Annotated in this window: 49 protein-coding genes, 2 tRNA genes and 1 pseudogene (1 of these 52 running past the window's edge); 19 read left to right on the forward strand and 33 right to left on the reverse strand. The window is 71.7% G+C overall.

Features of this window, described 5'->3' with window-relative positions:
• From AR3_RS31025 to pknB, 5 genes and pseudogenes are all read left to right on the forward strand, one after another.
• A pseudogene (locus AR3_RS31025) lies at positions 1 to 825 on the forward strand (serine/threonine-protein phosphatase); the annotation flags it as partial.
• Positions 826 to 2,472 (forward strand): FtsW/RodA/SpoVE family cell cycle protein, encoded by a 1,647-nt coding sequence (locus tag AR3_RS08540; RefSeq protein WP_067911161.1) that lies wholly within the window; start codon positions 826 to 828, stop codon positions 2,470 to 2,472.
• A gap of 60 nt (positions 2,473 to 2,532) precedes the next feature.
• Positions 2,533 to 4,011, forward strand: coding sequence for a peptidoglycan D,D-transpeptidase FtsI family protein (locus AR3_RS08545; RefSeq protein WP_067911165.1), 1,479 nt, complete (start codon positions 2,533 to 2,535; stop codon positions 4,009 to 4,011).
• Positions 4,008 to 5,744, forward strand: coding sequence for a serine/threonine protein kinase (locus AR3_RS30370; RefSeq protein ID WP_067911167.1), 1,737 nt, complete (start codon positions 4,008 to 4,010; stop codon positions 5,742 to 5,744). Before AR3_RS08545 ends, AR3_RS30370 begins: the two co-directional genes overlap by 4 nt.
• Before the next feature lie 22 nt (positions 5,745 to 5,766).
• Positions 5,767 to 7,563, forward strand: coding sequence for a Stk1 family PASTA domain-containing Ser/Thr kinase (pknB, locus tag AR3_RS08555; protein WP_067911170.1), 1,797 nt, complete (start codon positions 5,767 to 5,769; stop codon positions 7,561 to 7,563).
• A gap of 427 nt (positions 7,564 to 7,990) precedes the next feature.
• On the opposite strand, the gene AR3_RS08560 is transcribed toward pknB, so the two are convergent.
• From AR3_RS08560 to AR3_RS08575, 4 genes are read right to left on the reverse strand one after another with little or no spacing between them, the layout of a single operon-like run.
• Complete coding sequence (locus AR3_RS08560) at positions 7,991 to 8,563, reverse strand: anthranilate synthase component II (protein WP_083951129.1); 573 nt, start codon at positions 8,561 to 8,563, stop codon at positions 7,991 to 7,993.
• 20 nt (positions 8,564 to 8,583) lie between these two features.
• A complete protein-coding gene (locus AR3_RS08565; RefSeq protein ID WP_067911173.1) occupies positions 8,584 to 8,778 on the reverse strand; it encodes a hypothetical protein in 195 nt (64 codons plus the stop codon).
• A 17-nt stretch (positions 8,779 to 8,795) separates the two neighbouring features.
• Positions 8,796 to 9,443 carry a class E sortase gene (locus AR3_RS08570; RefSeq protein ID WP_083951131.1) on the reverse strand — a complete coding sequence of 216 codons (648 nt, stop codon included), beginning with the start codon at positions 9,441 to 9,443 and terminating at the stop codon, positions 8,796 to 8,798.
• 48 nt (positions 9,444 to 9,491) lie between these two features.
• Positions 9,492 to 10,193, reverse strand: a complete 702-nt coding sequence (locus tag AR3_RS08575; RefSeq protein WP_227023358.1) for a DUF881 domain-containing protein — start codon at positions 10,191 to 10,193, stop codon at positions 9,492 to 9,494.
• Between the two features lie 128 nt (positions 10,194 to 10,321).
• On the opposite strand from AR3_RS08575, the gene AR3_RS08580 reads away from it, so the two are divergent.
• The gene (locus tag AR3_RS08580) at positions 10,322 to 10,579 is read left to right on the forward strand and encodes a cell division protein CrgA (RefSeq protein ID WP_067911179.1); all 258 of its coding nucleotides are present in this window, start codon (positions 10,322 to 10,324) and stop codon (positions 10,577 to 10,579) included.
• A 155-nt stretch (positions 10,580 to 10,734) separates the two neighbouring features.
• Here the strand turns inward: AR3_RS08580 and AR3_RS08585 are convergent, their stop codons facing one another.
• Positions 10,735 to 11,640, reverse strand: a complete 906-nt coding sequence (locus tag AR3_RS08585; protein WP_067911190.1) for a rhomboid family intramembrane serine protease — start codon at positions 11,638 to 11,640, stop codon at positions 10,735 to 10,737.
• A gap of 76 nt (positions 11,641 to 11,716) precedes the next feature.
• Complete coding sequence (locus tag AR3_RS08590) at positions 11,717 to 12,250, reverse strand: peptidylprolyl isomerase (protein WP_067911192.1); 534 nt, start codon at positions 12,248 to 12,250, stop codon at positions 11,717 to 11,719.
• A 185-nt stretch (positions 12,251 to 12,435) separates the two neighbouring features.
• Here AR3_RS08590 and AR3_RS08595 point away from each other — a divergent pair, with 185 nt between their 5' ends.
• Together AR3_RS08595 and AR3_RS08600 are read left to right on the forward strand one after the other, a co-directional pair.
• Positions 12,436 to 12,912: a hypothetical protein gene (locus AR3_RS08595; protein WP_067911194.1), complete on the forward strand. Its 477-nt coding sequence runs from the start codon at positions 12,436 to 12,438 to the stop codon at positions 12,910 to 12,912.
• A 272-nt stretch (positions 12,913 to 13,184) separates the two neighbouring features.
• Complete coding sequence (locus AR3_RS08600) at positions 13,185 to 13,931, forward strand: acyltransferase (protein ID WP_067911197.1); 747 nt, start codon at positions 13,185 to 13,187, stop codon at positions 13,929 to 13,931.
• 178 nt (positions 13,932 to 14,109) lie between these two features.
• Here AR3_RS08600 and AR3_RS08605 read toward each other — a convergent pair whose 3' ends face one another.
• From AR3_RS08605 to AR3_RS31670, 5 genes are all read right to left on the reverse strand, one after another.
• The gene (locus tag AR3_RS08605; protein WP_227023357.1) at positions 14,110 to 15,534 is read right to left on the reverse strand and encodes a DEAD/DEAH box helicase; all 1,425 of its coding nucleotides are present in this window, start codon (positions 15,532 to 15,534) and stop codon (positions 14,110 to 14,112) included.
• Between the two features lie 132 nt (positions 15,535 to 15,666).
• On the reverse strand, positions 15,667 to 16,329 hold the full coding sequence (locus AR3_RS08610) for a DUF1707 SHOCT-like domain-containing protein (protein WP_083951132.1): 663 nt from the start codon (positions 16,327 to 16,329) through the stop codon (positions 15,667 to 15,669).
• 341 nt (positions 16,330 to 16,670) lie between these two features.
• Positions 16,671 to 16,743: transfer RNA gene (locus tag AR3_RS08615), tRNA-Ala, on the reverse strand.
• A 37-nt stretch (positions 16,744 to 16,780) separates the two neighbouring features.
• Complete coding sequence (locus AR3_RS08620) at positions 16,781 to 17,518, reverse strand: HAD family hydrolase (protein WP_067911203.1); 738 nt, start codon at positions 17,516 to 17,518, stop codon at positions 16,781 to 16,783.
• Between the two features lie 56 nt (positions 17,519 to 17,574).
• On the reverse strand, positions 17,575 to 17,694 hold the full coding sequence (locus tag AR3_RS31670; RefSeq protein ID WP_217998498.1) for a DLW-39 family protein: 120 nt from the start codon (positions 17,692 to 17,694) through the stop codon (positions 17,575 to 17,577).
• A gap of 206 nt (positions 17,695 to 17,900) precedes the next feature.
• Between AR3_RS31670 and AR3_RS08625 the strand changes: the two genes are divergently transcribed.
• A complete protein-coding gene (locus tag AR3_RS08625; protein ID WP_067911206.1) occupies positions 17,901 to 18,122 on the forward strand; it encodes a hypothetical protein in 222 nt (73 codons plus the stop codon).
• 80 nt (positions 18,123 to 18,202) lie between these two features.
• The gene (locus tag AR3_RS08630) at positions 18,203 to 19,072 is read left to right on the forward strand and encodes an aldo/keto reductase (protein WP_067911209.1); all 870 of its coding nucleotides are present in this window, start codon (positions 18,203 to 18,205) and stop codon (positions 19,070 to 19,072) included.
• On the opposite strand, the gene AR3_RS08635 is transcribed toward AR3_RS08630, so the two are convergent.
• Together AR3_RS08635 and AR3_RS08640 are read right to left on the reverse strand one after the other, a co-directional pair.
• Positions 19,056 to 19,940 (reverse strand): DMT family transporter, encoded by an 885-nt coding sequence (locus tag AR3_RS08635; protein ID WP_067911211.1) that lies wholly within the window; start codon positions 19,938 to 19,940, stop codon positions 19,056 to 19,058. The two genes, AR3_RS08630 and AR3_RS08635, sit on opposite strands and share 17 nt — an antisense overlap.
• Before the next feature lie 462 nt (positions 19,941 to 20,402).
• Positions 20,403 to 20,636 (reverse strand): hypothetical protein, encoded by a 234-nt coding sequence (locus AR3_RS08640; RefSeq protein WP_067911213.1) that lies wholly within the window; start codon positions 20,634 to 20,636, stop codon positions 20,403 to 20,405.
• Between the two features lie 1,720 nt (positions 20,637 to 22,356).
• Here AR3_RS08640 and AR3_RS08645 point away from each other — a divergent pair.
• The 6 genes from AR3_RS08645 (at position 22,357) to AR3_RS08675 (ending at position 30,850) form a co-directional block, all read left to right on the forward strand.
• The gene (locus AR3_RS08645) at positions 22,357 to 24,777 is read left to right on the forward strand and encodes a substrate-binding domain-containing protein (protein WP_067911216.1); all 2,421 of its coding nucleotides are present in this window, start codon (positions 22,357 to 22,359) and stop codon (positions 24,775 to 24,777) included.
• A 53-nt stretch (positions 24,778 to 24,830) separates the two neighbouring features.
• A complete protein-coding gene (locus AR3_RS08650) occupies positions 24,831 to 26,138 on the forward strand; it encodes an ABC transporter substrate-binding protein (RefSeq protein ID WP_067911218.1) in 1,308 nt (435 codons plus the stop codon).
• A gap of 50 nt (positions 26,139 to 26,188) precedes the next feature.
• On the forward strand, positions 26,189 to 26,629 hold the full coding sequence (locus AR3_RS08655; RefSeq protein ID WP_067911220.1) for an SRPBCC family protein: 441 nt from the start codon (positions 26,189 to 26,191) through the stop codon (positions 26,627 to 26,629).
• Positions 26,626 to 27,171 (forward strand): NUDIX hydrolase, encoded by a 546-nt coding sequence (locus AR3_RS08660; RefSeq protein ID WP_083951134.1) that lies wholly within the window; start codon positions 26,626 to 26,628, stop codon positions 27,169 to 27,171. The genes AR3_RS08655 and AR3_RS08660 overlap by 4 nt, the downstream gene beginning before the upstream one ends.
• A gap of 256 nt (positions 27,172 to 27,427) precedes the next feature.
• Entirely contained in the window at positions 27,428 to 28,714 is a 1,287-nt protein-coding gene (locus tag AR3_RS08665; protein WP_227023356.1) for a YncE family protein, read from the forward strand.
• 1,224 nt (positions 28,715 to 29,938) lie between these two features.
• Positions 29,939 to 30,850 carry an LppU/SCO3897 family protein gene (locus AR3_RS08675; protein WP_146150368.1) on the forward strand — a complete coding sequence of 304 codons (912 nt, stop codon included), beginning with the start codon at positions 29,939 to 29,941 and terminating at the stop codon, positions 30,848 to 30,850.
• Between the two features lie 409 nt (positions 30,851 to 31,259).
• Here the strand turns inward: AR3_RS08675 and paaE are convergent, their stop codons facing one another.
• The 6 genes from paaE to paaZ are packed head-to-tail and all read right to left on the reverse strand — an operon-like array spanning position 31,260 to position 37,129.
• Positions 31,260 to 32,366, reverse strand: a complete 1,107-nt coding sequence (gene paaE / locus AR3_RS08680; RefSeq protein WP_067911226.1) for a 1,2-phenylacetyl-CoA epoxidase subunit PaaE — start codon at positions 32,364 to 32,366, stop codon at positions 31,260 to 31,262.
• 3 nt (positions 32,367 to 32,369) lie between these two features.
• Positions 32,370 to 32,873, reverse strand: a complete 504-nt coding sequence (gene paaD / locus AR3_RS08685) for a 1,2-phenylacetyl-CoA epoxidase subunit PaaD (RefSeq protein ID WP_067911227.1) — start codon at positions 32,871 to 32,873, stop codon at positions 32,370 to 32,372.
• Positions 32,867 to 33,775: a 1,2-phenylacetyl-CoA epoxidase subunit PaaC gene (gene paaC, locus AR3_RS08690; protein WP_067911336.1), complete on the reverse strand. Its 909-nt coding sequence runs from the start codon at positions 33,773 to 33,775 to the stop codon at positions 32,867 to 32,869. Before paaC ends, paaD begins: the two co-directional genes overlap by 7 nt.
• 44 nt (positions 33,776 to 33,819) lie before the next feature.
• Entirely contained in the window at positions 33,820 to 34,128 is a 309-nt protein-coding gene (gene paaB, locus AR3_RS08695) for a 1,2-phenylacetyl-CoA epoxidase subunit PaaB (RefSeq protein ID WP_067911229.1), read from the reverse strand.
• Positions 34,125 to 35,072: a 1,2-phenylacetyl-CoA epoxidase subunit PaaA gene (gene paaA, locus AR3_RS08700; protein WP_067911231.1), complete on the reverse strand. Its 948-nt coding sequence runs from the start codon at positions 35,070 to 35,072 to the stop codon at positions 34,125 to 34,127. Before paaA ends, paaB begins: the two co-directional genes overlap by 4 nt.
• The gene (gene paaZ / locus AR3_RS08705; protein ID WP_227023355.1) at positions 35,072 to 37,129 is read right to left on the reverse strand and encodes a phenylacetic acid degradation bifunctional protein PaaZ; all 2,058 of its coding nucleotides are present in this window, start codon (positions 37,127 to 37,129) and stop codon (positions 35,072 to 35,074) included. Before paaZ ends, paaA begins: the two co-directional genes overlap by 1 nt.
• A gap of 192 nt (positions 37,130 to 37,321) precedes the next feature.
• On the opposite strand from paaZ, the gene AR3_RS08710 reads away from it, so the two are divergent.
• A complete protein-coding gene (locus tag AR3_RS08710; protein ID WP_217998499.1) occupies positions 37,322 to 37,909 on the forward strand; it encodes a TetR/AcrR family transcriptional regulator in 588 nt (195 codons plus the stop codon).
• A 14-nt stretch (positions 37,910 to 37,923) separates the two neighbouring features.
• On the opposite strand, the gene AR3_RS08715 is transcribed toward AR3_RS08710, so the two are convergent.
• The 4 genes from AR3_RS08715 to AR3_RS08730 form a co-directional block, all read right to left on the reverse strand.
• The gene (locus AR3_RS08715) at positions 37,924 to 39,183 is read right to left on the reverse strand and encodes an RNA polymerase sigma factor (RefSeq protein ID WP_067911237.1); all 1,260 of its coding nucleotides are present in this window, start codon (positions 39,181 to 39,183) and stop codon (positions 37,924 to 37,926) included.
• Positions 39,180 to 39,533 carry a YciI family protein gene (locus AR3_RS08720; RefSeq protein ID WP_227023361.1) on the reverse strand — a complete coding sequence of 118 codons (354 nt, stop codon included), beginning with the start codon at positions 39,531 to 39,533 and terminating at the stop codon, positions 39,180 to 39,182. The genes AR3_RS08715 and AR3_RS08720 overlap by 4 nt, the downstream gene beginning before the upstream one ends.
• A 122-nt stretch (positions 39,534 to 39,655) precedes the next feature.
• Positions 39,656 to 40,639: an NsdA family TPR-like regulatory protein gene (locus tag AR3_RS08725; RefSeq protein ID WP_067911243.1), complete on the reverse strand. Its 984-nt coding sequence runs from the start codon at positions 40,637 to 40,639 to the stop codon at positions 39,656 to 39,658.
• Positions 40,640 to 41,233: 594 nt separating this feature from the next.
• Entirely contained in the window at positions 41,234 to 42,211 is a 978-nt protein-coding gene (locus AR3_RS08730; RefSeq protein WP_169803799.1) for a helix-turn-helix domain-containing protein, read from the reverse strand.
• 211 nt (positions 42,212 to 42,422) lie between these two features.
• Between AR3_RS08730 and AR3_RS08735 the strand changes: the two genes are divergently transcribed.
• Positions 42,423 to 42,734, forward strand: coding sequence for a hypothetical protein (locus tag AR3_RS08735; protein WP_106259178.1), 312 nt, complete (start codon positions 42,423 to 42,425; stop codon positions 42,732 to 42,734).
• 879 nt (positions 42,735 to 43,613) lie between these two features.
• Here the strand turns inward: AR3_RS08735 and AR3_RS08740 are convergent.
• The 3 genes from AR3_RS08740 to pdhA are packed head-to-tail and all read right to left on the reverse strand — an operon-like array spanning position 43,614 to position 47,229.
• Positions 43,614 to 45,107 (reverse strand): dihydrolipoamide acetyltransferase family protein, encoded by a 1,494-nt coding sequence (locus tag AR3_RS08740; protein ID WP_067911250.1) that lies wholly within the window; start codon positions 45,105 to 45,107, stop codon positions 43,614 to 43,616.
• Positions 45,104 to 46,120, reverse strand: a complete 1,017-nt coding sequence (locus AR3_RS08745; protein ID WP_067911253.1) for an alpha-ketoacid dehydrogenase subunit beta — start codon at positions 46,118 to 46,120, stop codon at positions 45,104 to 45,106. Before AR3_RS08745 ends, AR3_RS08740 begins: the two co-directional genes overlap by 4 nt.
• Positions 46,117 to 47,229 (reverse strand): pyruvate dehydrogenase (acetyl-transferring) E1 component subunit alpha, encoded by a 1,113-nt coding sequence (pdhA, locus tag AR3_RS08750; protein ID WP_067911256.1) that lies wholly within the window; start codon positions 47,227 to 47,229, stop codon positions 46,117 to 46,119. The genes AR3_RS08745 and pdhA overlap by 4 nt, the downstream gene beginning before the upstream one ends.
• A 112-nt stretch (positions 47,230 to 47,341) precedes the next feature.
• On the opposite strand from pdhA, the gene AR3_RS08755 reads away from it, so the two are divergent.
• The gene (locus AR3_RS08755) at positions 47,342 to 47,833 is read left to right on the forward strand and encodes an Lrp/AsnC family transcriptional regulator (protein WP_083951138.1); all 492 of its coding nucleotides are present in this window, start codon (positions 47,342 to 47,344) and stop codon (positions 47,831 to 47,833) included.
• 788 nt (positions 47,834 to 48,621) lie between these two features.
• Here AR3_RS08755 and AR3_RS08760 read toward each other — a convergent pair.
• From AR3_RS08760 to gnd, 7 genes are all read right to left on the reverse strand, one after another.
• Positions 48,622 to 48,695, reverse strand: a tRNA-Ile gene (locus AR3_RS08760).
• Between the two features lie 89 nt (positions 48,696 to 48,784).
• Complete coding sequence (locus tag AR3_RS08765; protein WP_227023353.1) at positions 48,785 to 49,636, reverse strand: DUF3566 domain-containing protein; 852 nt, start codon at positions 49,634 to 49,636, stop codon at positions 48,785 to 48,787.
• A gap of 30 nt (positions 49,637 to 49,666) precedes the next feature.
• Positions 49,667 to 52,180 carry a DNA gyrase subunit A gene (gyrA, locus tag AR3_RS08770; protein WP_067911259.1) on the reverse strand — a complete coding sequence of 838 codons (2,514 nt, stop codon included), beginning with the start codon at positions 52,178 to 52,180 and terminating at the stop codon, positions 49,667 to 49,669.
• Between the two features lie 396 nt (positions 52,181 to 52,576).
• Positions 52,577 to 54,514: a DNA topoisomerase (ATP-hydrolyzing) subunit B gene (gene gyrB / locus AR3_RS08775; protein ID WP_083951140.1), complete on the reverse strand. Its 1,938-nt coding sequence runs from the start codon at positions 54,512 to 54,514 to the stop codon at positions 52,577 to 52,579.
• Between the two features lie 646 nt (positions 54,515 to 55,160).
• Positions 55,161 to 55,904 (reverse strand): DciA family protein, encoded by a 744-nt coding sequence (locus AR3_RS32780; RefSeq protein ID WP_083951142.1) that lies wholly within the window; start codon positions 55,902 to 55,904, stop codon positions 55,161 to 55,163.
• Positions 55,905 to 55,947: 43 nt separating this feature from the next.
• Positions 55,948 to 57,072 carry a DNA replication/repair protein RecF gene (recF, locus tag AR3_RS08785; protein ID WP_067911265.1) on the reverse strand — a complete coding sequence of 375 codons (1,125 nt, stop codon included), beginning with the start codon at positions 57,070 to 57,072 and terminating at the stop codon, positions 55,948 to 55,950.
• Positions 57,073 to 57,193: 121 nt separating this feature from the next.
• Positions 57,194 to 57,671, reverse strand: partial view of a phosphogluconate dehydrogenase (NAD(+)-dependent, decarboxylating) gene (gene gnd, locus AR3_RS08790; protein WP_067911268.1) — the 3' portion only. Its footprint extends 443 nt past the window's final position; 478 of the gene's 921 nt are visible here — the last part of the coding sequence; the start codon falls outside the window, past its right edge; the stop codon is at positions 57,194 to 57,196.

Below are 57,671 nucleotides of genomic sequence, written 5' to 3' on the forward strand. Positions count from 1 at the left end.
CCCCCGGCCGGCGGGGCGGGCCCCGAGGGCGGCGCCGACACGCCGGCGAGCCGGGCCGCGCAGCTGCGCGACACGCGGCCGCAGCCGCCCGTGGCGGTGGACGAGCGGCCGCCGCCTCCGCCCGCGGCGCCGATGCCGATGGGGCAGCCGATGCCGGCCGGTCCGGGCGCGCCGCCGGACGTGATGGCCCCGCCCGAGGCGGCCGGCCGGGTGCGGCGCCGCGGTCCGCGCCGCTGGACGTGGCTGATCGTGTCGGTCGGCGTGGTCGTCGTGGGGCTGGGCGCCGTCGGGTTCGTGGGACTGCAGTCGGTGCGCAACGGCTACTACATCGGCGAGGAGAACGGGCGGGTCGTGCTGTTCCGCGGCACCAACCAGGAGGTGCCGGGCCTGAGCCTGTCCCGCAAGGCCGCCGCCAAGGACCAGCCCAACCCGCCGATCCTGGTCGCCGACCTGCCGGAGGACAAGCAGCGGGCGGTCAAGGAGACCTACACCGTCAGCGGCCCCAAGGCCGTGCGGGACCTGCAGAACGCGGTGTGCCGGTACTCGCTGCGCGACCAGGACGGCAAGGTCGCCATCGTCAAGGGCGCGGGGCAGAAGAACTGCCGCGAGCAGACGATCACCAGCAGCGCCATCGAGCTCGGCGAGCTGCCGAAGAGCGACGCCGACGGCGTCCGCCGAGGGGCGTTCTCGTTCGTCGGCCAGGCCCAGGCCGAAAAGAAGCTCAGCGAACTGGAGGGGCGCAAGGCCGCCTGCCGTTCCGCCACCCCCACGGTCCCGGACTGCCCGGCCGACGAGAGCAACGGGGGCAACGGGGGTCGGTCGTAGATGAGCCAGCTCGGGGAGCAGATCCGCCGCCAGCTGCCGTACCAGCGGCGCAACGCGGCGTCGCTGGCGCTGCTGATCTTCGCGATGGTGCTGACGCTGTCGGCGTTCGCGGAGGTGGGCCTGGCCCGTGACGGTCAGATCCCCGCCGGGCTGTTCGGCTACGGCGGCGGGCTGGTGGTGCTGGCGCTGGCCGCCTACTTCGTCCAGGCCAGGTTCGCGCCGTACGCCGACCCGCTGCTGCTGCCGCTGGCGGTGGCGCTGAACGGCCTCGGCCTGGCGATGATCTACCGGCTGGACCTGGACACCAGCGCCGACCGCAAGGCCGCGGCCGCCGCGGGCAAGCAGATCCTCAAAGACGCCGCCGACGCCTCGTCCCAGTTGATGTGGACCTTCGTCGGCATCGCGCTGTTCGTGGCCGCGGTGCTGATCATGCGGGATGTCAACCGCACCGACGCGCCGCTGTCGTTCACCCCCAAGACCGCACAGCGCTACACGTACATCATCGGGCTGGGCGCGATCCTGCTGCTGCTCCTGCCGATCGTCCCGGGCATCGGCGCGGAGATCAACGGCGCCCGGGTGTGGATCAACGTCGCCGGGTTCTCGGTGCAGCCGGGCGAGTTCGCCAAGCTGATGCTGGTGGTCTTCTTCGCCGGGTACCTGGTGAACAAGCGGCAGGCGATGTCGCTGATCGGCAAGAAGATCGGGCCGCTCAGCCTGCCCCGGGCCCGCGACCTGGGCCCGATCCTGGTGATCTGGGTCTTCTGCCTGGGCGTGCTGTTCATGCAGAAGGACCTGGGCACCGCGCTGCTGTACTTCGGCCTGTTCGTGTCGATGCTCTACATCGCCACGCAGCGGGTCTCGTGGGTGCTGATCGGCGTCGGGCTGCTGGCGGTGGGCGTGTTCATCGCCACGCTGCTGCCGTTCATGGGCCACGTCAACCAGCGCATCGACATCTGGCAGAACCCCAAGCCGTACTTCGACGGCGGCTGCCTGCTGGAGGACGGCAAGGTCGAGCCGGTCAACCCCGACACCGAGATCTACAAGCAGTACGACGCGGAGCTGGAGCGCAAGGCCGACGAGTACGAGCGGGCCGGGCAGACCGACAAGGCCGAGCAGACCCGCCTCATCGGCCCGGGCTACTACGCCTGCAGCAAGCTCGGCGGCTCGTACGCCGACAGCGCCCAGCTGATGAAGGGGCTGTTCGCGCTCGGCGAGGGCGGGGTGCTCGGCACCGGCCTCGGCCAGGGCGAACCGTGGCGCACCCCCCTGTCGTTCAGCGACTTCATCTTCGACTCGCTGGGCGAGGAGCTCGGGCTGACCGGGCTGATGGCGCTGCTGCTGATCTACGCGCTGATCGTGCAGCGCGGCATGAAGACGGCCGTCGCCGCGCGCGACCCGTTCCTGAAGCTGTTCGCGGGCGGCGTGTCCTTCGTGCTGGCGCTGCAGGTGTTCGTGATCGTCGGCGGCGTCACCCGGCTGATCCCGCTGACCGGCCTCACCACGCCGTTCCTGTCGCAGGGCGGTTCGTCCCTGATGGCCAACTGGATCCTCATCGCCATCCTGGTGCGGATGAGCCACGACGCGCGCAAGCCGGCGCCGCAGTCGATCCAGGACGAGGGCATGACCCAGATCGTGAGCACGAGGTGATCCCGCAGCCATGACCAGCGAAGTCGCGCCCGACACCGACGCCGAGCGGAGCGCTGCAGCATGAACATGGACAAGCCGCTGCGCCGGGTCGCGATCTTCGGGCTGCTGCTGTTCTTCGCCCTGATGGCGCAGGTCAACTACGTGCAGGGCAGCCAGGCCGAGAGCCTGCGCAACGACGACAAGAACACCCGCAAGTTCGCCGAGGTGTTCAACGCGCCCCGCGGCGACATCATCGCCGGCGGCCAGGTGATCGTGCAGTCCGAGCCGACCGGCAAGGACAACCCCAAGTACGGCCGCACCTACAAGAACGGCCCGGTGTACGCGCCGGTCACCGGCTACTTCAACGGCGGCGCGTCCAAGGTGGAGCTCGCCTACAACTCGCTGCTGGGCGGCACCGACAAGCGGATCACCCACCAGCGCTGGTTCGACGCGTTCATCGGCAAGAAGGCCGAGGGCGCCAACGTCGAGCTGACGCTGAACACCGACGCCCAGCAGGTCGCCTACCAGCGGCTGCGCAACAGCACCACCCGCCGCGCCGGCGCCGCGGTGATCGACATCAAGACCGGTGCGGTGCAGGTGCTGGCGTCCTACCCGTCCTTCGACCCGAACGAGGTGGCGCCGCAGCGGGGCACCAAGGGCAGCCAGCGGCTGGTGGAGCTGGACCAGGCCAAGGGCGTCATCAAGCCGCTGATCGACAACGCGATGAGCCAGACGTTCCCGCCCGGCTCGTCGTTCAAGACGGTGACGGCGGCGATCGCCATGGAGCAGCTGGGCCTGACCAGCAGCTCGATCGTCAACACCGGCCAGCTGATCCTGCCGGAGTCGGGCAAGCCGCTGCCGAACTCGCACGACACCGGCAACTGCGCCGGGCGCGCCACGCTGCGCGGCGCGTACGCCGAGTCCTGCAACACCACGTTCGGCGAGCTGGCGCTGCAGATGGGCATCAAGCAGCTGAACGCGGGCGCCACCAAGTTCGGCTTCAACCGCCGGTTCGAGATCGAGCCGGACGTGCGGCCCGCCGAGAGCGACGTCCCGGTGGCGGTGCGCAACCTGGAGACGGGCCAGATGACCCCGACCGGCAAGGACGGCACCGCCCGCTCGGGCATCGGGCAGGAGAACGTGCGCGCCACCCCGCTGCAGATGGCCATGGTCGCCGCCGCGGTCGCCAACGAGGGCAAGATCATGAAGCCGTACCTGGTGCAGACGGTGCGGGCCAAGGACCAAAGCGAGCTCTACAGCGCCGAGCCGAAGGAGTTCTCGCAGGCCATCAAGCCGGAGACGGCCGAGCAGCTCGCCGACATGATGCGCGCGGTGGTCCGCGAGGGCACGGCGCGGAACCTGCAGGGTATGAACATCGCCGGGAAGACCGGCACCGCCGAGCAGGGGGACGGCAACCCCAATGCCCGGTGGTTCGTCGGGTTCGCCCCGGTGAACAAGCCTCGGTACGCCTTCGCCGTCATCACCGAGGGCCCCGGTGACGGCGCCACCAACGCCGGTCCGGTGGCGGGCGCGATCATGGCCCAGGTGTTGAAGAAGTGAACTCCGCTCTCGTCCTGAACGACCGGTACCGGCTCGTGGAGCCGGTGGCCACCGGGGGGATGGGCGAGGTCTGGGCCGCCCGCGACGAGGTGGCGGGCCGCCCGGTCGCGGTCAAGCTGCTGCGCGACGACCTGCCGGAGGACGTCGCCGCCCGGGAACGGATGGCGGCCGAGGCCGAGTACGCGTCGCGGCTGCGGCACGAGGGCATCGCGCGGGTGTACGACCACGGCACCCACCGCGGCCGGACGTACCTGGTGATGGAGCTGGTGCGGGGCGAACCGCTGGCGGCGGTGCTGGCCCGGGTGGGCAGGCTCACCGCCTGGCGCACCCTCGACCTGGTGGCGCAGGCCGCGCGGGCGCTGGCCGCGGCGCACCGGGCGGGCATCGTGCACCGCGACGTCAAGCCGGGCAACCTGCTGGTGACCGCGGACGGCACCGTCAAGATCACCGACTTCGGCATCGCGCGCGGTCCCCAGCCGGCCTGCCTGACGGCGGCCGGCCGGGTCATGGGCTCGGCCCACTACCTGTCGCCCGAGCAGGCCACCGGGCAGGAGCTCACGCCGGCGGTCGACCTGTACGCGCTGGGCGTGGTGGCGTACCAGTGCCTGGCGGGCCGGGTGCCGTTCGACGGGGACACCACGGTCGACATCGCGCTCAAGCACGTCCGGGAGGTGCCGCCGCCGCTGCCGGACGACGTCCCGGCCGACGTCCGGGCGCTGGTGGCGGCGCTGCTGTCCAAGAACCCGGCGGAGCGGTTCGGCGGCGACGCCGACCGGGCCGCCGAACGCGCCGCGGCCCTCCGCGACACCTCGCCGTCGCCGGACGCCCCGAGCGGTTCCGCGACGTCGGACGCCTCGGGCGTCCCGACGGGTGTTTCACGCGAAACCTCGGCGCTTCGGCACGACTCGGCCGCGTCGCCCCGTCCCTCGGAAGGCCGCTCGGGCGCCTCGCGGAGCGCGCGGGACGGCGCGGCGGGCCCGCAAGCTTTCGACAACGGTTCGCGCGACGCCGTGCGCGGCCGGCCGTCGACCGGCGCACCAGGCGCCGCCGAGGCCGCGCGAAGCGCATCGGGCGGATCGCGGAGCACTTCCCGCAGTACGCGGATCTCGGGGGACGCCCTGGGCGGATCGCGCGCCGGCGGCGCGTGGGTTCGCCCTCAGAGTGCGCAGATCTCACGCGGTGACATGCCGCGCCTTCCGCGCGGCTCTCCGAAGGCGGTCCGGGGCTCACCGCAGTCTCTCCGCGGATCATCGGGAAGCCCTGGCGAGCCGCGGCGGGCGTCCGGCGCACCGAGCGGATCGCCGGAATTTGACCACAGCATGACTCCCGGTACCCTGCGCCTCGGGAACAGGACAGGGCAGGGACGCACCGCACCGGCGCACCGCACCCGGGCAGGCGCACCGATCCGCGGGCCGAGCGGGCCCGGCGGGCCGGTTCCGGAGGGATCCGTTGCGGCGGGGTCGGGATCCCACGGCGCGCGGCCCGAGGGTCTTGTCTCGGTGCGCCCGATTCGGGACGATCGTGAGCCGCATCCACGCCTGAGAGCCGGGTCAACGACCCCGTATCGCAGCGCGTCCCCTTCACAGAAGCCGACCACCGATCCGACCGGGGCGGCCCCGGGCCCCCCGAACCCAGCACCCGTACCGACGGGGAGGACCACGACTCCGTCAACTCCGAGCCCGGATCCCTCGCAGGCCCTTCGCGGGGGGCTAGGTTCTGAGGACAAGGTGTAGACGTACGAGGGAAAGTGCACATATGAGTCAACCTCGGCTGCTCGGCGGCCGCTACCAGCTCGAAAGCGTCATCGGGCGCGGCGGCATGGCCGAGGTCTACCGTGCCAGAGACCTGCGTCTCGACCGCGTCGTGGCGGTCAAGACGCTGCGCTCTGACCTGGCCCGCGACCCCACGTTCCAGGCCCGCTTCCGGCGTGAGGCTCAGTCGGCCGCGTCCCTGAACCACCCGTCGATCATTGCCGTCTACGACACGGGCGAGGACTCCGTCGGCGACACCTCCATCCCGTACATCGTCATGGAGTACGTGGACGGCAGCACGCTGCGCGACCTGCTCCGGGAGAACCGCGCGCTGCTGCCGGAGAAGGCGCTGGAGGTCACCGACGGGATTCTGCGGGCGCTGGACTACAGCCATCGCGGCGGCATCGTGCACCGCGACATCAAGCCGGCCAACGTGATGCTGACCCGCAACCACGAGGTCAAGGTCATGGACTTCGGCATCGCCCGGGCCATGGCCGACTCGGCCGCCACGATGACGCAGACGGCGCAGGTGATCGGGACGGCGCAGTACCTGTCGCCCGAGCAGGCCCGGGGCGAGCGCGTGGACGCGCGCAGCGACATCTACTCCACCGGCTGCGTCCTGTACGAGCTGCTGACCGGCCGGCCGCCGTTCACCGGGGACTCCCCGGTGGCCATCGCCTACCAGCACGTCCGGGAGGAGCCCGTCCCGCCGTCGCAGGTGGACGCCGACATCCCGCAGTGGGCGGACGCCATCGTGCTGAAGGCGATGGCCAAGAACCCCGACCACCGCTACCAGACGGCCCAGGAGTTCCGCCAGGAGATCCACCGGGCGCTGCACGGGCAGCCGGTCGCCTCCACCGCGGCGTCCACCATGCTGATGGGCGCGCAGCCGCAGGCCACCCAGGTGATGGGCGGCGTGCCGCCGCGCACCCAGGTGCAGCGGCCGGTCGGCAACGGCTACGACCTGCCGCCGGTGCAGTACGACGAGCCGCAGTCGGGCGGCGGCAACGGGAAGAAGGTCGCGCTGTGGCTGGCGCTGGCGGCGGTGTTCATCGGCGGCGCGGCGCTGTTCGGCTGGGCGTTGTCGGGCCGCGGCGGCGACGAGGTCAAGAAGGTGGCGGTGCCGAGCAGCATCCTCAACCAGTCCCGGGACGAGGCGGTGGCCGCCCTCATCCAGGTCGGGTTGAAGGTCGGCCAGACCACCGAGGAGTACAGCGAGACCGTCCGCCGCGGCTACGTCATCAGCTCCGACCCGCGTCCCGGCGTGCAGGTCCAGGCGGGGTCGGCCGTCAACCTGGTGGTGTCGCGCGGCAAGAAGCCGCCCGAGCAGGTCGAGGTTCCGGACGTCACGGGCCGCCCGTACGACGAGGCGGCGCAGTTGCTGTCGGATCGCGGTTTCCGCGTCGGCCGCGACTTCGAGTCGTCCTCGGAGGTGCCGCGCGGCATGGTGATCCGGACGAACCCGCCGGGCGGCACCCGGGCCGAGGTGAAGTCCCGCGTGGTGATCGTGGTCTCGACCGGCCCGAGCCAGATCAAGCTGCCCGACCTGTACAACCAGAGCCAGCGGGCCGCCTGCAACCGGTTGAAGGGCCTGGGCCTCAAGTGCGAGGTGCAGAAGCAGCCCGCGCCGCCGGACAAGCCGGTCGCGCCGGGCCAGGTGTTCGCCCAGAGCCCCGAGCCCGGGGCGACGGTCGCGCCGGGCGACACCGTGACCGTGGTGGTGAACGAGCCTCAGCCGACCAGCCCGACCCCCGGCACCGAAGGCCCCAACTTCCCCGGCGGCCGCCCGAACTCGGGCTGAGCGACCGGACACAAGAGCCCCGGCTTCCCCCGAAGCCGGGGCTCTTCGCTGGACGGCGGGGCGGGCTTCTGCCGGGGCCGAGCGGTGCGGGAGAGCGAGGGGTCGGCGGAGGGGCCGGCTCTGGCGGGGCCCCGGATGCCTGTCCAGGGATCCGGGGCCCTTGCTCGTGCGGAGGAATCTGTGGTCGTGGACGCCCCCGATGACCACGCCTCAAGGATGACGTCTCGACATCACGGAGCGCAACACGACAGTTTCATTAAGTGAGAAAGTTTGGGGAGTCCGCCGGACATACAAGAGAGGGCTTCCGCCACTCGGGGGCAATGGCGGAAGCCCTCTCGTGATGGTCTTCGGACGCGCACCAGAGCGTGTTACGGATTTCAGCGGAATTTTTCCCCCGGAACCGGCGATGGGCTCGCCGCCACCCCCCTCACACGGTAGAAGCGCAGGTGGCGAGCCAGTTCCGGAGCAGCGCATGGCCGGATTCGGACAGCACCGACTCGGGATGGAACTGCACGCCCTCCAGCGGACGGCGGCGGTGCCGCAGCCCCATCACCACCCCGTCGGGGGTGCGGGCGGTGATCTCCAGGACGTCGCCGGGCACGGTGGCCGGGTCGACGGCCAGCGAGTGGTAGCGGGTGGCGTCGAACGGGTTCGGCAGGCCGGCCAGCACGCCGCGTCCGTCGTGGTGGACGGGGCTGGTGCGGCCGTGGACGATCTCGGGCGCCCGCGTCACCGCCGCCCCGTGGACGTGGGCGATCACCTGGTGGCCGAGGCAGACGCCGAGCAGCGGCACGTCGGCGTCGCGGACGAGGTCGAGGCAGACGCCGGTGTCGGCGGGGTGCCCCGGGCCGGGGCTGATCAGGATGCCGCCGACGCCGCGGGCGTCGCCGGGGCGCACGTCCGCGCGGTCCTTGACGACGCAGTCGGCGCCCAGCTGCAGCAGGTACTGGACGATGTTGAAGACGAAGCTGTCGTGATTGTCCACGACGAGTACACGCACACCCCTATTGTCGCCGCAGGTCAGCGGTGCGGTGACGCGGACGCGGAGGGGGTGGGGCCGTCGACGACGCCGTGGTCGAACTGCACCTTGGGTTCCAGCCAGGGGAACACCACGTACCACAGCAGCGCGACGACCACGGCCGCGAGCGCGAGGGCGGCGAGCGCCTTGGTCCGCAGCCGCTCGCCGGGCAGGTGCCGCCAGATCCAGGCGTACATCGCGGAATCCTCCAGGGTCAGTCGGCGGCCTGCGGGCTGGTGGGGGCGGCGACCCGCTCCCGGGTCTCCACCAGCCGCCCGTGGACGATCAGCCGTTCGGCGGCGGAGTACTTGGGATGGCAGGTCGTCAACGTGATGAGCCGTTCGGTGGGGCGGCGGCGCGGATGGTTCGGCACGGGCGCGATGACCTCCACGTCGTCCGGTTCGACGATCCGCCGTCCGGTGACCTGGTAGACGAACTGGCGGCGCCGGGTGTCGATGAGGATGCGGTCGCCGCGCCGCAGCTCGCCGATGCGGTTGAACGGGGCCGAGTAGGTGGTGCGGTGCCCGGAGACGACGAAGTTGCCGACCTCGCCGGGCATGGCCGTGCCGGGGTAGTGGCCGGGCCCCTTGCGCAGGTCGGCGCGGGTCACGCCTTCGACGATGACGTACCGGTAGTCGCGGCCCAGCTTGGGGATGCGGATCAACGCCAGACCGCGGCCGAGCTTCACCTTCTCGGTGGTGACCGCCGGCGCCTGCCACGCCTTCGTCAGCTCCTTGCCGAGCCGGTCCTGCTGCTCGCGGGTGTAGCGGCCGGTCCCCCACAGCTCGTAGGCGACGAACAGCAGCAGAACCAGACCCGCGGTGATGCACAGCTCGCCGAGGCCACGGATCAGCGTCCGCACCGCGCGCGTCCCCTTTCGTCCGCGATCGCCGCCGGTGGACGGCCGAGGTCAGGTGTCGGCGTCCCGCGGCACCGTGGCGTACTTCATGGTCACGTTGCCGGTGAACGCGGGCAGCTCGACCCGGTCCAGCGTCCGCACCGTGTACCCGAGCCCGTACTCGCGCACGTACCGGCGGTAGACGGCGATCTCGGGCGAGGCGTCCAGCGCGGCCCGCAGCCGCTCCGGATCGCCGACCGCGGTGATGCGGAACGGCGGCGAGTACACGACGCCCTGGAGGATCAAAGTATTGCCCACGCAGCGCACGGCGCTGGTGGAGATGACCCGCTGGTCCATGATCTGCATTCCGGCGGCGCCGCCCGCCCACAGCGCGTTCACCACGGCCTGCACGTCGGCCTGGTGGACGACGAGGTCGTCGGGGGCCACTCCGCGCGGCAGCTCGCCGGACTCGGGCTGCGGCGCGTCGTCCAGGACGACCCGCACGCCGCGGCCGCGCAGCGGGGCGAAGCCGGACGCGGCGGCCAGCCGGTCGGCGCGGGCCTGGGCCTGCTTGACGCGCGCGTCGCGCCGTCCGGCCAGGCGGGACGCCCGGTCGACCTCGCGGCGCAGCCGCCGGTACTCGGCGCGGTGCCGGGCGCTGCGGCGCTGCTCGGCGACGATCAGCTCGGTCAGCCGGGTGCGGCCGGTGTCCCGCAGGTCGGTGCCGCGGGCCGTGCTCGCGCCGGCCGCGAACAGGGTTCCCGCCGCGAGCATCAGGAGTGGGAGGATGCTTCGCCACGCTCTACGCCGTACGCTGCTCACCAGCGACTACGCTAACCCACAAAGACCCATGTGCGGACCGGCGCTCCGGCCGCCGACCGCCCGAGGAGATCGATCCGACCGTGGCCAAGTCCAAAGTCCGCAAGAAGGCCGTCTACACGCCGCCGCAGAAGTCCAAGGCCCCCGAGGTCAGCCCGCGTTGGCTGGCCCCCACGATGATCACTTTGTGGTTGCTGGGGCTGGCCTGGATCGCGACGTTCTACGTCACGGCGAGCACGGGCACCGACGTGCCGGTGATGACCGACCTGGGGAACTGGAACCTGGGCATCGGCTTCGCCTCGATCATCCTGGGCGTGATCCTGTCCACGCGGTGGCGCTGACCGCCCACGGGTGACGTCCGGCCGCGTCCGGCCGCGTTGTCCACAGCCGCAGGGCGTGCGGCACGGAGTTGTCCCCAGGTTTTCCACAACCGCGGCGCGATGCGTCGTGGCCGGATGCGGCCATTTCGCGGGTTGTTCCTCTTCTGGTCGCCGCGTCACAGCGGCGTGCCGGCGGACGTCAGCTCCGCGGTCTTCACGGCCACCAGCAGGACGAGCACGGCCAGCACCGCCACCGGCGCCAGGATGTGCACCGCCTGCCGGGCGCGCGCGGGCGCGTAGGCGTACGCCGCCGCCAGCGCCGCGCCGGTGACCAGTCCGCCGACGTGGCCCTGCCAGGAGATCCCGGGCACCGTGAACGTGATCACCAGATTGATCACCAGCAGGACCACGATGGGCCCGACCTGGCCGCCGAGCCGCCGTCCGATCACGAAGTACGCGCCGAACAGCCCGAAGATGGCGCCGGACGCGCCCACCGCGCCGTCGGCCGGGGCGTTCAGGTAGAGCAGCACCGAGCCGCCCAGCCCGGACAGCAGGTACAGCGCCAGGAAGCGCCACCGGCCCAGCAGCTGCTCGAGCGCCGGACCGAGCGCCCACAGCGCCCACATGTTGACCAGGATGTGGCCGATGCCCCACGGGCTGTTCGGCCGCTGGTGCAGGAACATCGAGGTGACCAGGCGGTACCACTCGCCCTCGGCCACCCCGATCAACTGGCCGGAGCGTCCGATGTTCTGGCCGACCATCATGAAGTCCCACACGACCCTGGTCGTGGCGGCTTCGGCCAGATAAACCAGCGCGCAGACGCCGATGAGGGTGTAGGTCACCACCGGCGTGGCCGTGCGCGGCGTCCGCGCGCCCAGGACGGTGCGGGGCTGGCGGACGCCCCGGTTGCCCTGGGCCACGCAGTCCACGCACTGGTGCCCCACGGCCGCGTCCCGCATGCACTCGGGGCAGATGTACCTGTCGCACCGGGTGCACCGCACATACGTCTCCCTGGCCGGGTGCCGGTAGCAGACGGGCACCGGCGTCTCGGCCCCGGACGCGGGGTTGGGGTCTGTGCTCATTCGGCGGCTCCCGGGAATCGGGCCGGGTGGCGGGTCGGGTACTGCTCGGGTCTGCGCGCGTGGCTTCCCACTTGTACTACGACTGGCGGCGCTCGATCGTCACCGACTGGATCACGACGTCCTGGAGCGGCTTGTCGTTCGGGCCGGTCGGGACCTTGGAGATGCGGTCCACCACGTCCGTGCCCTGGATGACCTTGCCGAAGATGGTGTGCCGGCCGGTCAGGTGCCGCGTGTTGGCGACGTTGGTGGTGATGAAGAACTGCGAGCCGTTGGTGTTCGGTCCGGCGTTGGCCATCGCCAGCAGGTACGGCCGGTCGAACTTCAGCGACGGGTGGAACTCGTCCTCGAAGCTGTAGCCGGGCCCGCCGGTGCCGCGGCCGATGGGGTCACCGCCCTGGATCATGAAGTTCTCGATGACCCGGTGGAAGATCGTGCCGTTGTAGAGCGGAGTGTTCGTCTGGGTCTGCCCCGTCCCGGGGTGCCGCCACGTCTTGGTGCCCTCCGCCAGCCCGACGAAGTTCTCCACGGTCTTGGGCGCCTTGTCGGGGTAGAGCTGGAGCACGATCGGGCCGAGCGACGTCTGCAGCGTCGCGAAAATCTCCTCCGCCACGAGCGGCGCCTCCTCGTCGTCGAGTCGGATGTTCTCTCGATGCGTTCGGCGCGTCGGCGCGCGCCGAGTGCGGTGTCACACGCGCGACCTGCTCACCCTGCGTGACCGTTCAGACGCGCAAAAGGGGTTTACCCCCCGTCTCACGGGAAGGGTGCCGACAGGACCTCGCAAACAGGGAGGTTAGCGTGTCCCTAAAGAAGAGCATCCGCCGTAAGCCGCGGGACGCGGCGGTTTCGCGGTTCGAGCGTGTGCAGGACGCATGCCGGCAGGGCGCGTCGCTGTGCCGGCAGGGCGCCGCCATTGCCGCCGAGCGTATCGTCCCCGCGGCGCGGGAGGGCCGCGACATCGCCGCCGAACGCCTGCTGATCGCGCGGAGTTGGAGCGCGCCCCGGCTGATACGGGCCGCCGGATATGTCGAGTCGGATCTTGCGCCGCGCGTGAGCTCGCTGTTGACCGACATGGCGCACCGGCTCGAGCCGCACCCCCGCAACCGGCGCGGCCGCAACGCCGCCCTGATCATGACGGCGGGTGCCACCGCGATCGGCGTGGCGGGCGCGCTGCTGACGCGGCGGAGCGTTTCACGGACCATGACGGACGAGTTGAGGGAGTCCGAGTCGGAGCACCATCCGACCCCCTCTGACGGCCAGATGCGCTCGTCCTGACACAGAGAACGCCCCTAGACCACGTGCCCAGGGCCCGGCCGTGACAGCCGGGCCCTGCTTTCGCCTTCCCCAAATCCCGCCCGCCGCCAACGACGGTCATCACTCCGCTCAGGGGCGGTGGCGTCCTCCCTGTGGATCAGCAGCCGGACGTACCCGTTCGGCGTCGATCCGCTGACGGACGCGCCTGCTCCCTTTGTGCCGCTGTGCTCGGCCTTCGCCGTGTTCGGCAGCCGCCGTCCCGATGATTGCTACCAACCGGTACCGTGAACGCCATGTCGCCGAAGGCCCGTTCGCTCCGGCAGCTCATCGCCCTCCAGGCCCGCCGCGCCGCGCACGCGGCCGTGCACCGCGGCTGGGAGTTGATCCAGCGGTATGGCGAGATCACCCCGCACACCCCGGGACGCCGCCGGTTCGCCTACCTCGGAGAGGGCGTCTGCATCGGATTCCCGATCGGCGCCATCTACGGCGAGCCGTGGATCTCCATCGGGGACCACACGCTCGTCGGCACGCACTGCACGATCTCGGCCGGCTTCGTCCCCGGGCTGGACCTCGGCCCGGACATCATCGTGCGGATCGGCAAGGGCTGCTCGCTGGGCCGCGGCACGCACATCGTCGGCCACCAGTCCATCGAGATCGGCGACGACGTGTTCACCGGGCCGAACGTCTACATCACCGACCAGAACCACAGCTACGGCGACCTGGACACGCCGATCGGACGGCAGTGGCCGGAGAACAAGCCGGTCGTGATCGGGGACGGCTGCTGGATCGGCACCGGAGCGATCATCCTCCCCGGCACCCGCCTGGGCCGGAACGTCGCCGTCGCGGGCGGTGCGGTGGTGCGCGGCGAGTTCCCCGACCACTCGGTGATCGGCGGCGTCCCCGCCAAGGTGCTGCGCCGCTACGACGCGGAACGAGGCTGGCAGCCGCCCCTTCGGAAGCGCTCCCTGGCCTCGCTGGACGAGCTGGCCACGCTCTCCTCGGTCGAACCCCTGGAAGAGGCCCGCGAAGAAGCCGGCTGACACCCCCGCCCCAACCGACACGCCACGCCGACATACCACCGCACCCGCCGAGGCGGCACCCAGCTGCTGCTTTCGACGATCGCGGCTCAGGAACGACGAGCCATGGCAGAGCCGACCACCTGGGCACGGTGAACTCCAGGCCGCAGGGCAGGACCGCCACGGCAGCGGCCGGCTCGGTTCAGGCGCGGCGGGGGTTGCCGCCGCGATGGTGTGCGTGAGCCGCGGGGCCGCGAGCACCTCGCCGATCACCGTGTCGGCGGTCGCCGTGCTCGCCGTTCGTCCGGGCGCGGGGGCCGCGGCGGTCGCGGTCACCCGCTGCGCCGCGGCGGACGCGGCCGCGAGGCCCGCCGGGGCGGCGCCCCCGGGGACGCTCCGGGCGTTCGGGGATCAGCGGCTCCTCGATCGGGATGCCGGACGGCGGACGCGCCCCCGTCAGCCGGACCAGTTCTTCGTCGCCGGACCTCACACGGACGCGTCGGGCGTCGATGCCCGCCCTGCGGGTCATGGCGGCGGTGGCGCGCACCTGGTGCGGCAGCACCAGCGTCACGACGGTGCCGTGTTCACCCGCGCGCGCCGTTCGGCCCGCGCGGTGCATGTAGTCCTTGTGGTCGGCGGGCGGGTCGACGTGCACGACCAGGCTGACGTCGTCGACGTGGATGCCGCGGGCGGCCACGTCGGTGGCGACCAGCACGTCGATCGCCCCTTCGCGGAACCCGGCCAGGGTGCGGGTGCGCAGGCCCTGGCTCTTGCCGCCGTGCAGCCCGGCGGCCCGTACCCCGACGGCGGTGAGCTGCTTGGTCAGCCGGTCCACGCCGAGCTTGGTGCGGGCGAACAGGATCGTCCGCCCCTCCCGGTTGGCGATCTCGGCGGTGATGAGGGCCTTCTCCTTGGGCGACACCAGCAGCAGGTGGTGGTCCATGGTGGGGACGGGCTCGTCGACCGGTCCGATGGCGTGCGTCACCGGGTCGTCCAGGTAGCGCTGGACGAGCACGTCGACGTCCTCGTCCAGGGTGGCGGAGAACAGCAGCCGCTGCCCGCCCGGCCGGACCCGGTCGAGGATGTCGGTGACGTCGGGCAGGAAGCCCATGTCGGCCATGTGGTCGGCTTCGTCCAGCACGACGATCCGCGCGTCGCCGAGGTCGCAGGCGCCTTGGCGCATGAGGTCCTTGAGCCGCCCGGGGGTGGCGACGAGCACCTCGACGCCGCGGCGCAGCGCGTCGATCTGCCGGGCCATCGAGGTCTGCCCGATGACGGTCGTGAGCCGCAGGCCGACGGACCGGCCGAGCGGCGCCAGGTCGGCCTGGACCTGCTGGGCGAGTTCGCGGGTGGGCACCAGGACCAGGGCGAGGGGGCGGCGCGGCCCGGCCTTCTGCCCGGCCAGACGCGCCAGCAGCGGCAGGCCGAACGCCAGCGTCTTGCCGGAGCCGGTCTTGCCGCGGCCGAGCACGTCCCGTCCGGCCAGCACATCGGGGATCGCGGCGGCCTGGATGGGGAAGGGGGTGTCGATGCCCCGCCGGGACAGCGCCGCGACGAGCGGTTCGGGCAGCCCGAGCTCGGCGAAGGAGGGCAGGACGGTGCGATTGTCAGCAGGCAGTAGGGTCACGCAATACCTTCCGAGAGGGGGGCACGTCCCGGGAGGCCACCTCGATCTCGGACAGGTGGGCTGCGCAGACGGGCCTGACGCGTGGGCGTCGCAGAAATGGTCTGATCAGTCTAACGGCGCGGCGACACCTGTTTATGCCCGGTCCTCTGGGGCCTCACGGGCCGCAGCCGTTTCCAGGACGGCGTGCGGAGGCGGTGATTGGACGGTGACACCGCCGACGAGTGAGAACGCGCGCACCCGCAGTGTGGGGGCATCCGGCGGCAGCGGCTCGCAGGCGTCGTCGGCGCGTCCGCCGAACAGCCCCGCGCCCGACAGCAGGCTGCCGCCCGCCAGGACGACGCGCACGCCGCGCGGCACGCACACCGTCACCCCGCCCACCAGGGAGACCTTGGTCAGCGTGACCTCGGGCGCGGTGAGCTGCGCGTCGCGCAGGTCGAGGCTGGCGCCGCCGACGACGCTGAGCGACACCAGGTGCCGGTCCACGTGCCAGCGGCCGTGCCGTCGCAGACCGCCCACCGGCGTCACGTGCCACGCGATGCCGGACCCCTCGCCGGCGCCGTCCGGGGCGGTAGCGGTCCCGGCCTGGGCGTCCTCGTCGGGCAGGTCGCGGACGAGCCGTTCGAGTGCGTCCCGGGTGTGGGCGAAGTGGGCCTCCTCCACCCGCGCGCTGAACTCGCGCAGGCTCAGCAGCCCTTGACCGCAGGCCCGGTTGAGCCGGGCCACGACGGCGTCGCGCACCGCGTCCGGCCCCGTATCGCCGTCCTCCGGGCGCGAACTCCGGCCTGGTTCATCCATGCCGCACGACCTACCCGCGCATTTCAAGATCGTGCAAAGCCCGGCATGGTCGACAACAGATCAGCCCTCCGGCCGTCCCGCCCATCAGATCGGCACGCCGCTGTCGGCGTGCGCGGCGCAGCCCGCCGCCTGGGCTGTCGGTGTGCCGCCTCTCCCGCAGACAGGTGCACGCCAGTAGTTCGAGGTGGCGCGCTGACAGCGCAACGCCGTTAGGCGTGCACCGCGACGAAATCAAGGGGCGGGCCAGGTGGCGCCGCGCGCTGGGCGGACGCGGGCGGACGTCCTGAAGAACGAAAAAGCCCAGGCAGCAGTCAGCCTCTACCTGGGCCTTCGGGTGTGGGTGGAGCCACGGGGATTCGAACCCCGGACACCTGGCTTGCAAAGCCAGTGCTCTGCCAACTGAGCTATGGCCCCTGGAAGTCGGCGCGTTGCCTGTCCGGCAGGCGTCAGCTTACCGGTGTACGGCGCTCAACGTGTCATCGTCGGGCGTGCCGTCGGAGGATGCGAGGAGCAGGTCGGGGAAGTCGGCGACGCTGGGCAGGACGTGGGTGGCGCCGGCGCGCAGGAGGCGGTCGCGGTCGTGGGCGCCGGTGAGGACGCCCGCGACGACGGAGGCGCCGGCGCGGCGGCCGGACAGCATGTCGTTCTCGGTGTCGCCGCAGACCGCGATGTGCCGCACGTCGTCGACGCGCAGGCGCAGCGCGGCGGACAGGATCAGGTCGGGCCAGGGACGGCCGCGGCCGACGCCGTCCTCCGGGCACAGGGCCAGCTCGACGCGGTCCCACCAGCCCAGCGCGTCCAGCACCCGGCCGAGGGTGCGGCGGCCGAAACCTGTGATCAGGCACACGTGGACGCCCGCGTCGGCCAGCCGCTCGAGGGCGGTCTCGGCGCCGGGCACGGGGACCAGCCCCCGCCGGTCGACGATCAGGTCGTAGGCGCGCTCGAACGCCAGGTGCGCGGCCTGGGCGCGGGCCTCGTCACCGGGGAACAGCTCCCGGAAGATGTCGATCTTGGGGCGTCCGCGCCCGTCGCGCACCCGCGCCATCGCGCGGTCGTGCGCCGCCGTGCCGGGCGCGACGCCGAGCGCGGCGACCGCCTCGGCGAAGGCCGCCTCCACGGCGTCCCCGTCGGCGAGCGTGGTCCCGGCGAGATCGAGGCAGGCGACGGTGATCCGACCCGCTCCGCTCACGCCGGGCCCCTCCTCGAAGTCAGTCTCCCGTCCGCCGCGTCACCCGCGTCGGATGCTCAGTTGTCAGAGGACGTCGCCTCGGTCCACAGGTCCAGCTCGGCACGGTCCTGCTGCAGCCGGCGCCAGACGACGAAGCCACCGAGAGCGACGACAGCGAGAACAAGCAGCTTCTTCACGGTGGGACCCCTTACCTCGACTATGAAGCCAGCCCCGGGGAAGGAAGGAAGCGAAAAAGAGTCTCCCCCAGGCTCTTCCGCAGCCTAGCAACCGATGCCGGTCTGTCCGCACCCCAACGCCGGTATCGGAGGGCCGGTATCGGAAGGGCGTCCGGACCGTCCCGCCCGGATCGCGCGGCCACGAGGAGAAGGGTGAAGGGAAGCCCATGGGCGCTGACGACGACTTCGCTCTTTGGGAGCAGGAGCTGCGCTGCGGCCAGGGAGCGGACGCGGCGGAAACCCGCGGGAACCAGCGCGGCATGTTCGTCATGGCGGCCCTCACCTCGCTGGGCTGCACGGCCATGATCCTGATCGGTCAGACGCCGCTCGGCGTGGCCGGCCTGCTGGTGGTCGGGTTGATCATGTTGCTGTGGCGAACCGGTTGGTGAAAGTCGGGTCAAGTCGGACAGATGTCCCCTTTCGGATGATCCAATGAGAGAAGGAATCCGATAGGAATTTGGGGGATGGAATGAGCGACCCGACCGCACGTCCCGTGGCCGCCAGCGGCACGTTCACCATAGGCGGCGATTTGACCGTCCATCGGCTCGGCTACGGCGCCATGCAGCTCACCGGGCCGGGGATCTGGGGCGAGCCCGCCGACCGCGACGAGGCGATCCGGGTGTTGCGCCGCGCCGTCGAGCTGGGCGTCGACTTCATCGACACGGCCGACTCCTACGGCCCGTTCGTCAGCGAGGAGCTGATCGCCGAGGCGCTGCACCCGTACCCGGAGGGCTTGGTGATCGCGACGAAGGGCGGTCTGACCCGTCCCGGGCCCGGGCAGTGGCTGCCGGTGGGGCGTCCCGAGTACCTGCGGCAGTGCGTGGAGATGAGCCTGCGCCGGCTGCGGCTGGAGCGCATCGACCTGTACCAGTTGCACCGCATCGACGCCAAGGTGCCGTTGGACGAGCAGCTGGGCGTGCTGCGCGAGATGCAGAGCGAAGGCAAGATCCGCCACATCGGGCTGTCCGAGGTGTCGGTGGACGAGATCCGGGCCGCCCGCGAGCACATCGAGGTGGCGTCGGTCCAGAACCTGTACAACCTCGCCGACCGCAAGCACCAGGACGTCCTGGAGTACTGCGAGAGCGAGAAGATCGGGTTCATCCCGTGGTTCCCGCTGGCGACGGGCGAGCTCGCCAAGCCGGGCGGGGTGCTGGCGGACGCGGCGGCGCGGCACGACGCCAGCCCGGCGCAGCTCGCGCTGGCGTGGCTGCTGCACCGCTCTCCCGTGATGCTGCCCATCCCGGGCACGTCCAAGGTCGCCCACCTGGAGGACAACCTGGCGGCCGCGACGATCTCGCTGAGCGAGGACGAGATCGCCGAACTCACCGCCCTGGCGTAGGCCGCGGTGAGCCGCGGCGGGCGGTGGCCATGGCGGAGCCGCAGAGGATCAGCGCGAACGCGGCCGCGATCGTCACCGACAGCGGCTCCCCGAGGACCAGCACGCCCGCCGCGACGGCCACCGCCGGGTTGACGTAGGTGAACACCATGGCGCGGGCCGGGCCGACCTCCCGGATGAGTTCGAAGAACACGAGGAAGGCCGCGGCCGTGCACACCAGGCCGAGCCCTCCGAGGGCCGCCAGGACGCGGCCCGCGGGGGGCTCGGCGGGCCAGGTCGCGATCGCCGGGGGCGCGTAGATCAGCGCGGCGAGGGCGAGGCAGGAGGCGGTCAGCGGCAGGCTCGGCACGTCCCGCAGCCGACGCGCCATGATCATCGGGGCGGTGGCGTAGCCGAGGACGACCAGCAGCACCTCGGCCACCGGCCACGGGGCGGCGTCCGCGCCGCCCACGTGCGGAGCGGCGAGGACGGCGACGCCGGCGAGCCCCAGCAGCAGCCCCGACCAGCGCAGCGGGCCGAGGCGCTCGGAGACGCCGGTGGCGCGGGCGAGGACGGCGCTGACGATCGGCACGGCCGCGATCAGCAGGCCGGTCATGGAGCTGGACAGGCGGCGTTCGGCGTCCGACAGCAGCGCCCACGGCCCGATGATCTCCACCGCGGCGAACGCGAGCAGCGGCCGCCAGTGGCGGCGCACCTGGTCGAACCCGCCGACCCTGATCGCCGCCGGCAGCAGGACGAGGGCGCCGAGCGCGGTGCGCGCGAACACCACGACCGGCACCGACACGTCCTCCACCGCCACCTTGATCAGCAGGTAGGGGACGCCCCACAGAACGCTCATCAGCGCGAACAGCACCCAACCGCGGCGACTCACCGACCCCTCCACTCCGTACCCGGCGCACCGCACCGCCCGGCGCGTGCGGTGCTCAGCCTGGGACGCCCCAGGCGATTCTGTCGCGAACGCCGTTTCGGTGATACGTCAGGAATCCTTCGGTACGCGACGAAATGTCATGTCAAGCCGCCACACCTGTCGCCTCCACACCGTGCGCCACCGCGGTATCGATGACGCGCACGATGCCGCTGTCATGACATGACGAAACGCCTCCGCCCCGGTGCATCCGGAGCGGAGGCGTCCGTGTGCTTGGAAGCGGCGGAGGCCGTGTTCCTCGGCGGTCGCTGGTGGACGATGTCCCGGCCGCCTCCGCCACGCCCGCGGACTCGCGACGGCGGCGGTGTCGCAATCGTGCTCGTGCGGTGCCCTGCGGGCTTCGCCCGCGCGGGTCTCACGCACCGCGTCCGGACGGCGCCGTCACGGGCCTGCGGTCGGCTGCGGGCGTCAGGCGGGGAACACGTGCCGGAGCCGCCAGTTGTCGGCGTCCCGGCCGAGCTCCACGACCGCCACGCCGTCGGCGCCGGTGACCCGCACCCGGTAGACCGTGCCATGCGGGGGCGCCGCGTAGGTCTTCAGCACCTTGGCCACGGCGTACCGCGCCCCCCGCCATTCGTACGCGGTGAGCCGTCCCGCGGTGTCGTGCTCGGTGCGGATCGGCTCGTTGAGAAGCTGCCCCATGGTTCCGCCACCCTAGCACCTTCTCGAACATATGTTCGCAGGTTGGAGGGCTGTCGCGGGGCGGTTCGAAGGCTCGCATCCGCGGCCCCGCAGGGCTTGGACGCCGGACGCGGCACCGCCGAGATTTTACGTGTCCGGATCCGGCCGGACCCCTCACCCGCACCCCTCCGCGCGCCTCTCGTCTCCTCGCGCAGGCGGGACGGTTTCGGCTCGATGCCGGCTCACGCCGGGGCCGCTCCTTCGTTCAACAGCCTCGCCGCGCCCAACAGCCGGACGCTGTGGGGGCAGCGGGTGTGGGCGGCTGTGCATGTCTCGGGCGCCGGAACACGGGAACGGTCTGCCGTCCTTGGGCACAAGGGCGGGGAGCGTGCCTCATCGACACGGTGACGCGGGCGCGTTCCTTCGTGATCCGCCTCCGAGCCTGTGGATATTCACAGGGTGTGGATAACGTCGTGCACAGGCCGCGACCTGCCCGCACGGGCGACCGACCACCGCCCCTCCACACGCCGATCCCCAGAACGCAGGGCTTTCCACGGTCGGCGCTCCGCGTTTTGCACAGCCGTCCCACGAAGATGATCACCTGTGGACGATCCCCAGGCGTCCACAGCCTGTGGATAACTGTGGTGCACAACCTGGGGGCGACCGTGGAGGCGATCGTCCACGCTCCCTCCCCACCTCTACCCCCAGCCCGCACCCCGTTCATCCACGCAGTGGATAACCCCGTGACCAGGAGACATGGAGCCGCCGTTCACTCGGCGCAATCGCTCATGCACAATCTGTGGATGGATCCCCTCCACAGCACAGCGTGAGGAGTGGATGGCGCAACACACCGCCTGTCCCCAGTCCGGTCCCCAGGCTCAGGTGGGTGTGGACGCCACGATCTCGGCAGCACCCCTCCCGAATCCACCCGACACACCGTGAAAACGCGGACAGATCTACAAGCCGTCAAGGCCGACTCCGGCGGGGATGGCGCGCGCGACCGTCCGCGCCGTTGAGGCGGCAGACCGCCCCACGCCGCGCAGCCGCCTCCGTGGCCGGGGCCGGACATGCCCGCGAACGCGCCCCGTTCCCCTGCCCGGCGAACTGTTTCCAAATCCCGGTGGTATTCGTGGAACGCAGGACGAACCTGACGGTGCCATCCCAGCGACGAAACCAATGGCGGCATACTCCGGCGCACGAAGCCGGTGCACCGCTCGCGCCGATCCCCATGTCGGCGCGAATATCTCGTCCACAGACTGTGGACAATGCACGGAAGGTGTCCGATCAGCGAGGACGCGAACGAATGGGTGCCCTGCGGAAGACGTCGTCCCGAGACCCGCGGACGCGGCTCATGATCTCACGCGCCCCCGCCGCGCACGTCCCGACCGCAAGGCACGCAGCCGCCGCACGACGCCGGTTCGCAGGCCGCACGCCGCCGGACGCGGGGGAGGTACCGCGGCGGCGCGGCGCTGTCGGCGGCCGACTTCGGCACGACGCACATGGCGCACTGACGAACCGGGAAGAATCCGCGGCGAGCACCGGAAACGCCTCCGCAACGGCCATGCCCGCCTTTTCGAATGGTCCGGCCATCCGCACACCGCCACGGTCCCTCGGAATACCATGGCGCATTTCCGCAGAACTCGACCTGTGAGAAGGTGATCACACCGCTATTCCCCTAGGCTCGTCGAAGGAGCGGCGGCCTAAGCCGTGCACACACCACGCCCACCCCCGAAGGCCGACCATGGAACCGCGCCACCACACGATCTTCTGCGTCGACATGGTGCACTTCACCAGTCAGGCCAGCGACTTTCATCAGCGCGTGGCGCGGGACGGCATGTATCGCGCGCTGCGCCGGGCGTTCCTGCGCGCCCTGCTGCCCTGGTACTCGCCCTGGCGGCGGCACCGCGAGGACCGCGGCGACGGCGCGCTCATTCTGATCAGTGCCTCCGTCCCCACCGTGCGGCTGCTGAAGGCGCTGCCGCATCTGGCCCGCGAGCTGGCCGTGCACAACGCCACCACCAATGTCGGCGTGCACATCCGGCTGCGCGCCGCCATGCACGCCGGAGAAGTGGCCCACGACCCGCACGGCGTGTCCGGCAAAGCGGTCAACGACGCCTTCCGACTGCTGGACGCGCCCGAATTCAAGGCGGAGGTCGACAAGACGAACGCTCCGCTGAACGTCATCGTCTCCGAGTCGTTCTTCAACGACGTCGTCAAACAGGGCGGCCCCTCCAACCATCCGGAGCAGTACCGGCCCTTGCCGGCGACGTTCAAACGGCGCGGGCCGGTGCAAGCGTGGATGCGGACGTTCCCCGCGCCGGAGCCGCCCCGCCACCGCGTGGGAGTGCCGCGCCGCCTCGGCGGGATCGCGGTGGTGGGCGCGGTGGCGCTGCCGCTGCTCAGCCTGGTCCCCGGGGAGCCCCGGCCGCCGTTCTGCGACCGTCCGCCGGTGCAGGTCCGGGTGCGGGTGTCCCCGGAGAAGGCGCAGGTGGTCCAGGCCCTGACCGACAGCTTCGAAAGCGGCTACCACCAAGGGACGGACGGCTGCCGGGCCGCCGACGTCAACGTCGTGACGGCGTCGCACGCGGGCGGCATCGAGGAGTCGATCAGGGAGGGCTGGCTGACGCGCGGCCCGGCCCGGGCGACCGTCGAGCAGGCGGCGGCGACGACCCTGCAGGCCACCGGCAGCGAGGTGTCCGACGAGGCGGACGTGTGGCTGCCCGACTCGTCGCTGGAGATCGAGCAGCTGCGGGAGGCGCTGCGCGCCCAGCGGGTCGGCACGGTGACGCTGGACGTCCGGGGGTCCGTCGCGGGCTCGCGCCTCGTGGTGGGCGTGCCCCGTCCCATGGCCGAGAAGCTGCGGCTGCTCGACCGCGGCGACAGGCTGCTGACCTGGAACGAGGTGCTGTCGTGGTCGCGGCGGGGCTACTTCTTCGGCCGGGCCAATCCCCGCACGTCCAGCACGGGCCTGGCGGCCACGGCCGCGCTGTACCGGGCCGCGCTGGGCCGCGACGTGCTGAGCGAGGAGGCGCTGGACGGCACGGAGGCGGCCAAGCGGCTGCACGCCGTGGAGCAGGCGGTCGCCCGCGACGACGACGAGCCGGAGCGCCTGCTGTGCGCGGTGCGCGCGTCCCGGCCGGGCAGCGACCTGCACGACCGGACGGCGGTGCTGGTCTCGCAGAAGACGCTGATCGACTACCGCAGGGGCGACTCGCTCGACGGCCGCTGTCCGCTGCCGCCCGGCGCCGGCCAGCCCGACCTGCTGACGTTCGCCGTCCAGGGGGAGACCCCCCTGTTCGACCACCCGTACGTCGTGATCAACCGCACGCCGCCGATGAGCCCGGAGCGCCGCCGGGTCGTCGACGACCTGTACGCCTTCTTGCGCGGGCCCGAGGCCCAGCAGCGGCTGCGGGAGGCCGGGTACCACGACGTCCACGGGCAGGACCCGGATCCGCCGCAGGACGTGCTGGTGACGCCGCGGCTGCTGGACCTCGCCGGAAAGATCCACTACGGGCCGCTGCTGGAGGCGTGGGACCGGGTCCGCAGGTCCGCCGCAGTGCTGATGGCCGTGGACGTGTCGCCGGCGATGGACGCCTCGTTCCCCGGCGCCGGCGGCACCCGGCTGGCGGCCGCCGAGACGGCGATCAGGCGGTCGCGGCGGCTCATGGGCGCGCGCGACCAGATCGGGGTGTGGACGTTCGCCCGCGACCTGGACGGGGGCCGCGACCACCGCGAGCAGGTGCCGCTCGGGCCGCCCGACCCCGCGCAGGACGACCGGTTCGCCAAGGTGCGGCTGCGGCCGGGCGGCAGCGGCACCGTCCTGTACGGGCCCATCCGCAAGGCGGTCCGCGAACTCCGCCGGAGCGGCGGCGCCCGGGAGGAGGGGTCCGCCGACGAGCCCACCAAGGCGCTGATCGTGATCGCCGACGGCACCGACGACGGCGGGAACGCGCGCGAGCGGGCGGCCCGGCTGCGCGCCGAGCTGCCGGACGGCCCGCCCGTCCGCCTCTACATCCTGGCGTTCCACAGCGGGAGCTGCGAGGACGGCCTGGAGGAGCTCGCGCAGGCGGGCGGCGGCGCCTGCTATCCGATCGACGACATGACCGCCATGCGCAAGGCGCTCGACGGCGTGGCGGCCGGGCTGTGGGGCAATCCGCCGTGAGCCCGTTCGCGCGCGTGCCGACGACGAGGGGCGTGGAAGTCGTGGGAGTCGTGATGGGATTCGCTTCGCCGGCGGTCCGCCGGGCGGTGGCGGCGGTGGCGGCCGCGTCCGCGGCCATGGCGGTCGCGGCGGCGTGCACGTCCGCGGAGCAGGACGGCGCGGACGACGGCGTCGGCCGCATCGTGTTCGCCGACAGCCGCGACACCACCCGCGGCCGCCAGATCAAGCGGCTGGTCGACCAGTGGAACGACCAGAACCCCGACGAGCGCGTCGAGATGGTGGAGCTGCCGGAGAACAGCGACGACCAGCGCGCCCAGCTCGTCGCGCACGCCCAGGACGCGTCCGCCGACCGGGACGAGGACGCCTCGGTGGGCCCGGACGTCTGCTACGACGTCATCTCCATCGACATCGTCCGCACGGCGGAATTCGCCCGGTGGGGCTATATCGTGCCGCTCTCCCGCAGGGAATTCGACGCCGACGCGTTCCTGCCCAGGCCCATCGAAGGCGCCAGTTACAACGGCAAGCTGTGGGGGATCCCGCTGCGGTCGGACGTCGGGTTGCTCTATTACCGCAAGGACGTGCTGGACCGCGCCGGGGCGCGGGTCCCCACCAGCTGGGCGGAACTGCGCCGTCAGGCCATGTCGATCGCGCCGGCGAACAACATGGCGGGCTACGTCACGCAGTTGGGGGCGTACGAAGGGTTCACCGTCAACGCCATGGAGGCGTTCTGGGACACCGGCGCGGAGGTCCTCGGGCCGGACGGGGAGATCCTCGCCGAGCCGTCCGCCCTGCGCCCGGGGATCTCCCGGCTGGCCCAGGGCGTCGCCGAGGGCTGGATCCCGCAGGAGGCGTTGACGTTCAACGAGGAGGGCGCGCGGAGCGCCTTCCAGGACGGGTCGGTGCTGTTCATGCGCAACTGGACGTACGCGTACCAGGTGCTGAACTCCAGCGGATCGCGCGTCGCGGGCCGCTTCGGGGTGGCGCCGCTGCCGATGTCGTCGTCCCTGGGCGGATGGAACCTGGCCGTGTCGCGCTGCTCCCGGCACCGGGCCACGGCCCGCCGCTTCATCAAATTCCTCACCGGCTTCGAAAGCCAGCGGACGTTGTTCACCCAGACCGGGGTCGCCCCCACCCGCAAGGCGCTGTACGACAACCCGCAATTGCAGCGCGCGTATCCGCATCTCGCGATCCTGCGGACCAGCATCGACCGGGCCCGCACCCGGCCCGTCACGCCCTATTACGACCAGGTGTCCAGCACCATCCAGTCGCGGCTGCGCCGGGCGGTGACCGATCCCAAGGTCATGGACCGCGAGCTGGCCGCCCTCCGCACCGACATGCTGCGGGCCGCCGACGGCAGGTAGCCGATCCGCGCCGCGCGGTGTTTCCGCCGGTGTGGGGGAAGATGAAGGGCATGGGACAGGTCACTGCGACCGCCGAGAAGACGGTCGGCGCGAGCCCCCAGCGGGTGCTGGACGCCATCGGCGACTACGAGGGCGTGCGCGCCAGGACGCTCACCGGGCACTTCAGCGAGTACGAGGTGCGGAAGGGCGGCAAGGGCGACGGCACGGTGGTGCACTGGAAGCTGGCCGCCACCAGCAGGCGCGTCCGCGACTGCCTGATGTCGGTCAGCGTCCCGGACGAGAACACCCTGATCGAGCGCGACGCCAACTCCTCGCTGGTGACCACCTGGACGGTCTCCCCCGCGGGCGAGGGCACGTGCGTCCGCATCACCACCACCTGGAGCGGCGCGGGCGGCGTCAAAGGCTTCTTCGAGCGGACCTTCGCGCCCCGCGGCCTGGAGCGCATCTACGACGAGCAGCTCGCCAAGCTCGACTCCGAGCTCGCGCGGTGACGCGCGCCGCCGAGAACACGGCCTCCGGATCCGCGGCCGACGGGAACGAGCGCTACCGGCGCAGGTCGGCGCGCGTGCTGCTGGTGGACGACTCCGGCCGCATCCTGCTGTTCCGGATGCTGCGCGCCTCCGGCAGGCCCGACCTCGGCCACTACTGGATCACTCCGGGCGGCGGCGTCGACGGCGGCGAGAGCCTGCGCGAGGCGGCCGTCCGGGAGCTGCGGGAGGAGACCGGTCTGGCCGTCGCGCCGGAGGATCTCGGCCCCCGGGTGGCGGTCACATCGGGCCACGCCGATCTCGGCTGGGCTCGCGGCCTGTTCCGCGACGACTTCTTCCTGCACCGCACCGCCGCCTACGAGATCGACACCTCCGGATTCCAGGTCGTGGAGCGCGACCACGTCACCGGGCACCGCTGGTGGACGCTGGACGAGCTGCGGTCCACCGACGAAACGGTCTACCCGCTCGGCCTGGCGTCCCTGCTGGCCGACCTGCTCGCGGGACGGATCCCCGACGCCCCTGTACGCCTCCCTTGGCACCACTGACCCCGCACCGCCTCGGCGGCGTCCGCCGACCGACTCCGGGTCGACTGAGAGACGGTCGTGTTCATGTAACTCGTTTCAACGCCTCGCGCACGGTTCGAAGTCGGGTCTTGTCGGAATCACGGCCCCTACTTACTCTCTAGTAGCCCCCATTTAGAACACGTTCTATTCGATCGGGGCGACGTGGTCTGCGGGGCACTCGTCCGACCGTGACCCACGCGCGACGAGCCGTGCGACGAAAGGCAGGGTGACGATGTCCGTGAGCAAGAGCAGGCGTTCGCGGCGGCTGAAAGGGCGTTCCGGACGGCGGCTTCTCGGCGGAATGGCGGCCGCGCTCGCCATGGCCGTCGCGGGCTCGGGGACGGCGGCCGCCGCGGCGCCCCAGGCGGACGCCGCCGACTTGCAGGAAGTGCTGTTCGTCGGCAACAACTGGGACGGCACCGCGGACGTCATCAAGTCCACCGGCGACTTCGCCAAGATCGGCCGTATCAACGTCATCCCCGACAAGAACGAGCGGCTGAGGGAGATCTACCTCAACCCCATCCGGCTCGCCTACTTCCTCGGCATCCGGGAGACCGTGGGCGAGGGGCACGACCAGTTCGTCGACGACATGTACACCACGCCCGACGGCACGGCCGTGGTGGTGTCGCGTCCCAGCTTCGCCGACGTCGTCTCGATCGACCTGGCCACCGGCAGGGTCAAGTGGCGGTTCCCCGTGTCGGGCTACCGCTCGGACCACATGGCGGTGTCGCCCGACGGCAGGCGCGTCGCGGTGTCGGCGTCCACGTCCAACACCGTCCACGTCCTGGACATCGAGACCGGCCGGGAGCTCGGGTCGTTCAAGACCGGCGACAAACCGCACGAGAACATCTTCAGCCGCGACGGCCGCTACCTGTGGAACATGTCGATCGGCGAGGTGAACACCGACCTCGACGACCCGATATGGGACTGGACGAAGGGCGACCGGCGCATCACCGTCGCCGACACCTCCACCTTCCAGGTCGTCAAGGTCATCGACATGCGGCAGCGGCTGGACGCCTTCGGCCACCGGAACGTCTCGGACGCCGTCCGGCCCGCCGTCTTCACCCCTGACGAGTCCAAGCTCTACTTCCAGGTGTCGTTCTTCAACGGGTTCTACGAGTACGACGTCGCCACCGACAAGATCACCCGGGTGAAGACGCTGCCGGAGAACCCGCAGACCAGCAAGGACCGCAGGGACTGGGTCAACGACTCCCGCCACCACGGCCTGGCGATGAGCCCTGACGGCACCAAGCTGTGCGTCGCGGGGACGATGGACGACTACGCGACCGTCGTCGACCGCGCGACCCTCCAGGAGGGGCCGCTCGTCACGGCGTCCAAGCCGTACTGGGCGACCGTGAGCGGCGACGGCACGGCGTGCATCGTCTCCGAGAGCGGCTCCGACCAGGTCACCGCGATCGACTTCGCCACCGGCCGCAAGCTGGTGTCGGTCCCGGTCGGCGACCACCCCCAGCGCGTCCGCCTCGGCCACGTCCCCGCCGGCTGGACGGGCCCCTCGGGCGGCTGACGCCCACGGCACCGGGCGGCTCGGTCCGCGCGACGGCCTTCACCCGCGCCGAGCCGCCCGGTCCCCCTCCCGGGCGGTGCCGAACACCGTCCCCGTCGTCGCCTCGGCGACTTGTTACGTCGGCTACCTGCTGCTGCGATACGACTCCTGGACGACTCGGTGGCCGCCACCATCAAGTACGCGGTCGACGTGCGGCGCCCGCCGACACCATGGCGGGCGGGAGGTGCGGCACCTGGCCTCCCTGACGCACGGCCCTCCCGGCATGACCCACTTCTTCGACGCTGAGCCGGGCGGGGACGCGCGCCGTGACGGCCGCATCCGTCAGCAGCCCCGCGTCACCTGTTACGTCGGCAACCTGGTGCCGCGATACGACTCCCGGACGACTCGGTGCCGGCCACCGTCGAATACGCGGTCGACGTGCGGCGTCCGCTCCAACTGCGGCGCCATGGCGTGCGGGGAGGTGCGGCACCTGCCCCGCCGACTCTGGAAGGACCCGCTGCCCCAACGCTGGACCAGGAGGGGACGCGCGCCGCGACAACCGCAGGTTCGTGCGGACGCGCGGCTCGTGGAGTACTCCACCACGAGGGCGAGGCCGCCGGCGGATCCGGCCGCGTGCTCCCGTATGGGCGGCGAGGCCGCCTCAGAGTCGCCCATCGGGACGAGCCCCGCCGGGGCTCCGGCTCCAGGGGCCCGACCATGACGCTTCCGATTTCTCTGTTTCCTCCCCCAACTCCGCGGGCGCACCGCTCGTCAATCCCTAATGCTGGTCGCACCGCCCCGCCCGTCCGGGGCGGGGACGTCGCGCGGCCGCCGACGTGAAGTCGTCGTGTCGGAGTCACGCAGTATGGTCGGCTCGTTCGGTCCCTGCGACACGAGCCGTTGGGAAGGGGAATTGTGAACAGCGAGGGTGGGCGTCCCGAAGAGCCTCGTCATCCTTCCGGGCACGGGTCCGGGGCCGACCCCGCGGGCCCGGCCCAGCCGGGGCAGGGCGCGCCGAACCAGCCTCCACCGCCCCCGGGCACGAATCCGGTCGCCGGGCAGAGCGGCCCCGGGCAGCCTCAGCCCGCCCAGCCGCCGAGCGGCCCCGGGGCGCCCGGGCAACCGCCGCAGCCCTGGCCTCCGCAGCAACCGGCCCAGCCCGGACAGGCGGCACCGCCTCCCGGCCCGCCCGGGCACGGCTTCGGGGTGCCGCCGACGTCCCCCGGAGGCATGGGGCCGGGGCAGATGCCGACGATGCCGGCGCCCGGTTTCCCCGTCCAGCCGCCGCCCGCCGGGTCGCGGAAGACGGGCCGGCTGATCGCGCTGCTGGGCGGGGGCGCCGTGGCCGCCGTCCTGCTGGTGGTCGCCGCCGTCGTGGTCGTCGCCGGCGGCGGCGACGAACCGGACGGTCCGCTCGCCGCCGGGCAGTGCATCGACAAGCGCCTGGACCTGGACACCAGGTCCACCTTCATGCAGAGGGTGCCCTCCGCGCTGCGGGTCGGCTGCAAGTCCGCGCAGGCCAAGGGCAGGGTCCTGAAGATTCTGCGCAGCAGCGAGGGCGCCTCCATCGGCGGGTTCACCTTCTCCACCGACGGGTGCCCCGACGAGACCGACGGCGGCGCGCGCGTTCGGGTGGCGAGCGACGACACCCGCTACTGGGACGTCTGCGTCCGCAACCTCAACGGCCCGCATCCCGGCGACCCCGGCGCGGGCGGCGGGATGATCGCCGCGGGCGACTGCATCAGCGACTCCATCGCCTTCAACCGCGAGGTGCCGTGCACGTCGGCGAACTGGTACGGCAAGATCATCGCGCGGGTGGCGGACCAGTCGCAGTGCCCCGTGCCGCGGACCATGGAGACCGCCAAGATCTCCGGCACGTCCGCCCGGCCCGTCCTGTGCCTGGGCGCGGGCGGCAAGGTGCTCGGCCCGGGCGACTGCATCAAGGACCCGACGTTCGGCGTCAACGGGCCGGACAAGGCCGACTGCGGCACCGACGACGCGGTCGCCAAGGTCACCGGCCGGGTCCGCACCCAGCGGGACTGCCCGTCCGGCTCGGACAAGTACATGGAGGCGAAGGGCGCGTACCTGCCGATCCTGTGCCTCAAGCAGCTCAAGCCCACCCTCAGGGAACAGCTGGGCGGCCTCGGCCGCGTCTGACCTCGCCCGCGACCAGGCCCCGCGCGACGACCTGCGGCGTCGCCTCGAACGCGCCGAGGGGCGCGGGGCCGGGGGGCGCAGGTCCGTGCGGACCGACGTCTCAGTCGAGCATCTGCGGTGTGACGGGCACGGACATGGCGGCGCGCTCCGCCAGGCCGCGTTCCAGGCCGGCGTAGAGGCCGCGCTCGCGGCCTGGCCGCACATCTCCAAGCGCGCACACCGCACTCGGTGACCTTTCACCGGGCAGCCGCGTGACCGCTGTCCGAACAGAACACGTAGCCCCGGGTGGCGCGGCCCCGGGGCTCGGTGTTTCCCGACCCGGCCGAGGGTGGCGACGGCCGGGCCGGGAGCTCAGGCGGACGGCGCAGCCTTCCCGGGCAGGATGGGAGGGCTGCGCCGTCGGGACGGGTCAGGCGTCGAAGTCGAGTTCCAGGCGGTCGGTGGCGGGGGTGGCCTGGCAGGTCAGGACGAACCCCGCGTCGACCTCGGAGGGTTCGAGGGCGAAGTTGCGGCGCATCTCGGCCCGCCCGGAGACGACGCGGGCGCGGCAGGTGCCGCACACGCCGCCCTTGCACGCGAACGGCAGGTCCGGGCGGACGCGCTGGGCGGCGTCCAGCACCGGCACGTCCCGCGGCTGCGTGACGGTGGTGGCGCGGCCGTCGAGGACGATCGTGACCTCGCTGGCGGGCCCGTCCGTCTCCGCCGGCCGGTCGTCGCGGCGGACGGGTTCGGGCGGCACGTCGTCCACGTGGAACAGCTCCTGGTGGATCCGCTCGGCCGGCACGCCGAGGCCCGTCAGCACCTCCCGCGCGTCGGTGACCATCCCGAACGGGCCGCACAGCCACCAGTGGTCGATGTCGCGGACCGGCAGCAGCATCGGCAGCAGGGTGCGCAGCCGGTCCGCGTCCAGCCGGCCGCTGAACAGCTCCGCCTCGCGCGGCTCCCGCGACAGCACGTGCACGAGCTCGAACCGGTCGGGATAGGCGTCCTTCAGGTCGGCGAGCTCGTCGGCGAACATCACCGTGTCGCTGCTGCGGTTGCCGTACAGCAGGGACACCCGGGACGCGGGGTCGCGCAGCGCGGACGCGGCGATCGACAGCACCGGCGTGATGCCCGAACCGGCGGCGATGAGCGCGTGGTGCGCGGGCCGCCCCAGGTCGGGCGTGAACGTGCCGGACGGCGGCAGCACCTCCACCATGTCGCCGGGCCGCACCTTGTGGACCAGCCACGAGGACACGGCTCCCCCGGGGATCTCGCGGACGCCGATGCGCGGCGGGGCCCCCTCCGGGGCGCAGATCGAGTACGAGCGCCGCTCCTCGCGTCCGTCGACGACGCGGCGGACGGTGAGGAACTGCCCGGGGCGGAACGCGTAGTCCTCGGCCAGGTCGTCCGGCACCTCGAAGGAGATCGCGACCGCGTCCCGGCACAGCCGCTCCACCTCGGAGACGCGCAGGAGGTGGAAGGCGGCGCGGCGGCGGCGCGATGCGGGGGCGGGCGCGGTGTCGAGCGCGGTCACGGCTCAGATCTCCTTGAAATGCTCGAACGGTTCGCGGCAGGAGCGGCAGCGCAGCAGCGCCTTGCAGGCGGTGGGGCCGAACCGGGACAGCTCCTCGGTGTCCGGGGAGCCGCAGCGGGGGCAGCGCACCGCCGTCCGGGTCGGGCCGAGCGCGAGCGGGATCGGCCCGGAGCCGCGGCGGGGCGCCGGCCCGGGCGGCGCGATCCCGGCGGCGGCGAGCTTGCGCCGCCCGGACTCGCTGATCCAGTCGCTCGTCCACGGCGGGGTCAGCACCGTGCGGACCTCCACCGGCGCGAAGCCCGCCTCGGTGAGTCGGGCGCGCAGGTCGTCGCGCATGGTCTGCAGGGCCGGGCAGCCGGTGTACGTGGGGGTGATCGTCACCACCACCCGGCCGGACGGTTCGGCCTGCACGTCGCGCAGCACGCCCAGCTCGCCCAGCGTCAGCATGGGCAGCTCCGGGTCGGTCACCGTCTCGGCGACCGCGCGGGCGTCGGCGACCGTCACCATGTCGCCCCCGGGTGCGCGCGGGCGACGCTCTGCATCTCGGCGAGCAGGGCGTCGAGCTCCTCGGAGTGGACGCCGTCGCGACCGCCGCCGACACCGGGCCGCGCGTCCGCGTCGGGGCGGGGGAGGGTGGCCTCCGCCAGCACCTCGCCGATCACCGCGTCGAACTCGGCGCGCAGCGTGGACGGGTCGACGCCGACCCCCTCCTCGGCCATGCGGCGTTCGATGTCGTGCGCGGTGAACAGCTCCTCGGTGTACGGCCAGACGTCGTCGAGGGCGCGCCGCATGCGCCGGTGCGACTCGTCGGTGCCGTCGCCGAGCCGGACCGTCCACAGGGCGGCGTGGTCGCGGTGGTAGGCGACCTCCTTGACGCCCTTGGCGGCGATCGCGGCGAGCACCGGGTCGCGGGACGCGGTGAGCCGATCCAGCAGCGCCAGCCGCCACGTGGAGAACACCAGCAGGCGGGCGATGGCGAACGCGAAGTCGCCGCGGGGAGCCTCGACCAGCCGGACGTTGCGGAACTCCCCGGCGTCCCGGAAGAACGCCAGGTCGTCTTCGCTGCGGCCGGTGCCGTCGGCCTGCCCGGCGCGGGTCAGGAAGAGCCGCGCCTGCCCGAGCAGGTCGAGCGCGATGTTGGCGAGCGCGACCTCCTCCTCCAGCTCGGGGGCGTGCGCGCACCACTCCTGCAGCCGATGCGACATGATCAGCGCGTCGTCGCCGAGCATGAGGCAGTAGGCGGCCAGGGCGTTCCCGTCGACGCCGTCCGGCAGGGCGGTGTCGACGCCGGCCATGGGGTCGTGGAAGCCGGTGCCGAACGCCCAGCGGACGTGCTCGTCGTGCTCCTCGCTGAGCGCGACCAGCGCGTTGTCGGAGGCGTCGGGCTGCGTGTCGGTCTGAGACTGCATGTCGCTCCGGGGCGGCGTGTCGTTCTGGGGCGCCATGGCGACGCTCACATGTGCGGGACGTTCTCGGGGATGTCGTAGAACGTCGGGTGTCGGTAGACCTTGTCGCCGCTGGGCGCGAAGAACGGGTCCTTCTCGTCCGGGCTGGACGCGGTGATGTGCCTCGCCTCCACCACCCAGATGCTCACGCCCTCGTTGCGGCGCGTGTACAGGTCGCGGGCGTTGCGCAGCGCCATCTCCGGGTCGGGCGCGCGCACCGACCCGACGTGCACGTGGTTCAGGCCGCGCTTGCCGCGGACGAACACCTCGTACAGGGGCCACTGCGCCCGCACCGTGCCGTGCTGCTCCTCGCTCATGCCGCCTCCTTCGCGCGCCGCGCCCGCTTGGCCGCGTGCGCCGCGGCCGCCTCGCGCACCCAGGCGCCCTCCTCGTGCGCGGCCCGCCGCACCGCGATCCGCTCGGCGTTGCACGGGCCGTCACCGCTGATCACTCGCCGGAACTCGTCCCAGTCCACCTCGCCGAAGTCGTAGTGGCCGCGCTCGGGGTTCCAGCGCAGGTCGGGGTCGGGCAGGGTGACGCCGAGCGCCTCGGCCTGCGGCACCGTCATGTCGACGAACCGCTGCCGCAGCTCGTCGTTGGTGTGCCGCTTGATCTTCCAGGCCATGGACTGGGCGGTGTGCGTGGACTCGGCGTCCGGCGGCCCGAACATCATCAGCGACGGCCACCACCAGCGGTTCACCGCGTCCTGCACCATCTCCCGCTGCGCGTCGGTGCCGCGCATCATCGTCATCAGCAGCTCGTAGCCCTGCCGCTGGTGGAACGACTCCTCCTTGCAGATGCGGATCATCGCCCGCGCGTACGGGCCGTAGGAGCTGCGGCACAGCGGCACCTGGTTGCAGATCGCGGCGCCGTCCACCAGCCACCCGATGACGCCCACGTCCGCGAACGTCAGCGTCGGATAGTTGAAGATCGACGAGTACTTCTGCGCGCCGGCGATGAGCCGCTCGGTCAGCTCCATCCGGTCGCCGCCGAGGGTCTCGGCCGCCGCGTACAGGTACAGGCCGTGCCCGGCCTCGTCCTGCACCTTGGCCAGCAGGATCGCCTTGCGCCGCAGCGACGGCGCCCGGGTGATCCACGCGCCCTCCGGCTGCATGCCGATGATCTCCGAGTGGGCGTGCTGGGCGACCTGCCGCAGCACCGTCTTCCGGTAGGCGTCCGGCATCCAGTCGCGCGGCTCGATCCGCTGGTCGCGTTCGATCGTCCGCTCGAAGTGCTCCGCCAGCGCGTTCTGCTCGGCCATCAGGACTCCTTCCCGGCGGGCCGCTTGGCCACCAGGGTCAGCACGTCGTACTTGGCGACCGTGACGCCGTCCTGCCGGGTCACCTCGGTGTCCCAGCGGACCTCGCCGTAGTCGGCGCCCTCCCGCGGCGTGATCTGCTTGGCGGTCAGCTTCACGGTCAGCTCGTCGCCGGGGAACGTCGGCGCCAGGAACCGCAGGTTCTCCAGGCCGTAGTTGGCCAGCACCGGGCCGGGCTCGGGGGAGACGAACAGGCCCGCCGCGAACGACACCACCAGGTAGCCGTGCGCGACCCGCCCGCCGAAGAACGGGTTGGCCTTCGCGGCCTCCTCGTCCATGTGGGCGTAGAACGTGTCCCCGGTGAACTCGGCGAAGTGCTCGATGTCCTCAAGCGTCACCGTGCGCGGCCCGGCCACGACCGTGTCGCCGACGCGCAGCTCCTCCAGGTACTTGCGGAACGGGTGGACGTCCTCGGTGTTGCGCGGCGCGCCGTCCACCCACCGCCCCGTGACGGCGCTGAGCATGGCCGGGTCGGCCTGCACGGCCGTGCGCTGCATGTGGTGCAGGACGCCGCGGATGCCGCCCATCTCCTCGCCGCCGCCGGCGCGGCCCGGCCCGCCGTGCACCAGCATCGGCAGCGGGGACCCGTGCCCGGTGGACTCCTTGGCGTCCTCGGCGTTCAACACCAGCAGCCGGCCGTGCGAGGACGCCGCGCCCAGCACCACGCGCCGGACGAACTCGGGGTCGGCGCTCACCACCGACCCGGCGAGGCTGCCGCGGCCGCGGTCCGCCAGCGCCACGGCGTGGTCGGCGTCCCGGTACGGCAGCAGCGTGCTGACCGGGCCGAACGCCTCCACCTCGTGCGGCTCGGGCCGCTCGGGGTCGTCGGCGCGCAGCAGCACCGGCGACAGGAACGCGCCGCGCTCCGGGTCGGCGTCGATCACCTCGACGCGCCGCGGGTCGCCGAACACGATGCCGGCCGCGTCCGTCAGCGCCTTCAGGCCCCGCCGGACCTCCTCGCGCTGGTCCAGGGTGGCCAGCGCGCCCATCCGCACCTCGGGGTTGGCCGGGTTGCCGATCTTCACGCGGGCGAGCCGCTCGCGGACCGCCTCGGCGACCGCGTCGATCCGGTCGGCGGGCACCAGCGCGCGGCGGATCGCGGTGCACTTCTGCCCCGCCTTCACCGTCATCTCGGCGACCAGCTGCTTGACGTACAGGTCGAACTCGGCGGTGCCGGGCTCGGCGTCGGGGCCGAGGATCGAGCAGTTCAGCGAGTCGGCCTCGGCGTTGAACCGCACCGCCCGCTCGACGATCACCGGGTGGGTGCGCAGCAGCCGCGCCGTCGCCGCCGACCCGGTGAACGCCACCAGGTCCTGCTCGGTGAGGTGGTCGAGCAGGTCGCCGGGCTCCCCGCACAGCAGCTGCAGGGCGCCCTCCGGCAGGATCCGCGACTCGACGATCAGCTCGACCAGCCGGGCGGTGAGGTAGGCCGTCTGCGGCGCGGGCTTGATCAGGCTCGGCATGCCCGCCAGGAACGCCGGCGCGAACTTCTCCAGCGGCCCCCAGACGGGGAAGTTGAACGCGTTGATCTGGACGGCGACGCCGCGCAGCGGCGTGCACACGTGCTGGCCGACGAACGTGCCGTTCTTGCTGAGCGGCTCCACGGCCCCGTCGACGTACACGGTGTCGTTGGGCAGCTCCCGCTTGCCCTTGCTGGCGTAGGTGAACAGCACGCCGATGCCGCCGTCCACGTCGATCTTGGAGTCGGCGAGGGTGGCCCCGGTGCGGGCCGACAGCGCGTACAGCTCCTCGCGGTGCTCGCGCAGGTGCAGGGCGAGCTGCTTGAGCAGCGCGGCCCGCTGGTGGAAGGTCAGCTCGCGCAGCGCGGGCCCGCCGACCCGGCGGCCGTACTCCAGCGCCGCCGCCCGGTCGACGTCGGCCGCCGCGGCGAACCGGGCGACCTCCTCGCCGGTCACCGCGTCCAGCAGCGGCGCGCCCTCGTCCCCCGGAGCCTGCCAGGCCCCCGAGACGTAGCTGCGCAACGGAGCCATCGCGCCCATACGGGCCTCCTCACCTCGTCTTCCGACCCGAATTACTGACCGGACGTTCAGTTGGGATAGTAACCCGTGGCACGAGCTCACGCCAGGCCCGGTCCCGTCCCGGAGCCTGCGATACTGGGCGGCGTGACCACGGCGGACGAACGGCAGACGCGGCGGGGCCGTCCCGGCTACGACAAGGACTCCCTGCTCCAGATCGCCGTCAAGGTGTTCAACGAGCGCGGCTACGACGGCACCAGCATGGACGAGCTGTCCAAGCGGCTCGGCATCAGCAAGTCCGCCATCTACCACCACGTCTCCGGCAAGGACGAGCTGCTGCGCCTGGCCGTCGACCGCGCCCTCGACGGGCTGTTCGCCGCCGCCGACGAGGCCGCGGCCGTGGAGGGACGCGCCGTCGACCGCCTGGAGCACCTGGTGCGCGCCAGCGTGACCGTCCTGGTCGACCGGCTGCCGTTCGTCACCCTGCTGCTGCGGGTGCGCGGCAACACCCCCGTCGAGCGCCGCGCCCTGGCCCGCCGCCGCGAGTTCGACCGGATGGTCGCCGACCTGGTCGCCCAGGCCGTCGCCGAAGGCGACATCCGCCCCGACGTCGACCCGGCGATCACCAGCCGGCTGCTGTTCGGCATGGTCAACTCCCTGGTCGAGTGGTACCGCCCGCAGGGACGCCGCAGCGCCGCCGAACTCGCCGACACCGTCTGCAAGATCGCCTTCACCGGCGTCCGCCGCCCCCACCCCGCAGACGCGCAGACCCCCGCCGCCAACGCCGACAACACGCAGCCCTAGCCGGACGGCCCGGCTCACCCATCCGCGCTGTCAGAGGACAGCGTCGCCGCGCGCAGCCGCAGGTAACGCTGCTCGGGCAGGTTCGTCGCCAGGCGCGCCGCCGCACGGAACGCCTCGCGCGCCTCCCTTGGCCGCCCCGCCCTCTCCAGCAGATGCGCGCGGACGGCATGCAGCCGGTGATGCCGTGCCATGCGGTCATCGGCCTCCAGCTCGTCCACGATCCGCAGACCCGCCTGGGCACCGTGCACCATCGCGACGGCGACGGCCTTGTTGAGCGTCACCATCGGATTCGGCGCGACCCGTTCGAGCAGCTCATACAGCGCGAGGATCTGCGGCCAGTCGGTCTCCTCCACGGACGCCGCCTCGTCGTGCACAGCGGCGATCGCCGCCTGGAGCTGGAACGGGCCGAGCGCCCGGGTGCGCGCCAGCGTCGCGGAGACGAGGTCGACGCCCTCGGCGATCAGCTCCCGGTCCCACCGGCCGCGGTCCTGCTCCTCCAACGGGATGAGCGACCCGTCGTCCCCGGTGCGGGCGTCCCGCCGCGCCTCGGTGAGCAGCATCAGCGCCAGCAGCCCGGCCGCCTCGTGTTCGTCCGGCAGCAGGCGGTGCAGCAGACGGGTCAGCCGCAGCGCCTCCGCGGTGAGGTCGGGACGCTGCAGCGCGTCGCCGGAGCTGGTCGTGTAGCCCTCGTTGAACATCAGGTAGAGGACGTGCAGGACCGCCTTCAGCCGGTCGGCGCGCTCCTCGGGCGGCGGGAGGGCGAACCGGCCGCCCGCTTCCCGAACCGTTCGCTTGGCCCTGCTGATCCGCTGCGCCATCGTCGCCTCCGGGACGAAGAAGGCGTGCGCGATCTCCGCCGTGGTCAGCCCGCCGACCGCCCGCAGCGTCAACGCGACCTGCGACGCAGGGGACAGCGACGGATGGCAGCACAGGAACAGCAGCGTCAGCGTGTCGTCGTGCCCGTCCGCGGGCGGCTGGTCGGCGGGGGCGGCGACGAACATCGACGGCGGGGTGGCGAGCAGCTCCGCGTCCTCACGGCGCCGCCGGGCCGCCTCGCTGCGCACCCAGTCGGTGAACCGCCGCGTGGCGACGGTGACCAGCCACCCGTAAGGGTTGTCCGGCACGCCCTCCTGGGGCCACTGCACGGCCGCCGCCAGCAGCGCCTCCTGGACCGCGTCCTCACAGCCCTCGAACTGGCCGTACCGGCGCATCAACGCGCCGAGGACCTGCGGCGCCAGCGGGCGCAGCAGGTCCTCCAACCGTTCCGCGGTCACTCGCCGTCGGCCGCCTCATGCAAGATCGGCCACACCTCGACCGCCCCGATCGACGCGTACGGCACCTCGGCGGCGATCTCCAGGGCGCGTTCCTCGCTCTCCACGTCGACCAGGTACCAGCTGGCCATGTACTCCTTGGTCTCCAGGTACGGGCCGTCGGTCACGGCCGGCACCCCGTCGCGGACCCGCACGGTCTTCGCCTGGGACGCGTCGGCGTTGCCGTACGCGCCGAGCAGCTCGCCCGTCTCGGCGAATTTGCGGTTGAACGCGTCCTGCTCGGCGACCGCCTTCTGGAACTCCTCGGCGGAGAACGAGTCCCACAGCTCCTGGTTGCCGTAAATGATGATCATGTATTTCACGGTCGGCCTCCTTCACGGGCGGAGCGCCCCGGCGGCGCCCTCCGTCAACGAGTCGGAGCCGGCGCGCACACCTCGACATCCCCCGCGAAGATTTTTTCTCACCGCCCGCGACGTCAGGCCCGGTCCCGCGCCCGGTCGAACGCGGCCCTGTACTCCCCGAGCCACTCCGCCCCCGCCTGCTCAGGGGGCATGGCGCGCAACCCCTCACCCAGCAGCGCGGCCGCGTCCGAGTACTCGCCGATGTCGCCGAGCACCATCCCGATGTTGAGCTGGAAGAACGCCTCCGAATACCAGTACACCGGGGGCGGCGGCTCAACACCGTCGGCGGCCCGCTCGGCGGCCGAGTCGAGCAACCGCCGCGCCCGCTCAACGTCCCCAAGAGCCGCGTACCCCTGAGCGGCCTGCAACTGGTCGAACGTCCGCTGAACAGGGTGGCCGCCGGGCGTCGCCAGGGCCGCGCTGGCCGCGCGGACGACCGCGTGAGGGCGTCCCTGCCGGCGGGCGACATACCCGCGGAAGCTCGTCGCGACGGCCGCGATGGTGCCGTCCCCGAACTCGTCGGCGAGTTCCTCCCCGCGCCCGAACAACGCCAGCGCCTGAGCGTCCCGCCGGAGCGCCGCGTGCAGCCACCCGGTGTAGACGGTCCATTCGGCCACGATCCGGCCCAGCTGATCTCGCAACGGCCCGGAGGCGTCCCGAAGCATCACCATGAGCACGTCAAGCTGCCCCGCCACAGGGGCCAGAAGGGCTGCGGCGCCGACCGCGTCCTCCAGCCGCCGCTGCGCGGCGAGCACGGTCGCCAAAGTCTCCAGCGTGCCTGAATCCAGCCGGGCCGGACGCAGCGACACCAGAGTCAGCCGCTCCTCGTCATCCGGCGTGAATTCGCCGTTCAAACCCGCCGGACGCCACAAAGAAGACCGAGCACCCGCATCAAGATCGAACAGATCATCCACGCCCATTCCGAACGCGGCGGCATACGCAACCCGGTAACGATCGCTGACGCCGACCTTGCCCGCCTCCCACCGCTTGACGTACGAGATCAGCGTGTCCAGGTCAGGGCATTGCTCGGACACATGCTCGGCGAGCCGACGAGCCATTTCCGGCTTCGACCAGCGGCGTCGCTCACGCTCAGCACGCAGCCGCGCACCGATCCTCCGCCCCCCTCGGCAATGGCCATCGCGCTACCTCTCAGTCACTATGCGAGATGGCGCGGACGGCAGGCGCGTCCCCGGCACGGCCGCAGACCTCTCGCCCGAGCCGGCGGCAGGTCTCGATGCTCCGGCGGCACGGCTCCTGGTGCGGCCGTCGTTGCCCGTCGTGCCTATCCGCGGCGCAACACCCGATGGGGTGACCGATCCGCCTGGTGCTCCCTGCCCCTCAGTCACCGTGCCATCCATTGTGTCCCCGCCTATACGGCATGCGACGCGGATTGACTGGTCGCCCCCACAACTCAAAGCGGCCCCGGACTCGACGAGCGCTGTGTCGCCTAGGGGTCTTGCCAGAAAGCCAGCGTCTTCTCGTCCCAGGTGGCGGACGGCTAGCCGCATGGCGCTCCCTCCAGGGTGATAAGGACCACGACGGACCAAAGCGACGCGGCTACTGACGCTCGTTGTGATCTCTCTAGGGGTGATGAGGACTCCAGAAGAAGGACAACGCACCCTGTTCGACGGCATCGGGGTGCGACCCCGCCTCTAGAGCCGGGGCGACAGCGCGTCCACGTTGAGGGGGGTGACGCGAATTCCCTTGGACGCCCACGGCTCGGGGGTGTCACCCTGCGACAGTCGCTCCAACCAGCGGATCTGGTCCACAAAGTAGGCGTGGGACGAGGACCCCTCGGCGAACGTCACGATCGGCCCCTGCGTGCCGCGCTTGCCGTGCCCGTACAGCATCACCCGACAGACGTCGTCGATCTCTTCGATCGCGAACGAGCACGGGAAGTTGTAAAGGAAGATCCGAAGCCGTTCGTGACGGGCCGCAGCCGCGCTGAGGGGGCGCAGCACCTCGCGGACGTAACGGTCAGGATCTTCCATCGCGGCCTCGGCGGGCTCGATCCGGTACCGATCACGGCGCGAGTCGCAGTAGGGATCCATGATGAACAGCTGGACCGGCACCCCGGCCGCCGCTTTCTCCGCAAATACCGGCAATACGTCCTCGCGCGCATAGAAATTTCGGGTAAGTCCGAACATGTTGATCCGCTCGCGCGCGTTGCGAATGCGGCTGATCAGATCGTGCTCGGATTCCTCGGTGGTGTGCGGGTAGGCGTCGATGATGCCCGCGCGCTGGAGATGGCCGACCTCACCGGGGGTGTGGTCGGTGCCGTAGCCGAGCCGATCCGGCCGGGTGCGGTAGAGGCGGCACAGGTAGTCGATTCGCTCTTCGCTGGGGCGGCGCTCGCCATGCTCCCAACGGCACAGCGTGGCCGCATCGATGCCGGGCGGGGCGAGTCCATCGCGTTCGTAGAGCGAGTCCAAGCGCGCCGACACCTCCGCACGAGACCAGCCGTTCGCAAGACGCCACGCTTCCAGAGGGAACAGCTCAGGGCCGAGCGCGCGCAGCATACGATCAACGATTTCTTCCGTGGCCAGCCCGCGGCGGATGCCGTCAAGGCGAATTTCCGTGGCCTTGCGTTCGATCTCGCGTCGGCGGGCGGCAGGGATGCGGTTCGCCATGCGCCGCATTGTCGCTCATTGCCGCGCGACGGCAAAGCGAATGCCGCATGCGGCCATTGCCGAAATTGTTGCCCGGCGGCAATGTGTGACTCGCGACGTCGATCTGCCCAACGAACGATGGACGGCTTCGACGTCATCCCCGAAGACAGGACGGCCCCGGAACGACGAGTGCGGCGTCGGCCGGGGCCTTGACCGGAAGGACCCTCCGGCCATGAACGATCGTACGGGCGAATTCGACCACTCTGGCCCGTTGGCCGCATTGGCAATGAATCTGTCCGCGCGGCGGCTCGCAGTCACCACAACGCCGCGCGGGCTGCGCGTGGTGAACAAGGACGTCCCGGGGTGCTGCGACGACAGCCGGTACGCGTCGGACACGGTGTCGTGCCGACCGCGTGCCGAGGACGGCGGGACACTGTGGTTCTTCACCTCGTGGGGTGAGCCGATCGCCCCGGCCGACCAGGTGGAAGACGCCGCCATGTACATCCACGCCTGTCTGTCGCGGCGGCCGGAGTCGTCGTCGTGACCGCGCCGGCGATCGGCGTGCGCTCGTGGGCGGCCGAGGTCGACGTCGACTGCGTGCTCGCCGCGCTGCGCGCCCGGTTCCCCCGGGCGATGATCTGGCACGGGGAGTTCACCGGAAGCCTGTGGGCGGCCTGGCGCGATCGTTCGGGCGCCGTCCGCATGGTGGAGGCACACGACCCCGACGAGCTGCGGCGGCATCTGGAGAACGCGGGCATCCCACACGTCCTCCCACCGCAGGCCCCGGCCACGCCAGGGGCTGCTGGAATGACAGCGGGCCTCTGGTCCCCTCCCACGCCCCCACGTCCGTGCACGACACCGCCGTCTCGGGCACCGTCGCCCACCGTGTCACAAGGTCGCCATGAGGCTCGGCGTCGAAGGTGGCTACAGCGCTTCCTGGACAAGCCGACGTGAAGGGAAAACCGAGCATGGCGGATCCATTCCAAGGCCTCGAGGCGGCGGATCGGGTCATCGATCTCAGCGTCGCTCACGCGGTCGGCCATGCCCGGGGACACTGGCGATCAGCACCGACACCTCTGGCGTCGCCGGCTTCAGGACGCAACGGCGATGCAGCGCCGGTCGGAGCCAGCGGAAGGCGCAGCTCACCGACTCGATGACGCGGGCGGAACCGCGTCCAGCCTCGGGCCGTCGGTGGACCTCTTCCCGCAGTTGCAATGGGACACGATCGGGCGGCGGACGTGGCGACAGCGCCTGGCCGTCCTCTCGTCCGGACGGCTTGCCGTGGGGCGGCGGCGCGGAGTGGGGCGCTGCTCCGCACCCCGCCCCACGGCGGTCTTGGCACGTCCCGACCGGTTACCCGCTGCTCGGCGACGATGTGTCGTCTGCGAGCCGAGGCGGCCCGCCCAAGGAGGACGGTCGCCGCTTACAGGTGGGTGATCAGGACCTCGGGGCGTTCCACGCAATCGGCGACGAAGCGCAGGAAACCCCCGGCGACACCGCCGTCGCACACACGGTGGTCGAAGGTGAACGACAGCTGCGTGACCTTGCGCAGCCGCACCTCCCCCTCGTACCCCCACGGCCGGTCGGCGATCCGGCCGACGCCGAGCATGGCCGCCTCGGGATGGTTGATGATCGGCGTGGAGCCGTCCACCCCGAACACGCCGTAGTTGTTCAGCGTGAACGTCCCGCCGGTGAGCTGCTGCGGCGTGAGCTTGCCGTCGCGCGCGTCCGCCGTCAGCTCCCGCAGCCGCGCGGCGAGCTCGGCCAGCGTGAGCCGGTGCGCGTCGTGCACCACCGGCACCACCAGGCCCCGATCGGTCTGCGCCGCGAACCCCAGGTTGATGTGCGGCAGCCGCACGATCTCCTGCCGTTCGACGTCCACGTAGGCGTTCAGCTCGGGGAAGCGCCGCAACCCGACCACGCAGATACGGGCCAGCAGCGCCAGCATCCCGATCCGGGCGTCGGGGCAGGCCCGGTTGATGCTCTCCTTGAGCTCCACCAAGGCCGTGGCGTCCACATCCACCCAGGTGGTGGCGTCCGGGATCTCCCGCCTGCTGCGCGACAGCTTCTCGGCGATGGCCCGCCGCACTCCCACCAGCGGCACCCGCTCCGCCTCCGCGCTCTCGTGAGACGGCGCGGCAGCGGCCGGCGCAACCTCAGGCTGCGCGGTCTCGGCGTTACGGGACGCGGCGATCGCGGCTTCGACATCGCGGCGGAGCACGACGCCCCGCGGTCCGGTCGGCGTCACCAACGTCAGATCGACACCGTGCTCCTCCGCCAGCCGCCGCACCAACGGCGAGATGACCCGCGGAACCTCGCCCATCCGCTTCGCGGCCGTCTTCCGTCCGGGCCCCGACGCCTTTCCGCCCGCGGTCTCCGCGGGCTTGGCGGCCTCCCCGGCCTGCGGCGTCCCCGCCAGGCGGGACGTCGACACCGACGGCACCACCGCACCGGACACCCCGCCCTCCAGGGCGGAGACAGGCCCGAGCAGCGGGTCGCTCTTGGAAGAAGAGGCGGCCTTCCCAGGACCGGACGCGGCCGGCTGCTCATCCTGCCGTTGGCGGACGCGAGCCCGGCGGCGCGAGCGGCCCCCGCCGCCACCGGTGCCGTAGCCGACGAGGACGTTGCCCGACCCGGCGCGCTCCTCCTCCCGGTACCGCTCGTCCGGAACGGCCACCGCGATCAGCGGAGCGCCCACGGCCACGGACGTCCCCGGCTCGCCGTACAGCCGCACGACCTTCCCGGCCATCGGAATCGGCACGTCGACGGCCGCCTTGGCCGTCTCCACCTCGACCACGACCTGGTCGACGGTGACGAAGTCCCCCACGTTCACCCGCCACTGGAGGATCTCCGCCTCGGTCAGCCCCTCCCCGAGATCGGGAAGGCGGAACACCTGCTCGGTGACCGTCGCCGTCATGCCGCACCCGCCTCGGGCAGATACCGGACATCGGGCTCGTCGTCGCGCTGCAACCGCTCCAGCACGTCGAGGATCCGCTCGACGTCCGGCAGGTGGCGGTGCTCCACCATCGGCGGCGGATACGGCACGTCGAACCCGGTCACCCGCAGCACCGGCGCCAGCAGGCTGTGGAAGCAGCGCTCCTGCACGCGGGCGGCGATCTCCGCGCCGACACCGGCGAACCCGGCCGCCTCCGCCACCACCACGCACCGGCCGGTGCGCCGCACCGACGCCGCCACCGTCGCGTCGTCGAACGGCACGATGGTGCGCAGGTCGATGACCTCCAGGTCCCAGCCCTCCTCGGCGGCCGCCTCGGCGGCCTCCAAGGCGACCGGCACGGACGGACCGTACGCCACCACCGTCGCGTCCCCGCCCGGACGGCGCACCACCGCACGCCCGAACGGCTCGCCCCGCACCGGCAGGTCCACCGACGCCTTCGACCAGTACAGCTTCTTCGGCTCCAGGAACACGACCGGGTCAGGGTCCTCGATCGCCTCCCGCAGCAGCGAATACGCGTCCTCCACCGTCGCGGGCGTGACGACCTTCAGCCCCGGGGTGTGCGCGTAATACGCCTCGCTGGAGTCGCTGTGATGCTCCACGCCGCCGATGCCGCCGCCATACGGGACGCGGATCACCATCGGCAGCGTGACTCGCCCCCGCGTGCGGTTGCGCATCTTCGCCACATGCGAGGCGATCTGCTCGAACGCCGGGTACGCGAACGCGTCGAACTGCATCTCCACGACAGGCCGGAACCCGCCCATGGCCATGCCGACGGCGAACCCGACGATCCCCGACTCGGCGAGCGGGGTGTCGAAGCAGCGGTCCTCGCCGAACTTCGCCGTCAGGCCGTCCGTGATACGGAAGACGCCGCCGAGCTGACCGACGTCCTCGCCGAACATCAGCACGCGCTCGTCGTCCTCCATGGCGTCACGCAACGCGGCGTTGAGCGCCTGCGCCATGGTGATCGTCGTCATGTCAGCGCCTCCTCGGCCTTGAGCTCGGCCTCCAGCAACTCGCGTTGCTCCTCAAGCTGCGGCGTGCGTGTGCCGTACACGTGGTCGAACAGCTCCAGCGGCTCCACCCGCGGATCAGCGTTCATCGCGGTCCGCACCCGGTCGGCGAACTCCTCCGCCTCCGCCGCAACGGACGCCACCTCCTCGTCGGTGAGCAGGCCGCGCCGCTTCAGGTAGGCCTCCAGCCGCGCGATGGGGTCACGCTGCCGCCAGCGCTCCGTCTCCTTCTCCTCGCGGTACCGGCTGGCGTCGTCGGCGTTCGTGTGCGGCTCCATCCGGTAGGTGTGGGCCTCCACCAGGAACGGCCCCGCACCCGAACGGGCGTGCCGGACGGCCTCGGCCAGCACCGCCAGGACGGCCACGGCGTCGTTCCCGTCCACCTGCTCGGAACGCACCCCGTACCCGATGCCCTTGTACGCCAGCGACGGCGCGGCGGTCTGCCGCTCCAGCGGGACGGAGATGGCGTACCGGTTGTTCTGCACGAAGAACACCACCGGCGCCTTGAACACGGCGGCGAAGTTCAGCGCCTCATGGAAGTCGCCCTCGCTCGTGGCGCCATCGCCCACGCACACGAGCGCGACCCGCCCCGTCCCCTTGCGGCGTTCCGCATACGCGAGCCCCGCAGCGTGAAGCGTCTGCGTGGCCAGGGGAGTGCACTGGGGAGCGACCTGGTACTGGTAGGGGTCATAGCCGCAATGCGCGTCCCCCCGGAGCAGCGACAACGCCTCCACCGGGTCGACACCTCTCGTCACCAGGGCCACCGTGTCCCGATACGTGGGGAACAGCCAGTCGCCCTCGTCCAGAGCCAGCACGCCACCGACCTGGCAGGCCTCCTGGCCCTTGCTCGACGGGTACACCGCCAGCCGCCCCTGCTTGGTCAGCGCCGTAGCCTGGGAATCGAACCGGCGCCCTACCACCATGTGCCGGTACGCACGGCGCAGCAGCTCCGGCGCCGGCTCCGGATAGGCGGGCTTGCCGCGCGCTGGCGCGCCTGTATCCGTCAGGAACCGGACCGGACGCTTGGACGGCAACAGCGCCTCGGGTCTGGTATCGCGACGTCGATCCGACATACGGCACCGACCTCCACATTCACCCGTCTTTGGGAGGAATATGGAGCAACCTGGCTATACGTCTCAACAACCGGGCTAAAGTCCGGACATTCGGCTCGACATAGGGGCTCGCATGGACCATCTGTCGCTCAACATCCCACCCACATCCCCATCCCCCGGACATTCGGCGGCACCCCTCGACGCCATCGACCGCGCGATCCTCCGCGAGCTGAGCGCGGACGGCCGCCTCTCCGTGCGAGCCCTCGCCGAACGGGTGCGCATCTCCCGTTCCAACGCCTACGCCCGTCTGGAACGCCTCATCGCCGACGGCGTCATCACCGGCTTCAGCGCCCGCATCGACCCGGTCCGCGCGGGCCTCGGCACCACCGCCTACGTCCTGGTGAACATCGACCAGCACTCCTGGCGGGACGTGTCGGTGAAAATGCGCGAAGTGCCGTACGTCCAACACCTGGCGTTCGTCGGCGGCGACGTCGACCTGGTCATGCTCGTCCGCACCCCCGACACGGCCACCCTGCGCGACGTCGTCCTCGCCGGCATCCACGCGATCACAGGCGTCCGCTCCACCCGCACCTGGATCGTCTTCGAAGAGACCACCGGCGGCTGACCCGCCGCCCCGTGCGGTCGTCGGGGGCCATGCGAGCCGCTGGGCATTCGTGCAAACCAGTGGCGGCCAGCCCGTCGATCCCGATCGCCCGGAACCGCCCGACGGCTCATTCCGGCAGCGGCATAGAGTCATCGCCAATCATCGAGCCCTGTGGTCCGCGCTGAGGGCCTGGAGGCCGCTGTACGCCCGCGTGCTGGGGAGGCGGCGTCGCGACTGCGCGGCCCGCGGCGTGGTGTGAGCGAGCCACACCGCAGGCAGGCCGGAGGTGCCGACCAGGACTGACGAACGCCCGGGTCCAAGGCCGCCGAACTGCGCACGACCGGTTCGGAGGCCCGCCAGGACCAACAACACCAAGCGCCTGGCTCAGGGCGCGTGTGGATGTCGTACAGACCTCTGGCAGCCCCAAGACCATGACCGTGCAACCCCGCCGAACACGATCAGCTTGCGAGGGCGTTTAACTTGCACAAAGCGAGTACGACCGGTTGCCCTCGAGGGAGTCGTGCCTCCCCCAGGGGGGCGATCGCACACCCGATTCGCACCCCGCGCGGATGGGCCGGTCGGATGGGCGCGGTCACTTGGCGGCCCCCGGAGCCGCCATGCGGGCGGCGATCAGCGACAGTCCACGGTCATCTACGGCCGGGGCGATCAGAGTGAGCGAGCGCGCTGCCGGACTGTGCCTAGAACTCCTCGGTCACCGCGACCGGGTGCGAGACCATGACACTGGGGCCGTTGAGACAAGAAAAACCACTCACCCCGAAGAAGGAATTGAGGGCGAGTGGTGCGGAACGTGGGCGTACGTGGACTTGAACCACGGACCTCATCCTTATCAGGGATGCGCTCTAACCGACTGAGCTATACGCCCTTGGGGGCGCCGTCCTTGCGGCGTACCGAGAGAGTACCTCATCCCGCGGCACGACCGGTAATCAGTTCGGCGGACGGCGGCCCCCGAGGCTACTCCGCCTCCTTGAGTGTGACCTCCACACCTCCCACGAGGTCGGCGACCAGGTTGTAGATGACCGAGCCGACCGTGGACAGGGCGGTGATCAGCAGCACGTTCAGCGCGCCGACCAGCAGCGTGTAGGTGAAGATGCGGGCGAACGAGAACCAGCCGCCCGCGTTCACGCCGCCGCCGGTCTCCCCCTGCTGGCGGGTCAGGTCGTTGACCGTGTCGCTGATCGCCGAGAACACGCCCAGGCCGGACAGGATCACGTACAGCACGATCACCGCGACCAGCAGCACCACGAAGCAGACCAGCGACATCATGAAGCTGAACTTCATGACCGACCACGGCTCGAGGCGGGCCAGCTGAAGCTGGGCCTTGCGGGTCGGGCGGGCCTGCGCCGACGACTGGCCCGGGGCCGTCCCGGCGGGCTTCGGGCCGGTCGAGCCGGCGGGGCCGGCCGGTGCCGTGGCCGTGGCCGTGGCCGCGGCCGCGGGCGCCGCGCCCGGAGCAGCCGGGGTGCTCGGCGTGGCCACGGTGCGGTCCTTGACGGCGGTGCCGGTGAAGCCGGAGCCCGCGGGGCGGCCCGTCGGCGTGTCGGCGGTCTTGGACCAGCCGTCGGCCGCCGCCTCGTCCTTGACCGGGGCGATCTCGTCGTCCTTGGCGGCGCGCAGGTCCGGCCGGGTCTCGTCGGACACCGGCGTGTCGGGAACGCTCGCGGGCGCCTCTTTCCGGTCGGGGCCGGCCGAGGCGGTCGAGGTCGGGTTGGGCCCGCCGCCGGAGCCGCTGGGCGAGGCGCCCGAGGATGAGCCGGACGAGGAGCCGGATTCCTTCCCCGTGCTCTTACCGGGCTGGGTGCTCACGTCTCCTCCTGGGCCGCCGGACTACGGACGTCATTCACTGTCGCTCTCCTCGGCGCCATTGTCCGCGTCCGAGTCCTCCATGGACTCTACGTTGCGCGCGATGGCGACGACGCTGTCGCCGTCGGCGAGGTTCATGAGGCGGACGCCCATGGTCTGCCGGCCGGAGCGCTTGATCTCGGCCGCGGCGGTGCGGATGACGCCTCCGTTGGAGGTCATCGCGAACACCTCGTCATCGGGGCCGACCATCAGCGCCCCCACCAACTTGCCGCGCGCCTGCACGATCTTAGCGGTGAGGACCCCCTTGCCCCCACGGCCTTGCACCGGATATTGGTTCACGGGAGTGCGCTTGGCGTAGCCGCCTTCGGTGGCCACCAGGACGTCGTGCGTCTCGTCCTGGACGACCAGCATGTTGAGGACCTCGTGGTCGCCATCGAACCGCATGCCGATGACGCCGCTGGTGGCGCGGCCCATCGGGCGCAGCGACTCGTCGTCGGCGCGGAAGCGGATGGCCTGCGCGCCGGTGGAGACCATGAGCAGGTCGTCTTCGGGGGACACCAGCCGGGCGGCGATCACCTCGTCGCCCTCGGCGAGGTTGATGGCGATGATGCCGCCGCTGCGGGGCGAGTCGAAGTCGCGCAGCGGCGACTTCTTGACCTTGCCCTGCTTGGTGGCGAGCACGAGGTAGGGCGCCACGTCGTAGTCGCGCAGGTCCATGACCTGGGCGATGCGTTCGTCCGGCTGGAAGGCCAGCAGGTTGGCGACGTGCTGGCCGCGCGAGTCGCGGCCGCCCTCGGGCAGTTCGTAGGCCTTCGCCCGGTACACCCGGCCCTTGTCGGTAAAGAACAGGATCCAGTGGTGGGTGGTGGTGACGAAGAACTGGTCGACGATGTCGTCCTGCTTGAGCTGGGCGCCGCGCACGCCCTTGCCGCCGCGGCGCTGGGCCCGGTACAGGTCGGTCTTGGTGCGCTTGGCGTAGCCGCCGCGGGTGATGGTGACGACCACGTCCTCTTCGGGGATGAGGTCCTCGTAGGAGACGTCGCCGTCGAAGGGGATGATCTGGGTGCGGCGCTCGTCGCCGTACTTCTCGACGATGGGGGCCAGTTCCTCGCCGACGATCCGGCGCTGCCGCTCCGGGGAGGACAGGATGTCGTTGTAGTCGGCGATCTCGGCCATCAGCCGGTCGTACTCGTCGGTGATCTGCTGGCGTTCCAGGGCGGCCAGCTTGCGCAGCTGCATGTCGAGGATGGCCTGCGCCTGGACCTCGTCGATCTCCAGCAGGTTCATCAGGCCCTGCTGGGCCTCCTGCGCGCTGGGGGAGCGCCGGATGAGGGCGATGACCTCTTCGATCCGGTCGAGGGCCTTGAGGAGGGCGCGCAGGATGTGGGCGCGCTCTTCGGCCTTGCGCAGCAGGAAGCGGGTGCGGCGGACGATGACGTCGATCTGGTGCGCGACCCAGTGGCGGACGAACTGGTCGAGGCGCAGGGTGCGCGGGACCCCGTCGACCAGGGCCAGCATGTTGGCGCCGAAGGTCTCCTGCAGCTGGGTGTGCTTGTAGAGGTTGTTGAGGACGACCTTGGCGACGGCGTCGCGCTTGAGCACGATCACCAGGCGCTGGCCGGTGCGGCCGGAGGTCTCGTCGCGGACGTCGGCGATGCCGTCGAGCTTGCCCTCCTTCACCAGTTCGGCGATCTTGAGGGCGAGGTTGTCGGGGTTGACCTGGTAGGGCAGTTCGGTGACGACGAGGCAGGTGCGGCCCTGGATCTCCTCGATCTCGACGACGCCCCGCATGGTGATGGAGCCGCGGCCGGTGCGGTAGGCGTCCTCGATGCCCTTGCGGCCGACGATGAGGGCGCTGGTGGGGAAGTCGGGGCCCTTGATGCGCTCGATGAGGGCTTCGAGGAGCTCCTCGTCGGAGGCGTCGAAGTGGTCCAGGTACCACTGGACGCCTTCGGCGACCTCGCGGAGGTTGTGCGGGGGGATGTTGGTGGCCATCCCGACGGCGATGCCGGCCGAGCCGTTGACCAGCAGGTTGGGGTAGCGGGACGGCAGGACGTCGGGTTCGGCGGAGCGGCCGTCGTAGTTGGGGGAGAAGTCGACGGTCTCCTTGTCGATGTCGCGCAGCAGCTCCATCGCCAGCGGCGCCATGCGGCATTCGGTGTACCGCATGGCCGCGGCGGGGTCGTTGCCGCGCGAGCCGAAGTTGCCGTTGCCGTCGACGAGCGGGTAGCGCATCGCCCAGGGCTGGGCGAGCCGTACGAGCGCGTCGTAGATGGCGGAGTCGCCGTGGGGGTGGTAGTTCCCCATGACGTCGCCGACGACGCGGGCGCATTTGAAGTAGCCGCGGTCGGGGCGGTACCCGCCGTCGTACATGGCGTAGAGCACGCGCCGGTGGACGGGCTTGAGCCCGTCGCGGACTTCGGGCAGCGCGCGGGACACGATGACCGACATCGCGTAGTCGAGATAGCTGCGCTGCATCTCGACCTGGATGTCGACCGGCTCGATCCGCTCGGGCCGCCCCCCGCCTTCGGTGGTCACGTCCGTCACTGTTGAAGACCTCTTCTAGTGAGTGAAGTACGGTCGGCGCCCGGCTCGCAGGTGCGGCCTGCCGCCGACCGGGGGCCGCGCGCCCCCGGTGTTCGTGGGCCCCTGTGCCGTCCGTCCGTTCCGCCGGGTGCGTGCGGTGCCGCCGTGGCGGGGCCTGCGGGCCGGTGTGGGGCTCGCGTGTCCGCGCCGCCCGTTGCGGGGCGGTGCGGGGGCCGGCGCCGTGGGCGGCGGGTGCCGCGCGCGTCGGGGGTGGCGTCCGGTGCCGGTGCGCCGGGTCGGCCGTCCCGGTCGACAGGGTTGTCGACAGGGGCGTCGACAGGGGCGTCGACGCGGCGGTCGGCGCGCCGGTGCCGGGGGCGGAGGGACGGAGGCGGAGTCATCGGACGCACGCGGTGGTCAGATGTCCAGGAAGCGCACGTCCTTGGCGTTGCGCTGGATGAATTCGCGGCGCGGTTCGACGTCTTCGCCCATGAGCACGCTGAACAGTTCGTCGGCCTGGGCGGCGTCGTCGAGAGTGACCTGGAGCAGGATGCGGGTCTCGGGGTTCATGGTGGTCTCCCACAGCTCGTTGGCGTTCATCTCGCCGAGCCCCTTGAAGCGCTGCACCTGGTCGCGGGGGCGGGGGTCGCGCTTGCCCGCGGCGATGCCGGCCTCGATGATCGCGTCGCGTTCCCGGTCGGAGTAGGCGTAGTCGACGTCCTGTCCGCGGGCGTCCCACTTGATCTTGTAGAGCGGGGGCTGGGACAGGTAGACGTGCCCGGCCTCGATGAGCGGCTTCATGAACCGGAACAGCAGCGTGAGCAGCAGCGTGTTGATGTGGTGGCCGTCGACGTCCGCGTCCGACATCAGGATGATCTTGTGGTAGCGCAGTTTGGAGATGTCGAACTCGTCGTGCACGCCGGTGCCGAGCGCGGTGATGATCGCCTGGACCTCGTTGTTCTTGAGGATCTTGTCGATCCGCGCCTTCTCGACGTTGAGGATCTTGCCGCGGATGGGCAGGATCGCCTGGAAGTTGGCGTCGCGGCCGCCCTTGGCCGAGCCGCCGGCCGAGTCGCCCTCGACGATGTACAGCTCGGACCTGGCGGGGTCGGTGGACTGGCAGTCGGCCAGTTTGCCGGGCAGCGAGGTCGACTCGAGCAGGCTCTTGCGGCGGGTCAGGTCGCGGGCCTGACGCGCGGCGATGCGGGCGCGCGCCGCCTGCATGGCCTTGTGGACGATCTCCTTGGCCTCGCCGGGGTTGCGGTCGAACCAGTCGCGCAGGTGTTCGTGGCAGGCCTTCTGCACGAACGACCGGGCCTCGGTGTTGCCGAGCTTGGTCTTGGTCTGGCCCTCGAACTGGGGGTCGGCGAGTTTGATGGAGATGATGGCGGTGAGGCCCTCGCGGACGTCCTCGCCGGTGAGGTTGTCGTCCTTGTCCTTGAGGAGCCGCTGCTCCTTGGCGTACCGGTTGACGATGGCCGTGAGCGCCGCCCGGAAGCCTTCTTCGTGGGTGCCGCCTTCGGCGGTGTTGATGGTGTTGGCGAAGGTGTGCACCGATTCGGCGTACGAGGCGTTCCACTGCATGGCGATCTCGACGGCCATGCCCTCGGTGTCGTCGCTGAAGTAGATCACCGAGTCGTGGACGGCGTCCTTCTTGCTGTTGATGTAGCGGACGAAGTCCTCGACGCCGCCGTCGTAGTGGTAGCGGACGACCCGGGGTTCGCCGTTGATGTGGTCCGGCCGCTCGTCCCGCAGGGTGATCGACAGCCCCCGGTTGAGGAAGGCCATCTCCTGCATCCGGCGGGAGAGGGTCTCGAAGTTCCACTTGGTGGTCTCGAAGATCTCCGGGTCGGGCCAGAAGGTGATCGTGGTGCCGGTCTCGTCGGTCGGTTCGCCCTTGGCCAGGGGCGCCTCGGGGCCGCGCCAGGTGTAGGCCTGCCGCCAGACGTGGCCGTCGCGTCGGACCTCGGCCTCCAACCGGGTGGACAGCGCGTTCACCACCGCCGAGCCGACGCCGTGCAGACCGCCGGAGACCGCGTACGACTTGCCGTCGAACTTGCCTCCCGCGTGCAGGGTGGTGAGCACCAGCTCGATGGCGGGCCGCTTTTCCACAGGGTGCTCGCCGACCGGGATGCCGCGGCCGTTGTCGTAGACGCGGACTCCGCCGTCCGCCAGCAGCGTCACCTCGATGGTGTCGGCGTATCCGGCCAAGGCCTCGTCGACGGAGTTGTCGACGATCTCGTAGACGAGGTGGTGGAGCCCCCGTTCTCCGGTGGTGCCGATGTACATGCCGGGGCGCTTGCGAACCGCCTCCAGCCCTTCGAGGACAGTGATCGAACTAGCGTCGTACGCCAAAGGAGATCCTCCTGCCGGGGACGCTCGCCGTCCCGCGTCCGCGGCGGAACGCGGTGTGCCCCGTAACACACGTGAGAGCGCCCTTTCTCCAAGCAACACTGCGGGCCCTGGTGGATTCGGCCGCACGCCGATGAGCGGCAGGACCCGCCACGTGCTCCGGTGCGTCGGAGGGGAGCCGGGCGACCCGTGACGGCGCAGCATCCTGAACCCAACGTCATTCTACCGGCTCCAACCGACAAAAAGTGGCACTGACGAGCGCTGTGTGCGCGTGTGGCGGCCGAGCGGGCGAGGAGACACATCCCCCCATTCGACTGGGGGTGTCGTTTGGCCTACGGCGCGCTAGAAGCGGAACTCGGCGGTAGCCGTTCCGAACAGATGTTCGTCTCGGGCGTGCGTCTCCCCGCGGCCACGGTAGGTCGCGCCGCGGTGTGGTCCTGCCATCGTCCAGCACTGGTCCGCTCCGCTTCCGGCGCCGCCGCTCGCTTGTTCGGCCGCCGGCCGCGGCGGGGCTCCGCCCGCCGGGCGGCAGGTCGAAACTAGCGGCCGCCGCCGACATCCGGCCGTCTCGCCGCGCCAGCGGCCGCGAGCCCGGTCCGCGGCCGCCCCCCAAACCGGCTCATCACGGGCGACGCGGGATCGCCCGGGGTCAGCGGACGCGCCAGCCGCCCTGCCGGCGGGGGCCTGTGGACGGCCCGACGACCTTGACGCGTCGCACGGTGCCGTGGCCGAGTTCTTCGTTCAGGCGCTTGACGAGCGTGGACGACAAGAGGCGCAGTTGGGTCGCCCAGGTGGTGGAGTCGGCGGCGACCGTCAGCTCGCCGTCCTCGAAACGTTCCGGGCGGGTGTGCTCGGCCAGTTGCGGGCCGACGATGCCCGGCCAGTTGCCGAAGACGCCGCCCATGGCCGCGCGCTGTTCCCATCCCCGGGAGGCCAGCAGTTCGCGGATGGCCGCGCCGAACGGTTTGGGGTCGCCGCCCCGTCCCGGTTCGCGCAGCCGGACGGGACGTGGTGCTTTGCGCTGGCCGCCGCCCTGCCCCTGCCCGGGAACCGAGCCGCGTTTACGGGCGTCCGCCTTGGCCTGGGCCAGGGCCTCACGTGCGAGCTCTATCCCCGACTTGGCGGATGGTCGGGGGTGGCCCGCAGGCCGCGCGGGGCCGCCGTCCCCGGGGGCGTTCGTCCCCTGTGGACGCGGCGCACTCGACTCGCCGCTCCCGCCGGCCTCTGCCGCACCGCCGGCGGTTTCTGAAGGGGGCGTCCCACCTTTGCGAGGCGCGGGCGGGCGGGCCGGCTCAGAAGCATCGGATGTCCCCGCAGAGGGCGCGGGGGAGAGGTGCGGCGCGGAATCCCCCGATGCGGGGGAGTTGTGGACATCCTGTGGATGATCGTTCATGTCGGCTCGCTTGCGGGACGCCGCGGCCGGTCCGGCCGGAGGGTCATGCGGGGGTCACCGTGCCTCCGGACACGGCGAACGAGGCGCCGGTCAGTTCGTCCGGGACGTCGGCGGGGACGGCCGCGGTGATGAGGACCTGCTCGGCGGGCGCGACCATCTCCGCCAGGCGGCTGCGGCGGCCCGCGTCCAGCTCGGCGAACACATCGTCCAAGATCAGGACGGGGTCGTCGCCGTCGGCGCGCAGCAGCTCGTAGGACGCCAGCCGCAGCCCCAGGGACAGCGACCAGGACTCGCCGTGGCTGGCGTAGCCGCGCGCGGGCAGGTCCCCCAGCCGGATCACCAGCTCGTCCCGGTGCGGGCCCACGAGGCTCACTCCGCGTTCCAGTTCCTGGCGGCGCGCCTCGTTCAGCGCCTTGAGCAACGCCTCGGCCAGTTGTGCACGGTCTGTGGACAACTCGACGTCGCCCAGGGAGCTCTTGTAGGCGAGGTCGGCCTTTCCACCGGCCGGCGCCAACGCCTCATACGCGCGCGCCATGAGCGGACGCAGCGCCGCCACCAGGTCGAGCCGGGCCGCGAGAAGCTCCGCGCCGGTACGGGCGAGGTGGGAGTCCCACACGTCCAGGGTGGACAGAACCTCGGGGCCGGGGGCGCGCCTGTGCGCGGCCGCCGATTTCAACAGGGCGTTGCGCTGCTTGAGGACGCGTTCGTAGTCGGACCGCACGCCCGCGAATCGGGGGGCGCGGGCGGTCAGCAGCTCGTCGAGGAACCTGCGGCGCTCTCCCGGGTCGCCCTTGACCAGGGCCAGGTCTTCGGGGGCGAACAGGACGGTGCGCAGCATCCCCAGGATGTCGCGGGGCCGGGAGACGGGGGAGCGGTTGAGCCTGGCGCGGTTGGACTTGCCCGGGTTGATCTCCAGTTCGATCAGGGCTTTGCGGTCGTCCCGGACCACACCGGCGCGCACGATCGCGCGGGGCGCACCCTGCCGGACGAGGGGGGCGTCCGTGGCGACGCGGTGGCTGCCGTGCGTGGACACGTACGCGACGGCTTCCACGAGGTTGGTCTTGCCCTGTCCGTTGGGGCCCACGAACGCGCTGACTCCCGGCTCGAGCGCCACTTCGGCGGAGGCGTAGGAGCGGAAGTCCTGGAGCGAAAGGTGGGCGACGTGCACGGAACACGAGCGTAGAGCCTTCCGCCGCCCTCGTTCGCCACGCCTCGTCTCCCACATCCGCCCCAGAGTTGTCCACACCCCCTGTGGACAACTCTGGGGGCTCGGGGTGCGCGCCTGGGGATCAGGCGGGGGGCGCGGCGACGTCGGCCCCCGGGGAGTCGGCGCCCTTGGCGCTCTCCACGGCGTGGCCGCCGAACTGGTTGCGCAGGGCCGCCACGACCTTCATCGCGGGGGAGTCGTCCTGGCGGGACGCGAACCGGGCGTAGAGCGACGCGGTGATCGCGGGCAGGGGGACGGCGTGGTCGACGGCGGCCTGCACCGTCCACCGGCCCTCGCCGGAGTCCTCGGCGTAGCCGCGGATCTCCTCCAGGTGCGGGTCGTCGGCGAGCGCCCGGTTCATCAGGTCCAGCAGCCAGGACCGGATGACCGTGCCCTCCTGCCAGCTGCGGAACGTCTCGGCCACGTTGTCGACCAGGCCGCTCGCCTCGATCAGCTCGTAGCCTTCGCCGAAGGCCTGCATCATCGCGTACTCGATGCCGTTGTGGACCATCTTGACGAAGTGCCCGGCGCCGTTCCTGCCGGCGTGCACGAACCCGTAC

This window comes from Actinomadura rubrobrunea NBRC 15275, assembly GCF_001552235.1.
In the GTDB taxonomy this organism is placed as follows: Bacteria; Actinomycetota; Actinomycetes; order Streptosporangiales; family Streptosporangiaceae; genus Spirillospora; species Spirillospora viridilutea.

Bases quoted from the DNA above. Each gene is read 5' to 3' on its own strand.
- AR3_RS08540 (WP_067911161.1), top strand. From the start codon at position 826: ATGAGCCAGCTCGGGGAGCAGATCCGCCGCCAGCTGCCGTACCAGCGG.
- AR3_RS08545 (WP_067911165.1), top strand. From the start codon at position 2,533: ATGAACATGGACAAGCCGCTGCGCCGGGTCGCGATCTTCGGGCTGCTG.
- pknB (WP_067911170.1), top strand. From the start codon at position 5,767: ATGAGTCAACCTCGGCTGCTCGGCGGCCGCTACCAGCTCGAAAGCGTC.
- AR3_RS08565 (WP_067911173.1), bottom strand. From the start codon at position 8,778: ATGTACGCCTGGATCTGGCGGCACCTGCCCGGCGAGCGGCTGCGGACC.
- AR3_RS08575 (WP_227023358.1), bottom strand. From the start codon at position 10,193: ATGCTCGCGGCGGGAACCCTGTTCGCGGCCGGCGCGAGCACGGCCCGC.
- AR3_RS08585 (WP_067911190.1), bottom strand. From the start codon at position 11,640: ATGAGCACAGACCCCAACCCCGCGTCCGGGGCCGAGACGCCGGTGCCC.
- AR3_RS08600 (WP_067911197.1), top strand. From the start codon at position 13,185: ATGTCGCCGAAGGCCCGTTCGCTCCGGCAGCTCATCGCCCTCCAGGCC.
- AR3_RS08610 (WP_083951132.1), bottom strand. From the start codon at position 16,329: ATGGATGAACCAGGCCGGAGTTCGCGCCCGGAGGACGGCGATACGGGG.
- AR3_RS08625 (WP_067911206.1), top strand. From the start codon at position 17,901: ATGGGCGCTGACGACGACTTCGCTCTTTGGGAGCAGGAGCTGCGCTGC.
- AR3_RS08630 (WP_067911209.1), top strand. From the start codon at position 18,203: ATGAGCGACCCGACCGCACGTCCCGTGGCCGCCAGCGGCACGTTCACC.
- AR3_RS08640 (WP_067911213.1), bottom strand. From the start codon at position 20,636: ATGGGGCAGCTTCTCAACGAGCCGATCCGCACCGAGCACGACACCGCG.
- AR3_RS08645 (WP_067911216.1), top strand. From the start codon at position 22,357: ATGGAACCGCGCCACCACACGATCTTCTGCGTCGACATGGTGCACTTC.
- AR3_RS08650 (WP_067911218.1), top strand. From the start codon at position 24,831: ATGGGATTCGCTTCGCCGGCGGTCCGCCGGGCGGTGGCGGCGGTGGCG.
- AR3_RS08655 (WP_067911220.1), top strand. From the start codon at position 26,189: ATGGGACAGGTCACTGCGACCGCCGAGAAGACGGTCGGCGCGAGCCCC.
- AR3_RS08675 (WP_146150368.1), top strand. From the start codon at position 29,939: ATGCCGACGATGCCGGCGCCCGGTTTCCCCGTCCAGCCGCCGCCCGCC.
- paaD (WP_067911227.1), bottom strand. From the start codon at position 32,873: ATGGTGACGGTCGCCGACGCCCGCGCGGTCGCCGAGACGGTGACCGAC.
- paaC (WP_067911336.1), bottom strand. From the start codon at position 33,775: ATGCAGTCTCAGACCGACACGCAGCCCGACGCCTCCGACAACGCGCTG.
- paaB (WP_067911229.1), bottom strand. From the start codon at position 34,128: ATGAGCGAGGAGCAGCACGGCACGGTGCGGGCGCAGTGGCCCCTGTAC.
- paaA (WP_067911231.1), bottom strand. From the start codon at position 35,072: ATGGCCGAGCAGAACGCGCTGGCGGAGCACTTCGAGCGGACGATCGAA.
- paaZ (WP_227023355.1), bottom strand. From the start codon at position 37,129: ATGGGCGCGATGGCTCCGTTGCGCAGCTACGTCTCGGGGGCCTGGCAG.
- AR3_RS08720 (WP_227023361.1), bottom strand. From the start codon at position 39,533: ATGATCATCATTTACGGCAACCAGGAGCTGTGGGACTCGTTCTCCGCC.
- AR3_RS08725 (WP_067911243.1), bottom strand. From the start codon at position 40,639: ATGGCTCGTCGGCTCGCCGAGCATGTGTCCGAGCAATGCCCTGACCTG.
- AR3_RS08730 (WP_169803799.1), bottom strand. From the start codon at position 42,211: ATGGCGAACCGCATCCCTGCCGCCCGCCGACGCGAGATCGAACGCAAG.
- AR3_RS08735 (WP_106259178.1), top strand. From the start codon at position 42,423: ATGAACGATCGTACGGGCGAATTCGACCACTCTGGCCCGTTGGCCGCA.
- AR3_RS08740 (WP_067911250.1), bottom strand. From the start codon at position 45,107: ATGACGGCGACGGTCACCGAGCAGGTGTTCCGCCTTCCCGATCTCGGG.
- AR3_RS08745 (WP_067911253.1), bottom strand. From the start codon at position 46,120: ATGACGACGATCACCATGGCGCAGGCGCTCAACGCCGCGTTGCGTGAC.
- pdhA (WP_067911256.1), bottom strand. From the start codon at position 47,229: ATGTCGGATCGACGTCGCGATACCAGACCCGAGGCGCTGTTGCCGTCC.
- AR3_RS08755 (WP_083951138.1), top strand. From the start codon at position 47,342: ATGGACCATCTGTCGCTCAACATCCCACCCACATCCCCATCCCCCGGA.
- AR3_RS32780 (WP_083951142.1), bottom strand. From the start codon at position 55,904: ATGAACGATCATCCACAGGATGTCCACAACTCCCCCGCATCGGGGGAT.